Annotated in this window: 53 protein-coding genes and 1 pseudogene (2 of these 54 running past the window's edge); 27 read left to right on the top strand and 27 right to left on the bottom strand. The window is 75.2% G+C overall.

What is annotated here, in order from left to right; genetic code table 11:
* Nucleotides 1-985, top strand: partial view of an FAD-dependent monooxygenase gene (locus ACGFZP_RS21385; protein WP_392935207.1) — the 3' portion only. 272 nt of this gene lie to the left of the window's left edge; 985 of the gene's 1,257 nt are visible here — the last part of the coding sequence; the start codon falls outside the window, past its left edge; its stop codon occupies nt 983-985.
* Nucleotides 986-1,022: 37 nt separating this feature from the next.
* A complete protein-coding gene (locus ACGFZP_RS21380) occupies nt 1,023-2,969 on the top strand; it encodes a hypothetical protein (protein ID WP_392935204.1) in 1,947 nt (648 codons plus the stop codon).
* 100 nt (nt 2,970-3,069) lie between these two features.
* Here the strand turns inward: ACGFZP_RS21380 and ACGFZP_RS21375 are convergent, their stop codons facing one another.
* Nucleotides 3,070-3,936 carry a hypothetical protein gene (locus ACGFZP_RS21375; RefSeq protein WP_392935202.1) on the bottom strand — a complete coding sequence of 289 codons (867 nt, stop codon included), beginning with the start codon at nt 3,934-3,936 and terminating at the stop codon, nt 3,070-3,072.
* Nucleotides 3,937-4,300: 364 nt separating this feature from the next.
* Between ACGFZP_RS21375 and ACGFZP_RS21370 the strand changes: the two genes are divergently transcribed.
* Complete coding sequence (locus tag ACGFZP_RS21370; protein ID WP_392935199.1) at nt 4,301-4,702, top strand: recombinase family protein; 402 nt, start codon at nt 4,301-4,303, stop codon at nt 4,700-4,702.
* 58 nt (nt 4,703-4,760) lie between these two features.
* Here the strand turns inward: ACGFZP_RS21370 and ACGFZP_RS21365 are convergent, their stop codons facing one another.
* Entirely contained in the window at nt 4,761-5,366 is a 606-nt protein-coding gene (locus ACGFZP_RS21365; RefSeq protein ID WP_392935196.1) for an SGNH/GDSL hydrolase family protein, read from the bottom strand.
* Nucleotides 5,367-5,624: 258 nt separating this feature from the next.
* On the opposite strand from ACGFZP_RS21365, the gene ACGFZP_RS21360 reads away from it, so the two are divergent.
* Together ACGFZP_RS21360 and ACGFZP_RS21355 are read left to right on the top strand one after the other, a co-directional pair.
* The gene (locus ACGFZP_RS21360; protein ID WP_392935194.1) at nt 5,625-6,266 is read left to right on the top strand and encodes an HAD family acid phosphatase; all 642 of its coding nucleotides are present in this window, start codon (nt 5,625-5,627) and stop codon (nt 6,264-6,266) included.
* A gap of 282 nt (nt 6,267-6,548) precedes the next feature.
* Entirely contained in the window at nt 6,549-7,430 is an 882-nt protein-coding gene (locus ACGFZP_RS21355; protein ID WP_392935191.1) for an MBL fold metallo-hydrolase, read from the top strand.
* 31 nt (nt 7,431-7,461) lie between these two features.
* On the opposite strand, the gene ACGFZP_RS21350 is transcribed toward ACGFZP_RS21355, so the two are convergent.
* Nucleotides 7,462-8,574: an FAD-dependent monooxygenase gene (locus ACGFZP_RS21350; RefSeq protein ID WP_392935189.1), complete on the bottom strand. Its 1,113-nt coding sequence runs from the start codon at nt 8,572-8,574 to the stop codon at nt 7,462-7,464.
* A 190-nt stretch (nt 8,575-8,764) separates the two neighbouring features.
* Between ACGFZP_RS21350 and ACGFZP_RS21345 the strand changes: the two genes are divergently transcribed.
* Entirely contained in the window at nt 8,765-9,727 is a 963-nt protein-coding gene (locus ACGFZP_RS21345) for a TetR/AcrR family transcriptional regulator C-terminal domain-containing protein (protein WP_392935186.1), read from the top strand.
* A gap of 95 nt (nt 9,728-9,822) precedes the next feature.
* Here the strand turns inward: ACGFZP_RS21345 and ACGFZP_RS21340 are convergent, their stop codons facing one another.
* Nucleotides 9,823-10,305 (bottom strand): peptidylprolyl isomerase, encoded by a 483-nt coding sequence (locus ACGFZP_RS21340; protein ID WP_392935183.1) that lies wholly within the window; start codon nt 10,303-10,305, stop codon nt 9,823-9,825.
* Nucleotides 10,306-10,557: 252 nt separating this feature from the next.
* Between ACGFZP_RS21340 and ACGFZP_RS21335 the strand changes: the two genes are divergently transcribed.
* Nucleotides 10,558-11,295 (top strand): DUF3592 domain-containing protein, encoded by a 738-nt coding sequence (locus ACGFZP_RS21335; protein WP_392935544.1) that lies wholly within the window; start codon nt 10,558-10,560, stop codon nt 11,293-11,295.
* Nucleotides 11,296-11,344: 49 nt separating this feature from the next.
* Here ACGFZP_RS21335 and ACGFZP_RS21330 read toward each other — a convergent pair whose 3' ends face one another.
* The 3 genes from ACGFZP_RS21330 to ACGFZP_RS21320 form a co-directional block, all read right to left on the bottom strand.
* Nucleotides 11,345-12,064, bottom strand: coding sequence for an AIM24 family protein (locus ACGFZP_RS21330; protein ID WP_392935181.1), 720 nt, complete (start codon nt 12,062-12,064; stop codon nt 11,345-11,347).
* A gap of 31 nt (nt 12,065-12,095) precedes the next feature.
* Nucleotides 12,096-12,788, bottom strand: a complete 693-nt coding sequence (locus tag ACGFZP_RS21325) for an AIM24 family protein (RefSeq protein ID WP_392935178.1) — start codon at nt 12,786-12,788, stop codon at nt 12,096-12,098.
* Between the two features lie 82 nt (nt 12,789-12,870).
* Nucleotides 12,871-14,232 (bottom strand): TerD family protein, encoded by a 1,362-nt coding sequence (locus ACGFZP_RS21320; RefSeq protein WP_392935175.1) that lies wholly within the window; start codon nt 14,230-14,232, stop codon nt 12,871-12,873.
* A 213-nt stretch (nt 14,233-14,445) separates the two neighbouring features.
* Here ACGFZP_RS21320 and ACGFZP_RS21315 point away from each other — a divergent pair, with 213 nt between their 5' ends.
* Nucleotides 14,446-14,892 carry an SRPBCC domain-containing protein gene (locus ACGFZP_RS21315; protein WP_392935173.1) on the top strand — a complete coding sequence of 149 codons (447 nt, stop codon included), beginning with the start codon at nt 14,446-14,448 and terminating at the stop codon, nt 14,890-14,892.
* Entirely contained in the window at nt 14,889-15,254 is a 366-nt protein-coding gene (locus tag ACGFZP_RS21310; RefSeq protein ID WP_392935170.1) for an ArsR/SmtB family transcription factor, read from the top strand. Before ACGFZP_RS21315 ends, ACGFZP_RS21310 begins: the two co-directional genes overlap by 4 nt.
* Before the next feature lie 45 nt (nt 15,255-15,299).
* On the opposite strand, the gene ACGFZP_RS21305 is transcribed toward ACGFZP_RS21310, so the two are convergent.
* From ACGFZP_RS21305 to ACGFZP_RS21295, 3 genes are all read right to left on the bottom strand, one after another.
* A complete protein-coding gene (locus ACGFZP_RS21305; protein ID WP_392935167.1) occupies nt 15,300-16,283 on the bottom strand; it encodes an aldo/keto reductase in 984 nt (327 codons plus the stop codon).
* A gap of 266 nt (nt 16,284-16,549) precedes the next feature.
* The gene (locus ACGFZP_RS21300) at nt 16,550-16,753 is read right to left on the bottom strand and encodes a DUF397 domain-containing protein (protein ID WP_392935164.1); all 204 of its coding nucleotides are present in this window, start codon (nt 16,751-16,753) and stop codon (nt 16,550-16,552) included.
* Complete coding sequence (locus ACGFZP_RS21295) at nt 16,746-17,153, bottom strand: DUF5753 domain-containing protein (RefSeq protein ID WP_392935161.1); 408 nt, start codon at nt 17,151-17,153, stop codon at nt 16,746-16,748. Before ACGFZP_RS21295 ends, ACGFZP_RS21300 begins: the two co-directional genes overlap by 8 nt.
* 60 nt (nt 17,154-17,213) lie before the next feature.
* Here ACGFZP_RS21295 and ACGFZP_RS21290 point away from each other — a divergent pair.
* Nucleotides 17,214-17,672: pseudogene (locus tag ACGFZP_RS21290) on the top strand (methyltransferase); the annotation flags it as partial.
* 216 nt (nt 17,673-17,888) lie between these two features.
* Nucleotides 17,889-18,380, top strand: a complete 492-nt coding sequence (locus ACGFZP_RS21285; protein WP_392935158.1) for a hypothetical protein — start codon at nt 17,889-17,891, stop codon at nt 18,378-18,380.
* A gap of 55 nt (nt 18,381-18,435) precedes the next feature.
* On the opposite strand, the gene ACGFZP_RS21280 is transcribed toward ACGFZP_RS21285, so the two are convergent.
* From ACGFZP_RS21280 to ACGFZP_RS21265, 4 genes are all read right to left on the bottom strand, one after another.
* A complete protein-coding gene (locus tag ACGFZP_RS21280; RefSeq protein ID WP_392935156.1) occupies nt 18,436-19,074 on the bottom strand; it encodes an FMN-dependent NADH-azoreductase in 639 nt (212 codons plus the stop codon).
* Between the two features lie 150 nt (nt 19,075-19,224).
* A complete protein-coding gene (locus ACGFZP_RS21275; RefSeq protein ID WP_392935153.1) occupies nt 19,225-20,145 on the bottom strand; it encodes a glutaminase in 921 nt (306 codons plus the stop codon).
* A gap of 125 nt (nt 20,146-20,270) precedes the next feature.
* On the bottom strand, nt 20,271-21,539 hold the full coding sequence (locus tag ACGFZP_RS21270; protein WP_392935150.1) for an ATP-binding protein: 1,269 nt from the start codon (nt 21,537-21,539) through the stop codon (nt 20,271-20,273).
* 148 nt (nt 21,540-21,687) lie between these two features.
* Entirely contained in the window at nt 21,688-23,631 is a 1,944-nt protein-coding gene (locus tag ACGFZP_RS21265) for a glycoside hydrolase family 5 protein (RefSeq protein WP_392935147.1), read from the bottom strand.
* 398 nt (nt 23,632-24,029) lie between these two features.
* Here ACGFZP_RS21265 and ACGFZP_RS21260 point away from each other — a divergent pair, with 398 nt between their 5' ends.
* Together ACGFZP_RS21260 and ACGFZP_RS21255 are read left to right on the top strand one after the other, a co-directional pair.
* Complete coding sequence (locus tag ACGFZP_RS21260) at nt 24,030-27,209, top strand: hypothetical protein (RefSeq protein WP_392935145.1); 3,180 nt, start codon at nt 24,030-24,032, stop codon at nt 27,207-27,209.
* 67 nt (nt 27,210-27,276) lie between these two features.
* Entirely contained in the window at nt 27,277-27,816 is a 540-nt protein-coding gene (locus tag ACGFZP_RS21255; protein WP_392935143.1) for a GNAT family N-acetyltransferase, read from the top strand.
* Between the two features lie 481 nt (nt 27,817-28,297).
* Here ACGFZP_RS21255 and ACGFZP_RS21250 read toward each other — a convergent pair whose 3' ends face one another.
* Nucleotides 28,298-29,011, bottom strand: coding sequence for a hypothetical protein (locus ACGFZP_RS21250; protein WP_392935141.1), 714 nt, complete (start codon nt 29,009-29,011; stop codon nt 28,298-28,300).
* 80 nt (nt 29,012-29,091) lie between these two features.
* Nucleotides 29,092-30,027 (bottom strand): NADP-dependent oxidoreductase, encoded by a 936-nt coding sequence (locus ACGFZP_RS21245; RefSeq protein WP_392935542.1) that lies wholly within the window; start codon nt 30,025-30,027, stop codon nt 29,092-29,094.
* 7 nt (nt 30,028-30,034) lie between these two features.
* Here ACGFZP_RS21245 and ACGFZP_RS21240 point away from each other — a divergent pair, with 7 nt between their 5' ends.
* Entirely contained in the window at nt 30,035-31,063 is a 1,029-nt protein-coding gene (locus ACGFZP_RS21240; RefSeq protein WP_392935139.1) for a GlxA family transcriptional regulator, read from the top strand.
* Between the two features lie 55 nt (nt 31,064-31,118).
* On the opposite strand, the gene ACGFZP_RS21235 is transcribed toward ACGFZP_RS21240, so the two are convergent.
* The 3 genes from ACGFZP_RS21235 to ACGFZP_RS21225 all read right to left on the bottom strand — a co-directional run bounded on the left by ACGFZP_RS21235 (nt 31,119) and on the right by ACGFZP_RS21225 (nt 33,021).
* Nucleotides 31,119-31,622 (bottom strand): hypothetical protein, encoded by a 504-nt coding sequence (locus ACGFZP_RS21235; protein WP_392935136.1) that lies wholly within the window; start codon nt 31,620-31,622, stop codon nt 31,119-31,121.
* Nucleotides 31,623-31,709: 87 nt separating this feature from the next.
* Nucleotides 31,710-32,318: a GNAT family N-acetyltransferase gene (locus ACGFZP_RS21230; RefSeq protein WP_392935134.1), complete on the bottom strand. Its 609-nt coding sequence runs from the start codon at nt 32,316-32,318 to the stop codon at nt 31,710-31,712.
* A 61-nt stretch (nt 32,319-32,379) separates the two neighbouring features.
* Entirely contained in the window at nt 32,380-33,021 is a 642-nt protein-coding gene (locus ACGFZP_RS21225; RefSeq protein WP_392935132.1) for a sigma-70 family RNA polymerase sigma factor, read from the bottom strand.
* A 76-nt stretch (nt 33,022-33,097) separates the two neighbouring features.
* On the opposite strand from ACGFZP_RS21225, the gene ACGFZP_RS21220 reads away from it, so the two are divergent.
* Nucleotides 33,098-33,937 (top strand): alpha/beta fold hydrolase, encoded by an 840-nt coding sequence (locus tag ACGFZP_RS21220; RefSeq protein WP_392935130.1) that lies wholly within the window; start codon nt 33,098-33,100, stop codon nt 33,935-33,937.
* A gap of 113 nt (nt 33,938-34,050) precedes the next feature.
* A complete protein-coding gene (locus ACGFZP_RS21215; RefSeq protein WP_392935127.1) occupies nt 34,051-34,287 on the top strand; it encodes a hypothetical protein in 237 nt (78 codons plus the stop codon).
* 71 nt (nt 34,288-34,358) lie between these two features.
* Here ACGFZP_RS21215 and ACGFZP_RS21210 read toward each other — a convergent pair whose 3' ends face one another.
* On the bottom strand, nt 34,359-35,522 hold the full coding sequence (locus ACGFZP_RS21210) for an FAD-dependent oxidoreductase (protein ID WP_392935125.1): 1,164 nt from the start codon (nt 35,520-35,522) through the stop codon (nt 34,359-34,361).
* A gap of 257 nt (nt 35,523-35,779) precedes the next feature.
* On the opposite strand from ACGFZP_RS21210, the gene ACGFZP_RS21205 reads away from it, so the two are divergent.
* Nucleotides 35,780-36,379 carry a hypothetical protein gene (locus ACGFZP_RS21205; RefSeq protein WP_392935122.1) on the top strand — a complete coding sequence of 200 codons (600 nt, stop codon included), beginning with the start codon at nt 35,780-35,782 and terminating at the stop codon, nt 36,377-36,379.
* 223 nt (nt 36,380-36,602) lie between these two features.
* The gene (locus tag ACGFZP_RS21200) at nt 36,603-37,178 is read left to right on the top strand and encodes a hypothetical protein (protein WP_392935119.1); all 576 of its coding nucleotides are present in this window, start codon (nt 36,603-36,605) and stop codon (nt 37,176-37,178) included.
* Between the two features lie 107 nt (nt 37,179-37,285).
* Here ACGFZP_RS21200 and ACGFZP_RS21195 read toward each other — a convergent pair whose 3' ends face one another.
* Nucleotides 37,286-38,611, bottom strand: coding sequence for a DUF3533 domain-containing protein (locus ACGFZP_RS21195; protein WP_392935117.1), 1,326 nt, complete (start codon nt 38,609-38,611; stop codon nt 37,286-37,288).
* 294 nt (nt 38,612-38,905) lie between these two features.
* Here ACGFZP_RS21195 and ACGFZP_RS21190 point away from each other — a divergent pair, with 294 nt between their 5' ends.
* Complete coding sequence (locus tag ACGFZP_RS21190; RefSeq protein ID WP_392935540.1) at nt 38,906-39,511, top strand: histone deacetylase; 606 nt, start codon at nt 38,906-38,908, stop codon at nt 39,509-39,511.
* Nucleotides 39,512-39,600: 89 nt separating this feature from the next.
* Here the strand turns inward: ACGFZP_RS21190 and ACGFZP_RS21185 are convergent, their stop codons facing one another.
* Both ACGFZP_RS21185 and ACGFZP_RS21180 read right to left on the bottom strand, forming a co-directional pair.
* Nucleotides 39,601-42,651 (bottom strand): protease pro-enzyme activation domain-containing protein, encoded by a 3,051-nt coding sequence (locus ACGFZP_RS21185; RefSeq protein WP_392935114.1) that lies wholly within the window; start codon nt 42,649-42,651, stop codon nt 39,601-39,603.
* Between the two features lie 379 nt (nt 42,652-43,030).
* Complete coding sequence (locus ACGFZP_RS21180; protein ID WP_392935112.1) at nt 43,031-43,660, bottom strand: dihydrofolate reductase family protein; 630 nt, start codon at nt 43,658-43,660, stop codon at nt 43,031-43,033.
* A 307-nt stretch (nt 43,661-43,967) separates the two neighbouring features.
* On the opposite strand from ACGFZP_RS21180, the gene ACGFZP_RS21175 reads away from it, so the two are divergent.
* From ACGFZP_RS21175 to ACGFZP_RS21165, 3 genes are all read left to right on the top strand, one after another.
* Entirely contained in the window at nt 43,968-44,321 is a 354-nt protein-coding gene (locus ACGFZP_RS21175; protein WP_392935110.1) for a hypothetical protein, read from the top strand.
* A 435-nt stretch (nt 44,322-44,756) separates the two neighbouring features.
* Nucleotides 44,757-45,182, top strand: coding sequence for an SRPBCC family protein (locus ACGFZP_RS21170; protein ID WP_392935108.1), 426 nt, complete (start codon nt 44,757-44,759; stop codon nt 45,180-45,182).
* A gap of 77 nt (nt 45,183-45,259) precedes the next feature.
* Nucleotides 45,260-46,261 carry a YihY/virulence factor BrkB family protein gene (locus ACGFZP_RS21165; RefSeq protein ID WP_392935105.1) on the top strand — a complete coding sequence of 334 codons (1,002 nt, stop codon included), beginning with the start codon at nt 45,260-45,262 and terminating at the stop codon, nt 46,259-46,261.
* Here ACGFZP_RS21165 and ACGFZP_RS21160 read toward each other — a convergent pair.
* On the bottom strand, nt 46,258-47,379 hold the full coding sequence (locus ACGFZP_RS21160) for a mechanosensitive ion channel family protein (protein ID WP_392935102.1): 1,122 nt from the start codon (nt 47,377-47,379) through the stop codon (nt 46,258-46,260). The two genes, ACGFZP_RS21165 and ACGFZP_RS21160, sit on opposite strands and share 4 nt — an antisense overlap.
* A gap of 297 nt (nt 47,380-47,676) precedes the next feature.
* Between ACGFZP_RS21160 and ACGFZP_RS21155 the strand changes: the two genes are divergently transcribed.
* Nucleotides 47,677-48,618, top strand: coding sequence for a phosphatidylinositol-specific phospholipase C (locus ACGFZP_RS21155; RefSeq protein ID WP_392935100.1), 942 nt, complete (start codon nt 47,677-47,679; stop codon nt 48,616-48,618).
* A gap of 22 nt (nt 48,619-48,640) precedes the next feature.
* Here ACGFZP_RS21155 and ACGFZP_RS21150 read toward each other — a convergent pair whose 3' ends face one another.
* A complete protein-coding gene (locus ACGFZP_RS21150; protein WP_392935098.1) occupies nt 48,641-49,501 on the bottom strand; it encodes an ATP-binding protein in 861 nt (286 codons plus the stop codon).
* A 555-nt stretch (nt 49,502-50,056) separates the two neighbouring features.
* Between ACGFZP_RS21150 and ACGFZP_RS21145 the strand changes: the two genes are divergently transcribed.
* Nucleotides 50,057-51,031 (top strand): hypothetical protein, encoded by a 975-nt coding sequence (locus tag ACGFZP_RS21145; RefSeq protein WP_392935096.1) that lies wholly within the window; start codon nt 50,057-50,059, stop codon nt 51,029-51,031.
* Complete coding sequence (locus tag ACGFZP_RS21140) at nt 51,028-51,579, top strand: GNAT family N-acetyltransferase (protein WP_392935094.1); 552 nt, start codon at nt 51,028-51,030, stop codon at nt 51,577-51,579. The genes ACGFZP_RS21145 and ACGFZP_RS21140 overlap by 4 nt, the downstream gene beginning before the upstream one ends.
* 71 nt (nt 51,580-51,650) lie before the next feature.
* On the opposite strand, the gene ACGFZP_RS21135 is transcribed toward ACGFZP_RS21140, so the two are convergent.
* On the bottom strand, nt 51,651-52,535 hold the full coding sequence (locus ACGFZP_RS21135; RefSeq protein WP_392935091.1) for a serine/threonine-protein kinase: 885 nt from the start codon (nt 52,533-52,535) through the stop codon (nt 51,651-51,653).
* 129 nt (nt 52,536-52,664) lie between these two features.
* Nucleotides 52,665-53,408 carry a hypothetical protein gene (locus ACGFZP_RS21130; RefSeq protein WP_392935088.1) on the bottom strand — a complete coding sequence of 248 codons (744 nt, stop codon included), beginning with the start codon at nt 53,406-53,408 and terminating at the stop codon, nt 52,665-52,667.
* Between the two features lie 280 nt (nt 53,409-53,688).
* Here ACGFZP_RS21130 and ACGFZP_RS21125 point away from each other — a divergent pair, with 280 nt between their 5' ends.
* On the top strand, nt 53,689-54,099 hold the full coding sequence (locus tag ACGFZP_RS21125; RefSeq protein ID WP_392935086.1) for a hypothetical protein: 411 nt from the start codon (nt 53,689-53,691) through the stop codon (nt 54,097-54,099).
* A gap of 62 nt (nt 54,100-54,161) precedes the next feature.
* Nucleotides 54,162-54,374, top strand: partial view of a tetratricopeptide repeat protein gene (locus ACGFZP_RS21120; protein ID WP_392935083.1) — the 5' end (the start) only. 2,259 nt of this gene lie beyond the right edge of the window; the window shows 213 of its 2,472 coding nt (coding positions 1-213); it begins with the start codon at nt 54,162-54,164; the stop codon falls past the right edge of the window.

Raw genomic sequence — 54,374 nt, 5'->3', positions numbered from 1 at the left:
GCCGCCCGCCGCCCGCCCGCTGCTGCGCGACCTCGGGCTGCTGGACGGGTTCCTCGCCGCCGCGCACCCCGCCTCCACCGGTACCTCCAGCGCCTGGGGCTCGGCGGCGCTGCACGAGCGCAGCCACCTGTTCGACCCGTACGGCCACGGCTGGCACCTCGACCGGCGCCGCTTCGACGCCCTCCTGCGGGACGCGGCGCGGGCGGCCGGCGCCGAACCGCTGCGGGCCACGGTGCTGGAGCGGATCGGCGACCGCCTGCTCGTCCGCGAGCGCGGCGGCGCGGTGCGGGAGCTGCACTGCCGCTGGAGCGTCGACGCCACCGGCCGCCGCTGCACCATCGGCCGCCGGCACGGCCGGCGCCGGCGCCAGGACCGCCTCGTCGCCGCGTACGCCGTGTTCGCCGACCGCCGCCCCGGGGGCCCGCCGGACCGCGAGGCGCGCACCCTCGTCGAGGCGGCCCCGCACGGCTGGTGGTACACCACCCTGATCCCGGCCGGGCGCCTGGTCGCCCACCTGACCGACCCCGACCTCGCGGACCCCCGCCTGCGCACCCCCGAGGGCTTCTGGCACGGCATCACCCGCACCGGCCACCTGCGCCGGCGCCTGGACGGCTACGACCCCGCCGCGGCCCCCGCCCCGCGCTGGACGGCCGCCCACGGCCTGCGGCTGACCCCCGCCGCCGGAGACGGCTGGATCGCGGCGGGGGACGCCGCCCTCGCCTTCGACCCGCTCTCCTCGCAGGGCATCCTCACCGCCCTGCACACCGGCGCCCGTGCCGGGCAGGCCGTGGCCGCGTGCCTGGCCGACCCGGGCCGCACGGCCGCCGTCCTCGCCGACTACCGCGGGTTCCTGGACGGCATCGAGACCGCCTACCGCGGGAACCACGCCCAGGCCTACCGGCAGGAACGGCGCTGGCCGCAGCACCCCTTCTGGGAGCGCCGCCACCCGGGACAGGGCCTGTCCGGCGGGCATGGGCGGGCATAGTCTGAAAGGACGAACCACTTGTCCTAGGGAGCCGGTCATGGCCTCTCAGACACAGGTCTTACTGGATGCCACCGAGGTCACCCAGTCGGTGCAGGACCTCCACCACAGCGTCACCCTGATCGCCGGCAAGGTCACCGTGGTCCGCCTGTACGTACGCTGCTCCGACGGCCCCGCCGTCAGCGTACGCGGCGCGATCACGCTGCTCCGCTCGCCCGCCGATCCCCCCGTCACCCTCTCCTCGGTCAACACCGTCGCCCTCGACCCGGCCGACCCCCGCGACCTCGCCGCCCGGCGGGCCGACGCGACCCTGAGCCTCAACTTCCTCCTGCCGGCCGCGTTGACCGCCCAAGGGGCGCTCAGTGTGAGCACGGTGACCGTCACCGACCTGCTGACCGGCGCCGCCCTCCCCCTCGGCGGGGCGCCGAACGGCCCGACCGTCTGGTTCCACCCCGGCGCGCCGCTGCGCGTGCGCATCCTCGGGCTGCGCTACCGCCAGGGGATCCCCCCGGTCACCTTCACCCCCAGGGAGCTGGACTTCACCGCCCTGGTCAGCTGGCTCAAGCGCGCCTACCCGGTGGCCGAGGTCATCAGCTCGCACACCGTCATCGACGCGGCCGCCGCCCCGCCCTTCCTGTGCGACGACGCCAACGCCCAGCTCGCCGCCATCCGCGCCCTGGACGTCAGCTCCGGCGGGGACCGGCGCACCCACTACCTCGCCCAGGTGGCCGACGGCGGGTTCTTCCTGCGGGGCTGCGCCGCGGGCATCCCCGCACTGCCCGACCCCTCCACCGTCGCGGCCGCGCCCGCCGGGGCCGACAGCTGGGGCTGGGACTTCGACGGCGTCTACAGCGACTGGTACGGGGCCCACGAACTGGGCCACACCTACGGCCGCAAGCACCCCGGGTTCTGCCAGCAGACCGAGGACGACCTGCAGAACTACCCCTTCGACAACGGGCAGCTCGCCGACACCGCGGACACCTTCGTCGGATTCGACGTGGGCGACACCGCACTGAACCTGCCCATGCGGGCCCTGCCGGGGGTGCAGTGGCACGACGTGATGACCTACTGCCCCCGCCAGTGGCTGAGCAGCTACACCTACGAGGGCATCCGCCGGCGCCTGCTCGCCGAGCAGACGGCCACGGACGGCGCCCCGCCGCCCCCGGGCGTCCCGCGGGCCGCCCCCACCCCCGCCGCTGCCCCCGTCGCCATCCACGCGGTGGCCGGCCCGGCCGGCGGGCCCCCCGACCGGCGGACCCCGCAGGTCTCCGTCCAGCGGGTGGCCCCCCAGCCGTCGGCCGCCGCGAACGGGGCCGCCGGCGCGGACCCGTCGGCCGGGCAGCTCGTCAGCGTCGTCGGCACCGTCAACCTCACCCGCCGCGAGGGCGGCATCCGCTTCGTCAACCCGGTGTCCCCGCTGGCCGCCCGGGCCGCACCGCCCGACGCGGAGGGCTCCAACGCCGCCAACGGCTCGAACGGCGCGTACGGCCCGGACGGCGGGACCGCGGTCGTCCTGCGCATCCGGCAGGCGAACGGCGCACCCCCGCGCGAGATCCCGGTCGCGGTCAAGCTGGCCTCCGAGCTGGCCCCGGGGGACGACCGCAGGGGCCTGGTCGACGCCGTCGTCCCGATCGGGCCCGACACGGAGGCCGTCGACCTGGTCGTCGCAGGACAGGTCGTGGACACCTTCCGTGCCGCGGGGCCGCCCCCGGCCCTGCGCGCCGCCCGCCACGCGGGCGCCGGCGACGGGTCGTTCGGCCTGGCTCTGGAGTTCGACCCCGGGACGCCGGACTCCGCCTACACCTACTCCGCCCAGGTCAGCACCGACGACGGCAGCACCTGGCAGACGATCGGCGTGGGCCTGAAGGACCCCCTGGTCCAGATCGACCACAGCCGGTTCCGCCCCGGGGAGCAGGTCCGGCTGAGGATCACCACCACCAACGGGTTCAGCAGCACCACGGCCGAGACCGCGGCGATCCAGGTCTGACCCCCCGCGCACGCCCGGCAGCCCCTCTCGGACTGCCGGGCTGTCCGCTGCCGGCTGCCCGGCTGTCCGGCTGTCCCGGGGGCGGCGGGGGCCGGTGCGGTCAGTGGGCGAGGACGGTGTCCGGGGTCCGGCCGGACTGGGCCTGCTCGATGCGCTTGGCCAGCATGACGGCCAGGCGCTGGGTCATCGCGGCGTCCACCGGTCCGTCCTCGGTGGTCACGCTGGCGACGACGGTGCCCGCGCGCATGACGATGCCGACGCCGTCGCGGCCGCCGGGCCGGCCCTGCCAGGCGCGGCTCTCGGTGCCGACGACCTGCAGTTCCGCCGGGGTGTAGCGGGCGTCGCCGAACGCCGCGTACGCCTCCTTGAGCTTGTCCTGGGCGGCCGCCTTGCTGGGCAGGGTGTCGACGAGGAAGCGCGCGGTGACGTCGCCGGAGGTGAACCGGGCCTCGCCGCTGAGCGGCTTGCCGTTGCAGGACTCGGTGTTCTGGCAGGTCGAGGAGTGGTCGGTGAGGTCGACCCGCCGCTTCTCCTGCTCCCAGCCGGGCATCGCGGACTGGTCGGGCATCAGCTGCAGGACGAGCTTGTAGTCGAGCAGGGGCGTCGGGGCGTCGCTCCAGGTGGGGGCGGGGCCGGCCGCCGGGCCGGAGCCGGCGGGCGCGGCGGTGGCGCCCGGGGGCACGGCGCCGGGCGCCGGGGGCGCACCGGTGGCCGCGCCCGCCGCGGCGCCGGTGGCGGCCCCGCCTGCCGCGCCGCCGGCCGCCGCGGTGGCGGCGCCCGGGCCGGTGGCCGGGGCGGTCGGGGCCGCGGCGGCACCGCTCGCGGCCGCCGAGGCGGCGGTGGCCGCCGACGCGCCCTGGCCGGCCGCGGCGCCGTGGCCGCCGGACCCGCTGGACCCGCAGGCCGTGAGGGTGCCCAGCAGCAGCCCTGCCACGGCAGCCGTCATCGTGCGACCGACCGACTTCATAGCGCTCTCCTCATTACCCGGGTGTCCGTGAACCGCCAAGAACCACAGCCATGATCGCCCCCCGCCCCGGCCCGCCCTCCCCCGGCCCCCCTCGGCGGCCCGGCGGGAGGGGCCCGCCCGGCTCCGGGCGGCCCACCATCTGGAAGGCCTGGACATTCGCGGATGGTCTAGGCCAAGCTGGGACACTGTACGAAGGGCCGCCTCAAGGCGGCCCGTGCCGTACGGCAGGTCGAGCGCCGGCCCAGCAGCCCCCGCCGGACCCGCACAGCCCGCTCGGGCTCACCGTCGGTCCCCCCGGCCTCCGGGAGCGGCGCCAGGCGGAGGAACCCAGGTGCCGCGTGCACCACGCTCAACGAGGAGCGCCATGCCCCCCGCCCGTCAGCCCGCTCCCGCGGTCGCCGTCTACCTGCGCTGCTACCCCTACGACAGCTGGCAGATGGGCCCGCACCTACGGGCGCTGGAGGAGCACGCCACCGCGCTCGACCGCACCGTCGCGCACGTGTTCCTGGACAACGGGGTCTCCTCGCGCGCCTTCAGGCCCCAGCTGCAGCGGCTGCTCGCCTGGGCGGCCCGGGGCCGGATCGACACCGTGCTGGTCCCGGGACTGTGGGTGTTCTCGCTCGACACCACCACCGCACACTGCGTGACCGGCTTCCTGCACGCGGCGGGCGCCGACGTCCTGGAGCTGCCCGAGCGCCGCGGCGGCGGGACCCGGCCGGTCGGGGGCCTGGTCCGCCAGCGCGAGCGGGTGCCCGGCGCGGCCTGAGCCCTCCCCCACCCGGCAGGACCGGCACGGCGACGGGGACCAGCGGGGCCGGCGGGGCTCAGAGGCCGGTCAGCTCGCCCAGCCCCAGGGTGCGCAGGGTGTGGTCGGCCATCCGCCGGTGCCCGGTGGCGTTGGGGTGGGCGTGGTCGTCGAGCCAGGGGATCGGGTCGGTGTCGGGGAACCGGGCCAGCCAGTGGGCCTCGTGGTCGACCAGCAGCGCGCCGGTGTCCTCGGCGATCTCCCGCACGGCCTGGCAGTAGGCGGGCAGCTCGGGGCGGACCCGGCGGCCGCTGAGGCTGGTCAGGACGGGGGTGTGGAGCACGATCCGCGCACCGCCGGCCCGGGCGACGACCGCCCGCAGGCCGGAGTGGAACGCGTCGAGCCCGGCCCGGCCGGCGATGGCGTCGTTGGTGCCCAGCGAGATCGACAGCACGTCCGGGGCGAACCGGCCGATCAGGTGGTCGTAGGCGCCGAGGACGTCGCCGGCGCACCAGGCGGAGACCCCGGAGTTGACGACGATGTCGGTCGTGCGGCCCAGCTGCCAGCGGATCCGCTCCTGGACGTGCTCGACCCAGCTGCGCGCCCCGTAGGTGTGCAGGACGCCCTGGGTGATGCTGTCCCCGGCCGCCACCCAGGTCATCGGCGCCGCCGAAAGCTCGATCATGTGGCTCTCCCCCGCCTGTCGTGGTGCGCCCGGACCCCCGCGCGCCGACCCCATTCGATCACGGCGCGCCCTGCGCCCCGTGTCCTGCGTTCCGTGTCCTGCCGTCCTGCGCCGTCCACGCGCACGGGACGCACAGAAGATCGTTACCCGTTGGTAAGCATTACTCCCGCCGCCCGACTTGACGGTGTGGGAGATTGCTCGGGCCGCGGTGTGAACACATGTGCGGCGAGCTCCCCGACACCGTGACAGGAAGGTCCGATGACAGGTATGAGGTTCGTTGGCAGAGTCGCCGCCCCCGCGGTGCTGACCGGCATGCTCCTCTCGGGCCTGGCCGTGCCCGCGACGGCCGCGCCGGCCCCGGTGGTGGCCGCGGCCCCCGCCGCGGCCCCCGCTGCGGTGGCCGCGCAGGCCGTGACCGAGGGCCAGTGGCTGGCCGACGTGCAGGCGGCGGTGGCCCCCGCGCGCTCGTACATCGAGCAGCGCACCGCCGGGGCCGGGGCGGGCGAGCGGCTCGCGATCGTGTTCGACATCGACAACACGACGCTGCAGACGCACTTCCACCCGTTCACCCAGCCGGCGATCGCCTCCTCGCTGGCACTGGCGGACTACGCGCGCTCGCGCGGCGTCGCGGTCGTCTTCATCACCGCCCGGCCGGACTTCATCGAGTCGGTGACCCGCTACAGCCTCCAGCACGCCGGGTACCCGGTGGACGGGCTGCACGGGCGCGACCTCGGCGACCTCTTCCGCCCGGTGCAGGTCTTCAAGACGGCCAAGCGCGCCGCCGTCGAGCAGCAGGGCTACACGATCATCGCCAACGTCGGCAACAACACCACCGACCTGGCCGGCGGCCACGCCGAGCGGACCTTCAAGCTGCCCGACTACAACGGGCTGCTGTCCTGAGCCGTCCCCCGCGGTAGGCCCCCACCGGGACGACCGCAGCCCGCAGCCCCTCGCCAGGTCCCGGCGGGGGGCTGTGCCGCGGCCGGGGCGGGGCGGCAGGCTCCGGCCCGGCCTCGGGCCGGTCCGCACAACGGGGTTCGGGGCCTTCCGGGCCTGGTGCGGCAGCGTGCGGGCCGTCGCGGGGCACCTGGTAGGTTCGCGGCGGCGGCCCACGGTGGGGCCGCCGCCGGACGGGGGCGGCCGCCGCACCCGGTCGGCGGACACGACGCGGTGGGGAGACGGATGGCCTCCGGACGGGACCCGATCGACTTCACGCACACGGACGTCGCGGGGCGCTCCCTGGACGTGCGCTGGATCCACGGCTCGGAGTCGGCGCGGCACAACACCGATCCCGAGATCCAGGTCCACCACTACGACGAGCACACCGTCCTGCTGCGGCAGAACATGGCCGTCAACTACGAGGCGCCGTTCCTGTTCCTGCTCTTCGGCGACGAGCGGGCGGTGCTGCTCGACACCGGCGCCACCGCCTCCCCCGACTTCTTCCCGCTGCGCCGCGTCGTGGACGGGCTGGTCGCGCGGTGGCTGGAGCGCCACCCGCGCACCGGCTACCGGCTGCTCGTGCTGCACAGCCACGGGCACGGCGACCACGTCGCCGGGGACGCCCAGTTCGCCGGGCGCCCCGACACGGTGGTGGTGGACGCGGGGCTCGACACCGTGCGGGAGTTCCTCGGCCTGGACGGCGATCCCGACCGGCCGGCCCTGCTGGACCTCGGCGGCCGGGTGCTGAGCTGCCTGGCGGGCCCGGGCCACCACGAGGCCGCGATCACCTACTACGACCCGTTCACCGGGTTCCTGCTGACCGGCGACACCGTCTACCCGGGCCGGCTGTACGTCGCCGACTGGGACGCCTACGTCGCGACGATCGACCGGCTGATCGCCTTCGCGGCCGCCCACCCGGTCAGCCATGTGCTCGGCTGCCACATCGAGATGACCGACCGGCCCGGCGTGGACTACCCGATCCGGTACACCTACCAGCCCGACGAGCCGCCGCTGCAGATGACGGTCGGCCAGCTCCGCGACATCCGCCGCGCGCTCGACGAGGTGGCCGCCCGGCCCGGGCGGCACGCCTTCGACGACTTCGTGATCTCCTACGACACCCACTGACCCGGCAGCGCCCCACGGGCCCGCCGACGGCTCAGAGGGCGAGCTCGATGGCGTTCTTGGCCCGCTCGACGGACTCCTCGGCGGGCGGGCCGCCGGGGTTCTCGGTGGCCAGCGCCTGGTTGAGGGCGACGAAGGGGCGCAGCCGCCGCTCGTAGCGCTCGAAGGCCGCGCGGTGGCCCTCGGCGCCCTCCCGGGCCCGGCCCAGCTCCTCGGCGAGCACGTGGGCGCCGACCAGCGCGAGGCTGGTGCCCTGGCCGGACAGCGGCGAGGGGCAGTAGCCGGCGTCGCCGAGCAGCACCGCCCGGCCTGCGGACCACTGGTCCAGGTGCACCTGGGCCATCGTGTCGGCGTAGAAGTCGGGGGTGCGGTGCAGCGCCTCCAGCAGCCGGGGCGTCTCCCAGCCCAGCTTCGACATCCGCTCGGCGACCAGCCGCCTGCTCTGCTCGGCGTCCCGGACGGCGGGCTCGGTGCTCGCGTACCCGAAGGTGACCCGCAGCTCGCTGTTGCCGCGCACCGGGTAGATGCCGTAGCCGGCGTCGCCGTCGCGCAGCCAGACCTGCCAGTCCTCCAGGCCGAGGAAGTTGTCGGCGCTGAAGATGGCGAGGTGGCTGCCCAGTTGGCGCAGGAACCGCTCCTCCGGGCCGAAGACCAGCTTGCGGACCCGCGAGTGCAGGCCGTCCGCGCCGACCACCAGGTCGAAGGTGCGGGGCCGGCCGTGTGCGAAGGTCGCGTGCACGCCGTCCTCGTCCTCCCGGAGCGCGGTGATGGCGTCCCCGTGGATGAACTCGACGCCGTCGCCTGCGCGTTCGCGCAGTATCCCGACCAGGTCCGAGCGCAGCAGCTCGACGTCCTCGCTGTCGAGGCGGCCGGCGCTGTAGGTCGCCTCGGTGGAGCGGTGGACCTCGTTGCCGTCGGCGTCGAGCACGGACATGCCGAGCATCCGGGTGCGCACGGCCCGGATCCGCTCGGTCAGGCCCATCTGCTCGACCACCGCGAGGGCGGCGCCGCGGATGTCGACGGCCTGGCCGCCGCTGCGGGGGGCGGGGGCGAGCTCGACCACGGTCGGGGCGAAGCCGCGGCGGTGCAGCAGGTGGGCGAGCGCCGGTCCGGCCACGCCGCCGCCGGAGATCAGAACGGTCTTCATGAGGGCTCCCCTGTTCATCGTTGGTACGCTGTAAGCAATGTGAATGTACGACGTAAATCCAGGGCCTTGCAAGCCACTTGAGAGTCGCTCTGACCTAGTACAGAAGGGTTCCGGCCGCGGTCTGCGCTGCTGGGGCCTGAGCTAGTACAGGACCGGACGCGGCGAAAAATTTCTCCAAGGAGTCGACCCCATGGCACCCGGCACGCCCCCGCCCTTCCAGCGCATCGCCGCCGAGCTGCGCCGACGCATCGCCACCGGCGAACTCGCCCCCGGTGAGCGGGTGCCCTCGACCCGCCGCCTCGCCCAGGACTGGGGCGTCGCCCTGGCCACCGCCACCAAGGCCATGACCGAGCTGCGCTTGGAGGGCCTGGTCGAGGCCCGGGCCCGGGTCGGCACCGTGGTCGCCGCACCCGCCGCGCCCGCCGCCGCGGGTGCCGCCGCACCGGCCGCGCAGCGCCGACCGGCCCCGCCCGAGGGCGAGTTGAGCCGCGAGCGGATCATCCGGGCGTCCCTGGAGCTGGCCGACGCCGAGGGGCTGGCGGCGCTCTCGATGCGCGCGGTCGCCGCCCGGCTCGGGGTCTCCCCGATGTCCCCCTACCGCTACGTCGCCGGCAAGGAGGACCTCGTCCTGCTGACCGCCGACGCGGCCTTCGGCGAGGCGTCCTACCCGGACGTGCCCCCCGCCGGCTGGCGCCCCCGCCTGGAGCTGGGCGCCCGCACGCTCTGGTCGCTGTTCCGCCGCCACCCCTGGCTGGCGCACCTCAGCCCGGTCACCCGGCCCAAGCTGCTGCCCAACCTGATGACGCACGCCGAGTGGGCGCTGGCCGCGCTGGACGGGCACGGCCTGGACGCCCCGGCCATGCTCGACGTCCACGTGCTGTTCTACAGCTACATCGAGGGCATCGCCGTCAACCTGGAGCGCGAGACCCAGGCGCAGGCCGTCACCGGCGTCACCGAGGACCAGTGGATGGAGCACCAGGCCCCCGCGCTGGGCGCGCTCGCCGACTCGGGCCGCTTCCCGGTGTTCAGCCGGCTGGTCGCGGGCCTGGAGAACGGCTACGACCTGGACCTGGACGGCCTGTTCGAGTTCGGCCTCGCCACCCTGCTGGACGGGCTGGCCCTGCGCATCGAGGCGGCCGGGCGCACCGCGTAGCACCCGGGCACCGACACGCGCCCGAGCCCGGGCCCGGGTACGGGCGGGGGCCCGGACGGAGATCCGTCCGGGCCCCGCTCAGCCGCCGGGAGCGGTCACTCCACCACGGTGGCCGACTCGATGGCGACCTGCTCGACCGGCACGTCCTGGCCGCCCGTCTTGACCTTGCCGATCGCGTCGACGACGTCCTGGCCGGCGACCACCTTGCCGAACACCGCGTAGCCCCAGCCGTCCTGCCCGGGGTAGTCGAGGAACGTGTTGTTCTTGGTGTTGATGAAGAACTGCGCCGAGGCCGAGTGGGGGTCGGAGGTGCGGGCCATGGCCACGCTGTAGTGGACGTTCTTCAGCCCGTTCTTCGCCTCGTTCTGAACCCTGTCGGGGGCCGGCTTCTCCCGCATGTTCCGGTCGATGCCGCCGCCCTGGATCATGAACCCGTCGATCACCCGGTGGAAGATCGTGCCGTCGTAGTGGCCCCTCCCCACGTATGCCAGGAAGTTCGCCACCGTCTTGGGCGCCTTCTCGGCATCGAGTTCGAGCTCGATGTCACCCTTGGTGGTCTTCAGCAGGACCTTGGTCATGTCTCTCCAAATCAGCGCAGCACGCCCGGCCCGGCAGGCCGCCCCTGGTGGGGCTCGTGCCCCCACCGGGCCGGACACGGACAGCCGCAGCCTACCGACGCGGCGTCACCCGGCCCCGCAATCGCCGCCGCGCGCCTCCGGGACGACCCCGGGCCGGCGCAGGCGCAGCGCGCCACGGAGCAGTTGTTCACCCGGCGGCCATGTCGTGGTCCAGACCACTGAGCGGGATCCCGGTAGCATCCGCGGGTGACCATGGAATCCGCCGCTGACGCCCGCCTCAGACCCCAACGGCCCACGGCGGGAAGGATGTTGGCGCTGTTCGTCTGCGCGGTGCTGCTGGCCGCGGACGGCTGGGCCACCGGGCGGGGCTATGCGGCGCTGGGCAGGGCGGGCGACTGCGGCAACACCGGCCAGCGGGTCTGCGGGAGCATCGACCTCTGGCACGGGCTGGCCGCCGTCGGCGGCGTCATCCTGGGGCTGGTCCTCCTGACGGGCACGGCCATCGTGCTGGCCGCCGACGGCTCCGCCTCAGCGTCCTCCGACCTGCCGGTCGGCGCCGGCACCCTGGCCGGCGTGCTCTGCCTGCTGCTCGGCGCCGCCCGCGGCGCCGACACCACGAGCCGCTGGCTGCTCGGCCCGGCCGCCGCGGTCGCGCTGCTCGCCCTCTGGTCGGCGCGCGCGGAGGCGCGCAGGCGCCGGCGCATCCTCGCCGCGGAGCGGCGGCGGGCCGAGCGCGAGCTGCGCCTGGAACGGCACGGGGTGAGCGTGCCCGCCACCGTCCTGGACCTGCGGGGCACCGGCGTCCACCTCAACGACCGCCCCGAACTGGTCGTCACCCTCCGCTACACCACCGCCGACGGCCAGGAGCACACCGAGTCGGTCACCGAGACCTTCCCCGCCTACGACGCGCCCCGCCGCGGTGATGTGCTGACCGTGCGCTACGACCCCCGCGACCCGCACCTGCCGCAGCTGGCCGCCGGCACCGGCTGACGGCGCCGGGCGGGCGCAGACGGGCGGGCGCAGACGGGCGGGCGTCGGGTCAGCGCAGCGGGACGCGCTGGGGTGCGAGGAGCTCGCTGGGCTGGACGATCACGAAGCCGTCGCCGGTGAAGGACAGCTCCCAGCCCTCGGTGGCGGTGCCGCGGCGGCGCCACGCCTCGGTGTTGGTGCTCTGCGCCTGCAGCTGCACGTCCAGGGCCGAGGACCAGCCGACCACCGCGTCGGCGTCCGCGTAGACGTACTCGCCCTGCCGTACCGGCATCACCAGCGGGCGCCCGGAGGTCATCACCACCAGCGTGCCGCTGCCGGACAGTTCCAGGCTGTGGCGCCCGACGCCGGAGATCCGCTCGCCGCCCTCGACGTCGACCGCCTGCCAGTCGATACCGGTGTCCAGCGCCAGGACGTAGCTGCTGGTGATCGTCAGCCGCTCGCGGCTGAGCTCCAGGATGTGCAGGTGCTGGGCGAGGTTGGCGAGGTAGACGGTGCCGGTGCCGGCGCAGCGCATCAGGTCCAGTGCGGGGGCGGGCCGGCGGCCGGGCGGATGCTGCTGCGGGTTCTGCTGGTTCTGGCGGTTGCGGCGCCGGCCGCCGGGCGGGGTCCACTCGGTGAACTGCACCCGGCCGGTGTGGGCGACCATCGCGCCGCTGCGGGCCAGGACCTCGGCCCGCCCGTCCAGCACGACCCGCAGCAGCTGCGGGTTCTGCAGGGCGAAGCGCTCCTCGCCGGTCAGGGCGGTGTGGTCCAGAAGGGGACTGTGCACGGTACTCGCTACTCCTTGGGCCGCGGGCTGTTCAGCCGCGGATCTTGAGCCGGTCGGAGGTGTCCTCGCTGGGCTGGACGACGACGAATCCCGATCCCCTGAAACCCAGTTGGACCGCCTCGCCGCTGCCCCGGCCGATCAGCGAGCCGACCTTGAGGCTGCGCCGGACCTTGATCTCCAGGCCCGTCGTCCAGGCGACCAGGGCGTCCGGGTCGACGTAGGTCTCGGCCTCGGCGCAGTCCAGCACCACCGGGACCCCGCGGGAGGTGACCGACACCCAGCCGCTGCCGCTGACCGTCACGTTGTACAGCCCGGTGCCGGCCATCAGCACCGGCCCCTTGACCTTCTCGACGGCGCAGCCCAGCGAGGCGTCCAGGGCCAGCAGGTGCGAGCCGTTGACGGACAGCGACTCGTCGTCGAGCTGGAGGTTGAGCACGTCCGCGCCGAAGTCGGCCAGGTAGAGCGTGCCGTCCCCGAACCAGCGCAGCAGCGGGCTGCGCTCGCCCGACGCCCACTCGCCGAGCGTGCGGCGCAGCGACTGCGAGACCGGTTCGTACTGGAGGAAGCCGTCGTAGGCCACCATCGCGCCCGCCTTGGCGAGCACGTCCTGTCCGCCGGTCACGGCGACCTTGCACATCGCGCCGCCGTGATGGCTCATCCGCGCCGTGGCCGGGGAGGCCGTGCAGCCCTCCAGGTACGTGCCCGAGAGCACCCGCCGCTCCATCTCCCGACCTCCTTGACTGGGTTGCCGGCTCGACCGCCGGCGGGGACTGCCGGCCGGGGCCGCCGGCCTGGACTTCGCCCGCTCAGACCTCGAACGGCTGGACCACGATGAAGTTGCCCGGTCCGCCCCTGAACTGGAGGCTGTACGACTCCGCGGCGTGTCCCGCGTACGCCGATCGCCGGATCCGCACCGGGGCGGTGGTGATCACCTGTGCGCCGCGCGACCAGGCGACCAGGGCGTGGATGTCGGCGTACGTCTCCGGCGCCGGGGTGACCGGCAGCACCACGGGGATGCCGTTGGTCTTCACCACCACCGTGCCGTGGCCGCTGAACTGGAGCGTGTAGAAGCCCCCGTTCGGCAGGCCCTCGCCCTCGATGCGGCGGACCTCGTGCTCCAGTCGGGCGTCGAAGGCCAGGATCCGGTCGGAGCTGACGCAGATCGCGTCGCCCTCCAGCCGCACGACGTGGAGGTGGCTGGCCTCGTCGGCGAGGAAGACCTGGCCCTCGCCGGAGACGCGCATCAGCTTCAGCGTCTGGCCGGTGAGGTTGCCGGTCAGCCGGCGCAGCACGCCGGAGCCCTCGTGGGCGAAGTCGGCGCGGCCCTGGTAGGCCACCATGCTGCCGTGCAGGGCGAGGACGTCCTGGCCCTTGGTGAGGGTGTAGCGCACGAGGTGGTCGTTCTGTTGCGCCCAGCCGCTCTGCTCGGGGACCTCGGCGTACTTGACCAGGCTGACCCGGACGCCGGGCTGGGCGGGGGGCTGCGGCTGCTGGTCCCAGGTGGGCGGCTGCTGGTCCCAGGCGGGGGGCTGCGGCTGGGCCGGGACCTGGAGGGTGGGCGCCGGCTCGGGCGGCCCGCCGCGGGTGTCCGGCGCCTGCTGGGCGTCCCGGGGGTCCGGCCCGTCCTGGGCGTCGTCCTCGATCGCCTCGCCGCCGAAGTTCTCCAGCAGCGCGCGCAGGCCGCCGTCGAAGCCCTGGCCGACCGGGGTGAAGCGCCACTCCCCGTCGCGCCGGTAGAAATCCGCCAGCATCACCGCGCGCTCGGTGCTGAACTCGGCGCCGGTGAAGGAGTAGCGGCCGACCTCGGTGCCGTCCGCGACGAGCCGCACATACCCGGAGGCGACCTGCGACATCTGGCCGTCGCCGTCGATGGTCGCGGTCAGGCTCAGCCGGTGGATGGCCTGCGGGACGTCCGGCAGCACGATCCGGAACGCCTCGGTGTCGCCGGACTGCGCGCCCAGCAGGCGTATCGAGCCCTCGGGGCTGGCGGGCTGGTTGAAGAACACGAAGTAGCGGTCGTCGCTCAGCCGCTCCTCGGCGTCCAGGCCGAAGCAGCTGATGTCGAACGAGAGGTCCGGCGCGGTCAGCCGCACCCCGAGGTAGAGCTCGGGACCCGGCGTCAGATCGGCTATCCGCACGCGCGATGCCTTGACGATTTCCCTGGTCATGGCGCTGAGCCGACCCTCCCCCTGGACGTGACGGGCATGGTCCCGCGACCCTACCCCACCCCGTTCGGACGAGGCATCAGCCCGTTCGGTTGCCGCCGGACCAAGGTGGTGCAACTCTCCGGTTGCACCCGGGGGCCCGACGTGCAACCCTGGAGTTGCAGTCAGTGGGTCGCAACGGCCGCAACGGCCGTCATGGAGACGAAGGAGCCCCTCATGAGCGAGGACCGGATCGAGCGCGAGACCCTGATCGAGGCGTCCCTGGAGCGGGTGTGGTCGCTGGTGGCCGAACCCGGTTTCTGGGTGGGCGACCCGGAGAGCCTGGCCGGCACGGTGGCCAGGGAGGGCGAGTCGATGGTGGCCAGGAACGCCGAGTACGGCGACTTCCCGGTGCGCGTGGAGAAGGTCGAGCCGCCGACGTACCTGGCGTACCGGTGGGCCAGCGCCTTCCCCGGGCAGGAGCTGGGCGAGGACAACAGCACCCTGGTGGAGTTCACCCTGATCCCGGAGGACGGCGGGATCCGGATGCGCGTCGTCGAGAGCGGGTTCGCGGCGCTGGCCGGCTCCCCCGAGCTGCGCGGCAAGGCGCTGAAGGACAACACCGACGGCTGGCCGCAGGTGCTCGAGGCGTTCAGGAAGCGCGTCGAGCAGCAGGGCGCGTGACGCAGGAGGGCCGCGGCGCGGGCGGGGCCGTCGACGACGTCCTGGCCGCACTGGCCGACCCGACGCGGCGCCGGCTGCTCGACCTGCTCGCCGCGCAGGGCGAGGCCACCGCGACCACGCTCGCCGGGCGGCTGCCCGTCTCGCGGCAGGCGGTGGTCAAGCACCTCGCGGTGCTGGACGCCGCCGGGCTGGTCGCCGGCAGCCGGGTCGGGCGCGAGGTGCGGTACGCGGTGCGGCCCGCGGCACTGGACGCGACGGCGCGCTGGATGGCCGCGCTCGCGGCCGACTGGGACCGGCGGCTGGCGGGCATCAAGCGCACCGCCGAGGCGGCGGAGCGGGACTCCCGGCCGGACGAGCCCTAGGTTCCGGACCAGCCGTGCCTCGCTCCGCGCCTGCGGGCGGCCGGGTCACCAGCGGTCGTGCACCTGCGGCCGGATCCGGCGCTCGTAGAGCCCGCGCACCGCGGCGAGGGTGTCCCCGGGCAGCGGCGCGAGGGCGGCGGCGGCCGCGTTGGCGCGGGCCTGCTCGGGGTTGCGGGCGCCGGGGATCACCGTCGTGACGCCCGGCTGCTGGACGATCCAGCGCAGCGCGGTCTGTGCCGGGCTCGCTCCCTCGGGGGCGAGCCCGGCGAACTCCGCCGCCGCCTCGACCCCGGTGGCGAAGTCGACGCCGGAGAACGTCTCGCCCTGGTCGAAGGCCTCGCCGTGCCGGTTGAAGGTGCGGTGGTCGTCCGCCGCGAACGAGGTGCTCGCGGTGTAGCGGCCGGAGAGCAGCCCGGAGGCGAGCGGGACCCTGGCGAGGATGCCCACCCCGGCCGCCGCGGCGGCGGGCAGGACCTGCTCCAGCGGCTTGAGGCGGAAGGCGTTCAGGATGATCTGCACGCTGGCCACGCCCGGGCGGGCGATCGCGGTCAGCGCCTCGGCGCAGGTCTCGACGCTGACCCCGTACGCGGCGATCCGCTCCTCGGCCACCAGGGTGTCCAGGGCGTCGAACACCTCGTCGCTGCCGTACACCGGGGTCGGCGGGCAGTGCAGCTGCACCAGGTCGAGCCGCTCCACGCCCAGGTTGGCCCGCGAACGGTCCGACCAGGCCCGGAAGTTCGCCAGGGTGTAGTGCTCGGGGCGCTGCTCGACCCGGCGGCCGAACTTGGTGGCGACCAGGACGTCGGCGTCCGGACGGCCCTTCAGGTAGCGGCCGATCAACTGCTCGCTGCGGCCGTCGCCGTAGACGTCGGCGGTGTCGAAGAGGGTCACGCCGGCCTCGACGGAGGCGTCCAGGACGCCGAGGGCGTCCTCCTCGCGGACGTCGCCCCAGCCCGCGCCGAGCTGCCAGGTGCCCAGTCCCACGACGGAGACGGGCCGGCCGGTACGGCCGAGTACACGCTGTTCCATCCCTCGACCCTCTCACGGCCGGCGGCGCACGGGCGGCAGGGCCGACCGGACGCCTCGACGGGGTCAGGCGGTTCACCTGCCGCACAGAGCCCGTCCGGCCCGGACGGCGAGGCACCGCACCGCGGTCGCCCCGGTCCGGATCCGCGGGAGCGGGCACCCGGAGCCCTGTATCAGGAGTTCCTCAGAACTCCTGATACAGGGGATGCCGGAACCGGCGCCAGGGGGCGCCGCGCGTCGGCGACGAGAGGGCAGCCCGCGCGGGGGCTCTACACGTCGCCGAACTCGCCGGCTCGGACCGCGGTGACGAACGCTGCGAATGCGACGGCGGGGAAGAACAGCGCAGGCCCCCCGGGGTCCTTGCTGTCCCGTACGGGGACCAGGTCGGACAGTCCCTCCGCCACCTCCACGCACTGCCCTTCCTGGGCGCTGTGCGAACTCCTGCGCCAGCGCGCACCGGACAGATCAACCATGGTCTTCGAACCCCTTTCGTGCCTCTCGGATGAAGCTCAGAGACGCCGCTCGGGGCAGCGCTTCGACCTGTAGTTGATCGTACTCACCTGCCCACTCGGCCAGCGTCTCCGGATCTCGCTCGAGGAACCCCCGCCGCTGCGTCTCGCTGTAGCCCACCATGGCCCGGTCAGGCATGGTCAGCAGCGTGACCGGGTGGGCGAAGGGCCTGTCCTCGCCGAGCGCGAAGGGTGCGACCTGGAGGATGACCCCCGGCCTCTGTGCCAGTGCCTCCAGGTGCCGCAGCTGCTCGATCATGACCACCCGCTGTCCTATCGACCGGCGGAGGCATCCTTCATCCATCACCGCATGGATCCTGGGCGCCGGCTGCCGGTCGAGGCGTTGCTGGCGACTCAGCAGCATCGACAGGCGTTCGTCGGCCTGTTGTTGACTCGTGCGACCCCGGCGGACTCGCGCCCCCTGGTGACCGGTCCGGGGGAGGCCACCGGCCGGTTCCTGCCCGGCTTCACCAGCTTCATGATCGCCCGTCCGCACGACCGCCCCCCGCTCCCGGCGCTGGACCTGCTGCCGGGTGAGGAGCGCCCGAGCCGGGTCGACCCGGCAGCGCTCGACAACTGGACGGGCGGATGGGTGGCCCAGCTCGCCGCGCCCTCGGCCGTTCGCATGGGGGTGGGCACACAACAGGTCCTCTGGGATGTGTCCACCGGATCGCAGGCCCGAACGGCACCCGCCCCTGACGGCGGGTGGACCGTCGTACAGCGCGGTCCCGTACGCCTGTGGGACCAGGTCGAACGCTCGGTACAGCGCTGGCAGGCCGCCGGCGAGCCGCACCAGGAGGGCTTCGGCATCACGGTCACGGGGGCCGGCCAGCGAGTGTGGCTCGGCACCGAGGACGGTCCGGGCTGGGACCTGCCGATCTGAGGCGGACAACCATCACAGACACCCGGAGGCGCCGGGTTCCGCCGGCGCGCGGCCGGCGGACCGGGGGCGCGGTTCGCCGGGTCGGGGCAGTCGGCGGTCCTCGTACGGGTGGCCCCGGCCGTGTCCCGGCCCGGTGGGAGGGGCCGCGCCTCGATCCTGGGCACGGCAGGGCCGACCGGACCTGCCGGCGCAGCGAGGACGAGGTGGGTGAGGGCGATGTCCCGGCAGGTGTTCCAGAAGTCGTTCCGGAAGTCGGTCCGCAGGGCCGTGCAGGCGGCGTGCACGGTGGTGGTGCTCGCGGCCGGGCCGGCCGCGGCGGCGGCGCCCTGCGGCGCCGATCTCGCGGTGACGGCCGCGAACCCGGCCCCGGCGCCCGGGGGCGGCACGACGACGGTGCACCCGGTGGTGGTCAACACCGGCGACTCGGCCACCACCGCGCCGTTCACCCTGGTGGTCCAGCTGCCGCCGGGGGTCGTCGGTGTCGGGCAGGCCCCGAGCGTGTGCTCCACCGGCCCGTTCGGCCACACGGTGACCTGTACGTTCCCGGCGGGCCTGGCGCCCGGCGGCACGGTCGCCGCCGACGTCCTGCTCTCCATCGCCTCCGGGATGGACCCCGGGGTGCTCGACGGGTCCGTGACGGTCGACCTGCCCGGGGACCCGACCCCGGCGGACGACAGCGCCCGCTTCGACATCGTCGTGGTGCCGTAAATCGTCGTGGTGCCGTAGATCGTCGTGGTGCCGTAGGGGGAGGGCGGCGGGCCCCTCAGCGGGCCAGCCGGTCCACGGCCTCGTACGCCACCGCCAGGGACTTCTCGGCCAGCGGCCTGAGGGCGGCCATCGCGGGCACCGTCCGTGCCGTCGTCAGCTCGGCGTGCACGAAGGCCAGGTCGTCCGCGAGGCCGATCGAGCCGAGGACCGCCCGCAGGTACGGCTCCTGGTGGTCCCACCCCTCGCGGGGGGTGCCGGGCGCGTACGAGCCGCCCCGGGCGGTGACCACCACGACGGACGCGCCGCCGAGCGGGCCGGGGCCGGCGCCGGGCGCCACCATGTGGGCCGGGGTGACCAGGCGGTCCAGCCACGCCTTGAGCGTCGAGGGGATCGCGTAGTTGTACATCGGGGCGCCGATGACCACCGTGGTCGCCGCGCGCACCTCGGCGGTCAGCGCCTCGGTCAGCGCCCGCTCCTGCGGGGGCTCGCCGTGGTCGCCGTCCGGGTCGAGGAGGGCCTCGCGCACGGCGTGCGTGAGGTGCGGGACGGGGTCGGCCGCCAGGTCGCGGTAGGTGTGGCCGGCGCCCGGGTGGCGGCGGCGCCACTGCGCGGCGAAGCGGGCGGACAGCTCCCGGGACACCGATCCGCTCGCTCGGATGCTCGCGTCGATGTGCAGGAGGGCGGGCGAAGGCATGGGAGGACCTCGGAGGGGTATCGGGGGCGGAGGACGGCCCCGCCGCCGACGGTGGAGGCCGCCGGCGCGGCCCGTCGGCGGCGGGCGATGACGACCGTAGACATTGACGCCACCGTCAAGGCAAGCCGCGCCGCCCCACCTCCCCGGGGGTCAGAACACCGACCAGCCGGTCGCCGTCGTCAGCGCGTCCAGGGCGGCGACGCCGAGCACCGAGTTCCCGGCGCCGTCCAGGCCCGGGCTCCAGACGCAGACGGTGCCGCGCCCCGGCAGCACCGCCAGCACGCCCCCGCCGACGCCGCTCTTGCCCGGCAGGCCCACCCGGTAGGCGAACTCCCCCGCCGCGTCGTACGTCCCGCAGGTGAGCAGGACCGCGTTGATCCGCTTGGCCTCGCTGCGCGACAGCAGCCGGGTGCCGTCGGCCCGTATCCCGTGCCGGGCGAGGAAGAGGCCGGCCAGGGCGAGGTCGTGGCAGCTGGCCTCGATCGCGCAGTGCGCGTAGTAGTGCGCGAGCACGCTGTCCACCGGGTTGCGCAGGTTGCCGTAGCTGGCCATGAAGTGCGCCATCGCGGCGTTGCGGTGCCCGTGCTGGGCCTCGGAGGAGGCCACCGAGTCGTCGACCGCGACGGCCGGGTTGCCGGACTCCGCGCGCAGGAACTCCCGCACCGCCCCCACCGCGTCGCCGGTGAGCCTCAGCAGCCGGTCCGTGACGACCAGGGCGCCGGCGTTGATGAACGGGTTGCGCGGGATGCCGTGCTCCGACTCCAGCTGCACCAGCGAGTTGAAGGGGTTGCCGGAGGGTTCGCGGCCCACGCCCCGCCAGAGCCCGTCGCCGCCCTCGGCCAGGGCCAGGGCCAGGGTGAACAGCTTCGACACCGACTGGATCGAGAACGGGTGGCGCCAGTCCCCCGCCCCGAACACCCGGCCGTCCACGGTGGCGATCGCCATGCCGAACGCCGTCGGGTCGGCCTGGGCGAGGGCCGGGATGTAGTCGGCGACCCGCCCCCGCTCGGGCGCGCGCCGGGCCGCCTCCATCGCCTCCTGCAAGAGCACCTGGTAGTCCGCATCGTTCACGCGGACATTCTGGTCCACCCCCGGCGACCAGCGGCGACCCGGGTCGCCGGACGCTCCCGGGTGTCGGCGGGACGGCCGGGCCGGGGCCGGGGCCGGGGGCCCGGGAAGGCGGGCGGCCGTCCCCCTCAGGTGCGTCCGTAGCGGACCGCCTGGCCGGCGAACTCCCGGGCCATCTCCTCGGTCACGGTCGCCCGTGTGCGGTGGATGGCGTCCAGGTAGTCCCCGGTGACGGGCTCGGTCCGCTCCCCCGTGTCGAGGGTGCGTTCGAAGACGGCCTGGGCGACCGCCATGGCGACCTGTCGGATGTCGGCGGGGGTGAAGCCGCTGCTGGCGTCGGCCAGCACCGCCGTGTCGGCCGCCGTGCCCGTCTTGGCGGTGTAGCGCGCCCACAGGGCGTTGCGGGCCTCGTGGTCCGGCGGCCCCACCGGCAGGACGTAGTCGAACCGGCCGTGGCGCAGGAACGCCGGGTCCAGGGCGGCCACCGAGTTGGTGGCGCAGACGAGCAGCCGGCCCTCCCGGTCGCGGAACCGCACGATCGACTTGAGGAGTTCGTTGACCACGCCGACCGACCCGGGGTCGGCGAGGCTGCGGGTTCCGGCGACCTCCTCGACCTCGTCGATGAAGACCAGCACGTGCTCCAGCTGCGCCATCTCCTCGAAGCGGCGGCCGAGCCCCGTGGCGAGCCCGTCCTCCAGCGCGAGCCGGGAGGGGAAGAGCTCGACGAACGGCCAGCCGAGCCGGCCGGCCACGGCCTTGGCGAAGGTGCTCTTGCCGGTGCCCGGCGGACCGAACAGCACGACCGCGCGGGGCGGCTCCACCCCGTGGGCGTCCGCGAGTTCGGGGTTGGCCAGGGGCAGCACCAGCCGCCGTTCGATGAGCCGCTTCTCGTCGGCCATGCCGGTGAGCTGCGCCCAGAGGCGGGCCTCGGGCACCACCGCGCCCAGCGACGCCAGGACCGCCGCGCCCTGGGCGCCCGCGGACTCCGGCTTCTCGAAGTAGGTGAGCCCCCGGCGGGGGCGGAACCCGGAGTTGCCCAGTGCCGTCGCCCCGGACTCCTCCTCGGGCAGCAGGGCCGCGACGATCCTGGCCCCGGCGCCCTGCAGGCGGTGCTCCAGGGCGGACAGCAGCGCGGTGCCCAGGCCCAGGTTGCGCCAGGCGGGGTGCAGGGCGATCCGCAGTACCCAGGCCCGTTCCCCGTCCACCCGGCCCACCGCGGCGCCCACCAGGTGGCCGTCGGCCACCGCGACGACGCTCGGGTTCCGCGCCTGCAGCGCGGCGACGAGCTCCGACAGCCGGAAGACGGCGGGCCGGTCCGTGGTGGCGCTCTCGCCGTCGAGGCGCACCACCGCCTCAAGGTCGTCCGGGGTGAAGTCCCGAACGTGCCACACCGCCATGCCGGGCCTCGAAGGTCGCGATTCCGGGGCTTCCATCATCACCCGCCCCCTGCCGTGTCGCCTGCGCTGCCGCCTGCTCTGCCGCCTGCCCGGGGAGCGGCCGCGGCCGGTCCCCGGGCAGGGGTGTCGCGAGCGGGCGGGGGGGGTGTCAGGCGAGCGGGCGGCAGAGCAGCGCGTCGGGGGTGCCTCGGGAGCCGACGCGGGTGGTGAAGGCGATCCCGGCGGCGTACTCGGTGGAGGCGCACTGGCCCTTGTAGTCGCCGTCGGCGAAGTCGCCTCCGGGGCCGCCGGCCGGCCGGTTGTCGCCCCGGTCGAACCAGACGGTGCGCCCGGCGGTGCCCAGCGGGCCCCGGGCCGGCGCGCACAGGGCCGCCGACACGGTGGCGCCGCGCCGGCTGTAGCCGATGAGGAACCGGCCCTGGGGGCACTGCAGTTTGGTGTACCCGCCGGCCCAGTCGCCGCCGGGCGGCACGTAGCGCTCGTCGCGCACCACCGTGGCGTCGTCGCCGGCGGCGCGCAGGTCGCCCGCGGTGGCGGTGTCGGTGCACAGGCCGCGGCCGGTGCCGCGGCCCAGGCCCAGGAGCCGCTGGCCGTCCGGGCAGGCGGCCTTGCGGGCGCCGGCGTCCCAGTCGCCCAGGCGGCGGGTTCGCAGGGACTCGACGGCGTCGCGGTGGTCGACGGCCAGCATGTCCCAGGTGTCGGCGGCGGCCACCGGGCCGGTGCGCTGCGGGGCGCCCAGCAGGCGGCTCCAGGCGGGGGCGCGCCAGTCGGGGCCGTCCAGCAGGCCCGAGCGCCGGCCGGCGGCGTCGAAGCGCAGCAGGGCCCAGTCGTCGCCGCCCGCCCGGCCCTGGGCGTCGGTGCTCCAGCCCACCAGGGGCCAGTAGGCGAAGTCCGCGTCCATGGCGGCGAGGCGGTCGGTGAAGGCGGCGAACCAGGCCTTGGGGGCGGTGCCCGTCTCGCCGGCCCCGATGCCGAACTCGCTGATCCACACCGGGGCGGTGAAGTGCTGCCCGGTCTCGGCGGAGACGTAGAACGCCTCCTCGTACAGGGCCTGTTCGAGCTGTTCGCGGGTGAGGTCCTGGTAGCGGGCGTCGTGGGTCTCGCCGAGTCCGGTGGCGCCGCTGTGGCGGGGGCCGGTGTAGCCGTAGAAGTGCGCCGAGTAGACGAGCTTGTCGGAGGCCACGAGGGTGTGGGAGAGGGTGCGCACGGGGGTGAGGGCGGGGCGGCCGTGCGGCAGGAAGTCCACCGGTACGCCGGTCCAGTTGATGCCCTCGACGATGATCAGCAGGTCGGGGTCGGCCTCGGTGAGGATGCGGTCGCCCGCCTCCTGGGCGGCGGCGTACCAGTCGTGGGCGTCGCCCAGGCCCCAGTTGGGGTCGTCGAGGACGTCGCGGCGGACCTCGTTGTAGAGGTCCGCGCCGACCACGCGCTTGTTGTCCTTGTAGCGGCGGGCCATGGCCACCCAGTCGTCCTCCCACTGGCGGGTGGACTGGGCGCTGTTCCAGCGCTCGTTGCCGTCCACGCCGCAGCACCACCGGCTGGTGTTGGTGTGGTTGTTGAGGATGACGGCGAAGCCGTCGGCGGTCAGGGCCTCGACGACCGCGTCGAGGACCTGCAGGGGGGTGCGGCCGCGCAGCTGCGGGTTGGCCGCGACGGCGCGGTCGGGGACCGGGGCCGTGGCGTGGACGAGTTCGTTGGAGAAGGGCAGCCGGATGCTGTTCAGGCCCAGTTGGCGAAAGCCCGCGAGGATGGCGGACACCGGGGCGCGGTCCAGGCCCAGGGGCACGCCGAAGGACTGCTGCCCGCTGTGGTGGGTGGCGGGGTCGGCGCTGTCGCCCGAGCCGTTCCACGATCCCTGGGCGCCGTCCCAGTTGCCCGACTTGAGCCGGAAGCGGTTTCCGGTGGCGTCGACGATGTAGCGGCCGCGGGTCGACAGCGGCGCCGTCCAGGAGGGCGCCGGGTCCGCGGCGGCGGCGGGGTGCTGCGGGCCGGGTGGCGGCGCGGCGTCCGCGGGGGCCGGGAGCCAGGCGCAGAGCGCGGCGAGGACGCAGGCGAGGACGGCCCTGCGCGGGGTGCGGGTGGTGGTCAACATGTCCTGCCTGAGGGAAGCGGGATCGGGGAAGGGGGCGGCGGGCGCCGGGGCGCCGGGTGGGGCGCCGGGTGGGACGGGGGGTGGGACGGGCGGGTGCCGGACCGCGTTACCCGACGGTAGGGATGTCGCGTGTTCCTGACAAGGCCCCGCGGTGGCCGGCCGGCGTCGGGCCGGTGGCCGGCCGGCGTCCGGGTGAGGGGTGTGAACCGGGCGTACCGGTACGCGAGGTGACGGTTGATCACTATCATGTCGGCGGTGTCGGTACGCATGCGGCCGGGCGGTGCCCGGGGGCGTAGGGTGTCCCGACCGGTGGGCGGCCCCGGCCGCGACCGGGCCCCGGCAGGGGCGGCGGGTCGGGGGCCGTACGGGGTCGGGGGGACGGGGAGGGGAGCTGCACCATGGCCGACGGCATTCCGGCGGAACCGGGCCCGGTGGACGGGGACCAGGGGCCTCGGCCCGGTCCGCGCACGCGGGTGGACTGGCGGCTGCGCGGCCGCCGCGAGCGCGGCCCGCAGGACGCCGTCCCCCCGCCGTCCTCGCGGCTGGGCGCGGCGGCGCTCCCGCGGCCGCGGACCAGGGTCGACCCGGACGCCCCGACCCGGGTCAAGCCGCAGCACCCCCCGCAGACCGTCACCCGCGGTCCCGCGCCCGGGCGCGGCGGGCACTTCGGGGGCGCCTTCCCGGCGGCTCTGCTGGACCGCTACGAGCCGTACGGGGTCGCCGGATCGGGCACCGAGGGCACCGTGTGGCACGTGCGGCGCACCGACGGCGGCGGCGAGGCCGCGGTGAAGGTCGCGGCGCCCGGCCAGGGCATGGACGCCGAGCTGCTGGAGCACCTGCGCAACGACGACTACCGGCGCCACGTGCCGCAGATCCTCGGCCACGGCCGCATCGAGCACGCCGGGGCGGGCTGCGACTGGGTGGCGATGGAGTACCTGCCCACCACCCTCGCCGACCACATCGCCGACCTGCGCCGGGAGGGCCGGCACACCGAGGAGCAGCGGATCGCGCGGATCGTCGGCGAGCTCGTCGCGCTGCTGGACTTCTGGCAGCAGCGGATCCGGCGCACCCCGGTGGACTTCAAGCCGGCCAACATCCTGGTGCGGCCGGACGGCGGCCCCGGGGAGTTCGTGATCGCGGACTTCGGCGGCGTGGCCCGGCTCAGCCGGAACTTCTCCACCGAGATGCAGGTGACGATCCCGTACATGGCGCCCGAGCAGCTGGCCGGCACCAACCACCCGGCCGGGCCGTGGTGGGCGCTGGGCAACGTGCTGTACGAGCTGTTCACCGGCCGGCCCCGCTACCTGGGGGCGGACGGCCTGCTGGTCAGCGACGAGGTGCTGCAGTACGACCTGGTGATGGGCGAGGAGGTCGACCTGCGGGCCGTCACCGACCCGCGGCAACTGCTGCTGCTCCAGGGGCTGTTCACCAGGAACCCGGCGCAGCGGTGGACCGCCGGGCAGGTGCGGGCCTGGCTGGGCGGCGGCTCCCCCGAGGTGGCGCGCCCGGCGGGCGGGTACGCGGGCGGCGGGTACGCGGGCGCCCCGGCGCACCGCCCGATCACCTTCCTCGGCGACCCGTACCACGACCCGTCCGTGCTGGCCCGGGCGATGCTCGGGCGCTCCGCCGACGCGGCGCACTGGCTGGCCGGGGGCGGCGGTGCGGTGCGGCTGCTGGCCTGGCTGCGCGACGAGGTGCAGGACACCGTCTTCGACCTGCACTACCTGCGGGACGTCGACCTCACCAGGGGCGCCAAGCGGGCCGGCGCGGCGTCGCTGGCGGTGCTGGCCCTGGGCGCCGCGTTCGCCCCGGGCGCCACCCCGTACTACGGCGACCGGCCGGTCGACGCGGCCGGGATCGTGCGGATCACCTCCGCGCCGGACGCCCTCGCGTTCATCGACGAGCTGGTCGCCGCCTCGGCGCCGGCCATCGCCGCCCGCTACGACTGCGACCACCCGGAGTGCTCCGGGGAGCACTGCGGACGGCTGCTCGCCCTCGCCCAGCTGCCCGAGGTCCTGGCCGAGGTGGAGCGTGCCGCCCAGGCCCTGGGCGGCGGGCGGCGCACCGGGCGGGGCTCCGCTGCCGGGCGGGGTTCCGAGGGGGTGGGCGGCGCCCTGAGCGCGGACGAGCAGGCCGATGCGCACCGCCGCGCGGTCCGGCTGGCGGTCGACCCCCGGGAGCACGCCCCGCTGGTGGCCGAGCTCTCCCCGCTGCCCGCCGCCCTGCACCGGCTGCCGGTGCCCGCGGCCGTGTCCGCCTACCTGCCCGCGCGCCTGTCCGCCACGGTGGCGGCGGTGGCGGCGGCCGTGGTGGAGGCGGCCCTGGCCGTACGCGCCGCGGTGCGCCGCACCGATCCGGACACCGTGCGGCGGCGCTGGTCGGCCCTGCGCCGGCGCGCGGTGCGCTGCACCCCGGACAGCGCGGCCGGGCGCGCGGCGCTGGTCGCCGCCGCGGTGCTGCGCACCAGGGCCGTCCGCGCGGCGGACCCGGCGGACCCCGGGGGCGGCGAGGCACCCGCCTGGCGGCCCTGGGCGCACGCCTGGTGGGTGAACGCCCGCACCGGGCTGCCGCGCCGGGCGGCGGCGGCCCTGCTGATGCTGATCGCCCTGTCGCTGATGCTCTGGTCGGGCGCGGTGTGGCGGCTGGCCATCGACGCGGGGACCAAGCTGGAGATCCTGCCGAACGGCGACTTCGGCGGTCCGCTGCGCACGGCCGGCGAGCGCGCGGCCCACCAGGTGGTCTGGCAGCTGGGCGCGGCCCTGGCCGCGGCGCTCACCGCGGCGCTGTTCCCGGCCCGGGTCGGGCGCGGGACGCTGGCGCTGACCGCCGCCGCGGCCTTCGCGATCGGCTACCTGCGGCTGGGGCCGCCGATGACGGTGCTGCGCCCGCCGCAGGCGCTGGCCGACCGGGTGGTGGTGTTCGAGGGCGGTATGGGCAGCTGGGCGGGGGTGGCGGCGACGCTGGCGGTGGTGCTGGCCCTGGTCCTGGTCGAGCGCTCCGCCACCAACCTGCTCAAGCCCGCCCACGACGCCCGCGAGCGCACCGTCCGGACCTGGGGCCGCCTCGCCACCCGGCGCAGGCCCCCCGTCGCGGGGCGGACCGGCCCGGCCCGCGACGCGAGGCAGTGGCGGCCCGGGCCCCGGGGCCTGCGCGACCGGGCCCTGTTCGCGCTCGGCGCGACCCTCGTCCTGGTCGTCCTGCTGTGGGGGGCGGTGGAGGTGCGGCTGGCCGCCACCGGCCACCACCCCACCGCGGCGTCCTGGGGCACGGGCCGGACCGGGGCCGCCTACCAGGCCGGGTTCGTGGTGCTGCTGGCCACCGTGTCGGTGCTGAGCGCGCTCGCCACCCCGCGGACCGCCCGCCGGCTCTTCGTCGCCTGGCTGCCCGCCACCCTGCTGCTCGGCGCCTGGCCCCCGCCGCTGGGGCCCCTGGAGGCGGTGCGGATCCCGGTGGCCGGGCCCTGGTTCGAATCCGTCGCCGAGCTGTGGGGGCACAGCGCGTTCTGGGCCGCCCTGCTGGTCGCCCTGCCCGTCGCCGCCTACGGCATCCTGCGCACCCTGCGGCGCACCCGCCGCTGACGGATCGGTACGGCAGCGGCTTTCTCAGTGCTGGGATATGGCGGTGTCGTCCCGGCAGAATCGGCCTGTGATCAAGCCCTTGGTGACCCTGCGCGAGCTCGTTGTCGGCGACTGGCGGGCCGTTCACGCCTTCGCCGGCCTGCCGGAGGCCTGCCGCTATCAGGCATGGGGGCCCAACACCGAGGAGCAGACGCGCGCTTTCGTCCAGGACGCGGTGGATGCCCGGCTGCAGTCTCCGCAGACGAGATTCGCGTACGCGGCCTGCCTCGGCGACGACCTCATCGGCATCGGCGAGCTGAAAGTCCGAAGCCGGGCCCACCGCCAGGGCGAGATCTCCTACCTGGTTCATCCCCGCGTGTGGGGCCGGGGCGTCGGCACGGCCATCGGCGGGCAACTACTCGCCAGGGGGTTCTCGCAGTTGGGGCTGCACCGGATCTACGCGACCTGCGATCCCCGCAACCTCGGATCGTCCCGGGTGCTCGGCAGGCTCGGCATGACCCGTGAAGGCCGCCACCGGCACACCGCGCTGATCCGGGACGGCTGGCGCGACTCCGAGGTCTTCGGCATCCTCGACGAGGAGTGGGCGTCCGGGCCCGAGCCCGGATGATGGGGTCGGCTCCGGCTGCCAAGGGCCGGCCCGCGACCTCCCCGACCGGATCCAGGCCGTCAGTCAGGGTGCTGACACCTGGGGCACAGCTCGTGGCGGCCCTCGGGTGTGATCACGGTGCCCCAGCTGCGGCATTCTTCGCAGCCGCGGGCCCGGTCGATGTTCGCGCGGACGGTAGGAGCGTGGGGGTGGGCTCCATGAGTCATGGGTGATCTTCCTCTGTAGAGCACTATCACTTACGCCCAGTTTGCCATGGTTCGTATAGATATGCGGCGGGGTGGCATTCGCACCCTCCACCACGGAGCCGGCCTCGCCCGTGCCGGCCTCTGCCTTCGGCTCAGTCGAACTCCGGTGCCCGACAGGTGACTTGTCTGATTTCTCGCCGGTCAAGCCGACGGGCCGGCCGGGGCGTGGAGCCGCGCCCCGGGCGGGCTGCCGCAATCGAACCCGCGCTTGCCGAGGCCGGTGCGGCAACGGCTTCTCACGGGGTCTCGGGGACGACCTCGACGCCGGCGGCGAGCATGGCGGCGGTGATCCTGCGGGCGAGGGCGTCGTCGCACACCAGCAGGGTGGTGCCCGGTTCGTCGCGGAGGCGGGGCAGGTGGCCGCCGCCGGCCTCCTGCAGCTGCCACCGGTCGCGCTCGGTGGTCCACAGCGGGGCGTAGCCGGCGAGGGCGCGCTCGACCTCGGCCGCCTCGGCCGCGGCCGAGGTGCGGCGGCCCGCGGGCGGGGGCGCGGGCTCGCTGCCCAGGGCGACGGCGGTCAGGTAGCCGCGCCCGTGCGGGGGTTCGGTCCACAGGCCGGGGGGCGGGACGGGTCCGAGCGCGTGGAGGACCTCGGCGGCCGGGTAGCCGAACAGGTCGATGTCGTCGAGGACGACGGGCGTGCCACCGGGCCCGTCCGAGGCGGAGCGGGCGCGTCTCAGCACGACGGTGTGCAGCAGCGGCTCGCGGGGCGCCCCGGCCGCCCGGCCGGGTCCGCCGGCCCGGACGGCCACGGTGAGGTCGCCCCAGCGCACGCTGTACCCCCACGCCGCGTCGGGCGCCGCCGGCGACACCGGCAGCGGCGCCGGCAGCGGCCGCGCGTCGGCGAGGGCGGCCAGGGCCCGGCCGGCGGCGCGCTCGTCCATGCCGAAGCGCAGCAGGCCGCCCGTACCGGGCAGCGCGACCCCCGTTCCCGCCAGCAGCTCGAACACCGCCCGATCCTCCCGTGCGGGCGGGTGCCGCGACAAGCACGGGAGGATCGGGCCGGGGCCGCAGGGGCGCGGGCGGGGGCCTATTCGGCGACGGTGAGCACGACCTTGCCGGTGACCCGGCCGGTGTCGCCCAGGTCGTGGCCCTTGGCGGCCTCGGCGAGCGGGAAGGCCGCCTCGACGACGACCCGCAGGCGCCCGTCGGCGACCAGGTCAGCGACGGCCTGCATGCCGGCCTGGTCGGCCTCGACGAGCAGCGGGTAGGCCCGCACGCCGAGGGCCTCGGCCCGGGCGGCGAGGTCGGCGGGCAGCGAGCCGAGGGCGATGGTGACCAGCTCGCCGCCGGGCTTGAGGGTCTCCAGGGAGCGGATCGCCGTCTCGCCGCCCAGGGTGTCGAAGACCAGGTCGACCGGGTCGATCGCGGTGAAGTCCTCGCTGCGGTAGTCGATCAGCTCGTCGGCGCCCAGCTCGCGCAGCAGCGCGTGCTTGGGGGCGCTGGCCGTGCCGATCACATGGGCGCCGCGCGCCTTGGCGATCTGCACGGCGAGGTGGCCGACGCCGCCCGCCGCGGCGTGGATCAGGACCCGCTGGCCGGGCTGCACGTCGGCGGCGTCCACCAGGACCTGCCAGGCGGTCAGGGCGGCCAGCGGGATCGCGCCCGCCTGGACGTGGTCGATGCCGGCGGGCTTGCGCACCAGCGCGCGGGCCGGGGCCACCGCGTACTCGGCGAACGAGCCGACGCCGTGCGGGTAGGGCAGCATCCCGAACACCTCGTCGCCCGCCCGGTGGATCGTGACGCCGGGGCCGACGGCCTCGACGACGCCGGAGACGTCCCAGCCGAGCACCAGGGGCAGCCGGCCGAGGAACCCGGCGAACTGGCGGTGCTTCCAGTCGGTGGGGTTCATGCCCGCCGCGTGGACGCGCACCAGCACCTCGGAGGGGCCGGGTACCGGGCGCTCGATCTCGGTCTGCCGCAGGACGTCGCTGCCGCCGTAGGTGTGCTGGGTGATTGCCTTCATCATGGTCATGGATCCAGCATGTCCCGGCCCGACCTGCCCGGATAGCGGCCCGAAGGTCATGGTGTGCAAGGATTGGGCCATGCACCGCGTCGTCGTTCTGGCCCTGGACGGGGTCATCCCGTTCGAGTTGAGCCTCGCCTCCCGGCTCTTCGGCGCCGCCACGGACCCCGACGGGCGGCCGCTGTACGAGGTGGTCACCTGCTCGCCGGACGGGCGGCCGGTCCGTACCGCCGCGGACTTCTCGATCGCCGTCGAACACGACCGCGCCGTGATCGCCCGGGCCGACACCCTGGTCATCCCGGCGGCCGAGGAGTTCGCGTCGATCGTCGACCGGGACACCCTGCCGCGCCGCACCGCCGAGGCGCTCGCCCTGGTGCGCCCCGACACCCGGATCGCGGGGATCTGCGTGGCCACCTTCCTGCTCGCCGCGGCGGGCCTGCTCGACGGCCGCCGGGCCGCCACCCACTGGTGCCACTCCGAGCGCTTCCGGCGGCTGTACCCGCAGGTCGAACTCGCCCCCGACGTCCTGTTCGTCGACACCGGGCGCGTCCTGACCTCGGCCGGCGCGGCGGCCGGGATCGACCTGGTCCTGCACCTGATCCGCTCCGACCACGGCAGCGCCGTCGCCAACCAGGTCGCCCGGCGCTGTGTCGTCCCCCCGCAGCGCGAGGGCGGCCAGGCGCAGTACGTGGAGCGGCCGGTGCCGGCGAGCCCGGACGCCGGGACGTCCACCACCCGCGCCTGGGCGCTGGACCGGCTGCACGAGCCGCTCCAGCTGGCCGACCTCGCCGGCCACGCGGGCATGAGCCGGCGCACCTTCACCCGGCGCTTCCGGGCCGAGGTGGGGCTGAGCCCGGGCCAGTGGCTCACCCAGCAGCGGGTCGACCTGGCCCGGAACCTGCTGGAGAGCAGCGACCTGCCGGTCAACCGGATCGCCGAACGGGTCGGCTTCGGCACCGGCGCCTCCCTGCGCCAGCACCTGCACACCGCGATCGGCGTGCCGCCGGGCGTCTACCGCCGCACGTTCCGGGCCTGAGCCCCGGGTCCGCGGCAGCCCAGCACTCCGAGGCGGCCCAGCACTCCGCGGCGGCTCAGTACTCCCCCGGGCCGTACTCCGGGTCCGCGGAGCCGGTCTCGACCGCGGTCATGCCGTGGAAGACCCGGCCCGCCGCCCGTGCCAGCTCCAGGCTCCGGGTGAACACGTCGATCCGCGCCTGCGGCTCCAGCTCCATCAGGCCCGGCGGCCACGTCCCCGGCGGCACCACGATCACGATCACCCCGCCCCGGCCCTCGGCCGCCGCCAGCCAGCCCTCCGACGCCTCGACCGGCGAGGCCGGCTCCCACACCTGCCGGCCGCCCACCAGCACCAGCCGCGCCAGGCGGCTGCCGCTCGTCTCCACCACCCCGGTGGTGTCCGGCGGCTCCCCAGCCGCGATCGTGAAGCCGCTGTCCACCAGGTCCGACAGCAGGTCGCCGTGCAGCCGGGGGCCGACCTCCACGATCACCTCCGCGTACGGCGGCCCCGACTCCGTACTGCGCACCGCCAGCGCCCACACCATCGGGGCCCGCGCCGCGCCGCCCGCCTCATCAGCCATGCCGGGCCCAACGAGCCACCGGCCCGGACCGCACGCGGTCACCGGCACCGACCTCGGGCCGGACCGACAAGACGTTCAGCGGGCCGTTCAACGGGCCGGGCGCCACATCGTGGTGACGGTCTGGCCGCCGGCGATGGCGACCTCGTCGCGGGGGGTGAAGCCGACGCTCTCGTAGCGGCGGATGTTCGCGGGGTTGGAGGACTCCAGGTACGCGGGGGCGCCGAGCGCGTCGATCCGTGCCAGGCCCTCGGCCAGCAGGCCCATCCCCAGCCCCCGGCCGCGGTGGTCGCCGTGGGTGGCCAGCAGGGTGAGGTAGAAGCACGGCACGCCGGGGTGCGCCGCCTCGAGCCGGTCGCCGATCTCCACGATCGCCCCGGACACCTCGGGCCCCGCGATCCGCGTCAGGAACTCCCCCAGGCCGTCGCCCTCCTCGGCGGTCAGCTCCGTCCCGCCCGGGGGGATCCACACCGAGACGGCCTCGACGCCGGGGGTCACCAGCGTCCACGGGTAGCGCAGCGCCGAGGCGGCGTAGTACCGCCACATCGCGGCCGCCTGCACCGCGCGCCGCTCCACGTCGGGGAACGCCGGGCCCCACAGCGGGTCCTCGAAGAACGCCGAGGTCAGCGTGGCGACGATGGCGTCGACGTCCGCGGGCGTGGCCGTCCGCGCGGACACCGGGGGGCGAGGGGAGCTCATCCGTCCACCCTAGGCTCCGCCTTCAGGGCGTGCGCGCCCCGGTCCGCCCGGCGGCGGGTGCTCAGGCGCGCGGGCCGGCGAGGTCGCCGGAGGCGTCCCGCAGCCGGTCGCGCTGGACGCGCTGGGCGAGGGCGCGGCGCACGGAGGCCGGTTCGGCGGGCGGTCCGGCGGGCGCGGGGGCGCCGTGCGCGGGCAGGTCGAGGCCGCGGCTGACCGCGTCGTAGGTGTGGCGGTAGACGGCGGGCAGCTCCGCCCGGTGCACCCTGAGGTCCTCCTCGACCAGGCGGCGCAGCTCGTCGACGCTGCGCGGGGTGAAGCGCGTCCGCCCCCGGGCGACGGCCTGGACGTGGCGGGTGCAGCGGGCGGCGGCGCCGAGGGTCTCCGCGATCTCCTCGGCGAGGCCCCACAGGCGCCCTTCGAGCCAGGGGGTGTCGCGCTGGTCGAGGGCGAGCGCCATCGGGGCCGGCGGGTCGTCGCGGTACTTGGCCACCTGCTTGGACACGGCGGGCTGGCTCATCCCGGTGAGCCGGGCGATCTTGTCCTGGGTCCAGCCGAGACCGGCGAGGACCTTGATCATTTCAGCGCGCAGGGCCCGCATCTCCTCGCCTGCGCGGATGACCTCGTTCATCTCGGCGAGCATCCGCCCGGCCTGTTCCTCGGTCAGCGCCTCGGGATTCCGGTACGCGTTCTCGTCAGCTGCCACAACCTGGTTATACACCAGCCCGCCCGTCGCCATAACCGGGTTGTATAACCGGGTTATGGCTGGCATGATCCCGGCCATGCCCACTTTCACCGCCCCCGACGGCACCCTGCTCTCCTACCGCGCCACCGGAACCGGCGCCCCGCTGGTCTGCCTGCCCGGAGGCCCCGCGGACTCCGCCTACCTCGGCGACCTCGGCGGCCTGTCCACCCACCGCCGGCTGATCGTCCTGGACCTGCGCGGCACCGGGCGCTCCGCGGTCCCCGAGGACCCCTCCTCCTACCGCTGCGACCGTCTCGTGGCGGACGTCGAGGCGCTGCGCACCCACCTCGGGCTGCCCCGGATCGACCTGCTCGGGCACTCCGCCGGCGCCAACCTCGCCACGCAGTACGCGGCCCGCCACCCGGACAGCGTCCGCAGACTCGCCCTCGTCACCCCCGGCACCCGCGCCGTCGACATCCCGATCACCGGGCGGACCCGGCGCGAGGTCGCCCGGCTGCGCGCGGGCGAGCCGTGGTTCCCGGCGGCGTTCGCCGCGCTGGAGGAGATCACCGAGGGCAGGGGCGGCGACTGGGAGGCCGTCGCCCCCTTCTTCTACGGCCGCTGGGACGCCGCCGCGCAGCGCCACCACGCGGCCGGCCGGCCGGACAACGAGGAGGCCGTCGCCGGCTTCGGGGCCGAGGGCGCCTTCACCCCGCAGGCCACCCGCGCGGCGCTCGGCGCCCTGGAGGCCCCCGCCCTGCTGCTCGCCGGGGAGTTCGACCTGAACAGCCCGCCCGAGGCGGTGGCGCGGTTCGCGGAGCTGTTCCCCGACGCCGCACTCACCGTGCAGCCGGGGGCGGGCCACTACCCCTGGCTCGACGACGCCGACCGGTTCACGGCCGCCGTCGCGGCGTTCCTCGCCCAGGGCAGGGCCTAGCCGGGACCTTGGTCCCGGCCGCGGGGGCCGTTGGCACCGGTTCCCTAAAGGGGTTCGTTACGCACCCTGGGAGGCGGTACGCCCCCGAACCACGTGAGGAACGACGCCTTCCCATGTCCGACGACGTGATCGTGCACCGGCTGGTGGACGCCTTCTTCACCCACTGCCACCACTGCGACGAGCCGCGGGACCCGGAGTGCCACCCCCGGTCCCACTGGCGGCTCTACCTGGACCTCGACCGCAACACCCTGCAGCGCATCCGGCAGTGGGCACTGGACCCCGACAGCCACCCCGCCACCCCCGCCGAACGGGCCCTGCTGCTCCACTGGCTCGACACCCAGGGCGCCTGAGGGCCCGGCCCGCACGCACCCGTGCACCGGCGCGCACCCGCACGGCGGGCCTCCGGCCGGCGGCGGCGGGGTCAGGGCAGCGGGGTGTGCCAGGTGAGGAGGTGCAGGAGGTCCTCGTCGGGGCGGGAGTCGGGGGGCCGGGGGGCCGGTGACGGGGTGGGGGCGGCGGCGGTGGGGGCGGCGGTGAGGCGGGCGCTGGTGGCCGTGTTCCGGTCGGTGCGGGGCCTGCGGTGGTGCTCGTAGCGGGCCAGGGCGGCGGCGGGGTCGGGCGTGTCGCGCAGGGCCTTGGCGAGGACGACGGCGTCCTCCAGCGCCATCGAGGCGCCCTGGCCGGTGGCCGGCGAGGCGGCGTGGGCGGCGTCGCCGACCAGGACGGCGCGGTCGGTGCGCCAGCGGGTGCCCTGCTCCAGGTGGAGGGCGTTGGTGACCATCAGCCGGTCGCCGGTCGTGGCGACGATCTGCGCGGTGGGCGTGCGGTCCGGGTGGAGCAGCGGGTGCAGCCGGCTGCGCCACTGGGCGGGGGTGGTGGCGGCGGCCTCCTCGGCGGTGACGGGCGGGCCGGGCACCCGGGCGAACCAGTAGGTCTCACCGGCCGGGGAGAGCAGGTAGCCGAAGGCGGTGGCGCTGCCGCGGACCATGGTGATCCGCCCGGTGGGACCGGGCGGCGGCGGGGCGGCGGTGCTGTACCCGTAGAAGACGCGCTGGCCGGCGTAGGCGGGAGCGGGGGCGGCGGGGTCGAGCCAGGCGCGGACGGCGGAGCGCAGCCCGTCGGCTCCGACCAGCAAGTCGCCGGTGGCGGTGGTGCCGTCGGCGAAGTGGGCGCTGATGTCGGCGGTGGTCTCGGTGACGGCGGTGAGCCGGGCGCCGTGCCGGATCGTGATGCCGCGTCGGCGGACCTCGGCCTGGAGGGCGGCGCCGAGTTCGGCGCGCCGCAGGCAGCGGTAGCGGGTCAGCGGGTCGTCGGGCTCGCCGAGCGGGGTGGTGGCCAGCTCGGCGCCGTGCTGGTCGACGACGTTCATGGTGGTGATCGGGAAGCCGAGGGCGGCGACGGGCTCGGCCGCGTCGAACTGGGCGAGCGCGCGCATGCCGTTGCCGGCCAGGGTGAGGAAGGCGCCGATGTCCTCCCCGGTGGCGGGGTGCGCCTCGTGGACGGCGACGTCGAAGCCGGCCTTGTGGAGCGCCAGAGCGGCCGCCGCCCCGGCGATGCCGCCGCCGATGACCAGAATCCGTGTCAACTCGCGCCCCTCTCGGACGTGTTGTCCCCGCCGCCGGCCGGAGCCGGTTCGCGGCGGGTCGAACTCCTCACTCGGATCGCCATTCTAGGGTCCGCCGTCGGGGCGTCGGCGGGCCGCGGCGCTGGCCCGGGCGGGTGGTGCTGGGGGCGGCGCGGCGGCGCCGGGTCGGTGCGGGCCCGGCGAGGTGCTCGGATGTCCGGGATCGGAGATCGGGGATCCGTCCGGGGAGGTCCGGGCGGCGGCGCGGGCGGAGGACGATGCAGCAGCGGTTCCGGGGCGCCGCGGTGCGGCACGCGGTGTGGCACGCGCAGCGCCGGCGGCGCCTGGCCGCGGTGGCGGCGCTGGTGTCGGCGGCGGTGCTGGCGACCGCGGCGGTGGCGCCGGCCGGACCGCCGGGCGGCGGAGCGGGCGCGGCGGGTGCGGCGGGCGCGGCGGGCGCGGCGGGTGCGGCGGGTGCGGCGGGTGCGGCGGGTGCGGCGGGTGAGCGCGGGCTGCCGCCCGGCCTGGGCGGGGGCCGGCTGCGGGTGCTGGCCGGGGTGCTGCGCCAGGACCGGCCCGGCAGCGGCTGGTACCTGGTCGGCGGCGCCCATCTGGTCCTCGGGCTGGAGGTCGTCTCCGCCGACCGCGAGCAGATCGTGCTGCGCTTCCCGCCCGCCCGCCGGGTGGTGTCCGTGCTGTGCGGGCCGGACGAGACGTACGCACCGCTCGGCTACACCTGCGGCGCCTCGGTCGCACTGGACCGGGTCACCGTCCGCCTCGGCCGGGGCGGCCGGCTCGCCGACCCCGCCGCCACCAGCGCCGGCCCCTACGCCAACTTCTGGCTGCTCGGCCTCGTCGAGGGGTTCTCGGGCCGGTAGCGGGCGGTGGCGGGCCGAGGGGGCGGACCTCCCCTGCGCCCCGGCGGGCGGTGCCCGGTGCGCAACCGGGAGCCCGCCCTCCGGGTACCGGGCAGGAGTGTACGAACCTGTCCCACATATCTGGGATTCTCATCCCCGCCGACCTCGCACAGAATCGGTGGCGAGCGCCCAGTGGAACCGGGTGATCGACAAGTAGCCCATCCGATTCGGGAGTTGACCACACATGACGCACCCCATCAAGCGCGCCGGAGCCGTCCTCGCGGCGACGGCGATCGCGCTGTCCCTGTCCGGCGCGGCCACGGCCGTCGCCCAGCCCGCGGCGGCGGGCGGCACGTCGGCCCGCCACTGCGTGGTGAGCGCGGAGGACGGCCAGTCGCAGTGCTTCGGCACCTACCGGGAGGCCATCAGCCACGCCACCGGCGGCCGGATCGCCGACGCCCCGCTGACCGCCTCCGCGGCCGCCCGCGACAACGCGTTCGCCGAGGAGCTGAACAGCACGGCCGGCCTCTCCGGCCTGGTGGTCCTGGGGACGATCTACCAGGACTTCTTCTTCGAGGGCCAGTCGGTGACCTTCACCGGCCCGCACGACTGCTACGACGGCAACAGCGCCGACTACTCCTTCGACATCCCCGCCCCGCTCCAGAACCACGTCTACTCGGTGCGGCCGTACGCCAACTGCTGGATCAACCTGTTCACCGGGTTCCAGGCCACCGGTTGGGCGAGCCCCAGCTACAAGGGGGAGACCATCCAGGTGGACGAGGCCTGGCGGACCCACTCCAAGTCGCTGACGCTCGGCTGAGCAACCCTGCGCACACCCCCGCGGCCGGCTTCCGCGGGGAGGCCCTGCCGGATCCCTCCGGCGGGGCCTCCGGTCCGCTCCGGGCGGCATCCCGGCCCCGCCGGAGGTCAGTCCGACTCGGGGTGGAAGCGGTGCAGGCCCTTGCGGTCGTAGTAGGAGGTCATCGCGAAGCCGAAGGCCAGGGCCGCGACCGTCCCGATCGCGATCATGGTCCAGGCCCGGGTGAGCCCGGCGTCGGCGCGGGCCCCGAAGTACAGGATCGACCGGACGCCGTCGCTGAGCTGGCGCATCGGCTCGAAGACCGCCAGCCCCCGGTAGAACGTCGGCAGCGCCTGCAGCGGGACGGTCGCGCCGGAGGACGGCAGCGACAGGGCGATGAAGACGAACATGCTGATCAGCTGCCCGATCCCGCCGAACGCGGCGACCAGCGCCTGCACCCCGAGCCCGACCGCCGCGCTGGCGCAGACCGAGAAGACCCACAGCAGCGGCAGGTGCGAGGCGTCCACCCCCAGGATCCCCACGGTCGCCAGCATCACCAGACTGGACGTCAGCACCGAGAGGACGACGGACATCACGCTGGTGACGACCAGCGTCCCGGTGCGGGTGATGGGCACCAGCGGCCGCTGGGTGCGCAGCGGCCCCAGCTCGCTGGCGGCGTAGCCGAGTGCGACGTCGACGCCGTTGCTGATGATGTTCGCGCCCAGGAACCCGCAGAGCACCAGCAGCAGCGTGTAGTAGAACGCCGTCAGGCCGAGCCCGCTGTGCGGGCCGATGGGGTGGCCGACCTGGACGTCGACGGTCACCGGGTCGGCCAGCTGCAGCTGCGCCGCATTGCTCAGCGTGCCGCCCTGCGCCGGGGACTGGGACGGGGGCTGGGACTGCGCCTGCGCCTGGGCCTGGGCGGTGAGGGCGGCGCCGAGGCGCGCCGAGGCCTGCTGTGCGGCGCTCTGGGAGATCGAGGAGGCCAGTGAGGACTCCAGGCTGCCCACCCCGGGGTTGGTCAGCACGGTGATCGTCGGGCGCGGCGGCGGCTGCTGGGCCGGGGCGCCCAGCGCGGCCACCGCGGCGGTGAAGCCCGCCGGGACCTCCAGGGCGCCGGCGAGCTTGCCGGAGGCCATCTGGTCGTCGGCCTCGGCCCGGTCGAGCACCCGCCAGGAGACCTGGCCCCTGGGGTCGGGCGCAGCGGCGATGCCGGCGGTGATCTGGGCGCCGAGGTTCTGCTGCTGCCCGGCGAGGGGGGCGCCCCGGTCGGAGTTGACCAGGCCGATCGGCAGCCGGTGCAGGTCCGCGCGCGGGTTGACGATGCCGCCCATGTAGAGCAGGGACAGCAGCAGCGCCAGCAGTCCGACGATGACCGTCGGGACCGCCCAGACCTTGGGGTTGCGCAGCACCTGGCGGGCCCGCACGCCGCCCTCGGGCCGGTTCGGGGTCATGGTTCTCCTGCGCGTGTCGTCCGGATCGGCCCCCGCCCGAAGGTAGCGGCCGTGCCCCGCGCGGCGGGTGCGCCTCGCCCGCCGCGTCCGTCGTGGCGACCCGGTCGGCGGCAGGCGGCGCGGCTCCGGCGGGTACGGTCGGGGGCCATGGACGAGATCCGACGTGCCGTCAGCCGGACGGCGCAGGAGGCGGGTTCCGGTCCGGTGCCGGTCGTGGGCCGGGTGCGGCCGTGGGCCGGGGCGGTGGCGGTGGGGGCGGGCGGGCAGGTCTGGTACGCGGCCTACGGGTCGAACATGCACGCCGGCCGGCTGGCCCGCTACCTCGGCGGCGGGCGCCCGGCGGGCGGGGTCCGGAGCCGTCCCGGCTGCCGGGACGGCCGGCCGCCGGCGCGGACCGTGCCGGTGCTGCTGCCCGGGGTGCTGTACTTCGCGCTGGAGTCGCTGGTGTGGGGTGGCGGCATGGGCTTCTACGATCCGGCGCGGGCGGGCCGGATGCCCGCGCGGGCCTATCTGCTGACCGTCGGGCAGTTCAGCGACATCGCCGCGCAGGAGATGCACCGCGAGCCGGGGGCGGACCTCGACCTGGCCGGGGTGCTCGGTGGCGGCCGCGACCGGCTCGGGCCCGGCCGGTACGAGACGCTGGTGTGCCCGGGCACCCTCGACGGGGTCCCGGTGCTGACCTTCACCGCTCCCTGGGGGCTCGGCGGCGCCGAGCTGAACGCGCCCTCCGCCGGGTATCTGCGGGTCCTCGCCGCCGGGCTGGGCGAGGCCCACGGCTGGGGCCGGCGGCGGGCCGCCGGGTACCTCGCCACCCGGCCCGGGGCGGCCGGGCACTGGAGCGCCGCCGCCGTCCTGGCGGCCCTCGGGGAGGCCCGCCGCGGGCAGGCGCCGGGCCCCTGAGGACGGCGGCACGGCGAGGACCGCGGGGACGGCGCAGGGCCCGCCGCCGGATCGCTCCGGTGGCGGGCCCTGCGTCCGGGCGGGCCCGGTCAGCTGTAGTAGCCGAGGACGTCGACGATGACGTCCGCGTTGTTCCAGGAGCCGTTGAGGATGTCCAGGGCGCCGTCGGCGCCGACCGGGACGGTCACCATGTTGGCGACGGTCTGCCCGGCCCTCCAGTTGAGGTTGGAGGTGCTGCCGGAGTCCCGGCCTGCGGGCGAGACCGCCAGGTGGCCGTCCTCCAGCGGGTTGGTGACGGTCACGTTGAGGACCACGGCCCTGGCACCGGACAGCAGTCCGCCCCCGTCCAGGCCGAGCCTGCGGACCTGGCGGCCGGTGAAGGCGCCCTGGGGGGTGCCGAGGCCGAGCCGGCTGTCCATCAGGCGGTGCGGGGCGGTGGTGTGGAAGGCCGCGCCGCCGTCGGCGGTCAGGAAGCCGAACACGTCGGCGACCATCTGGGTGGAGCCCCAGGAGCCGTTGTACAGGCGGATGCCGCCGTCGGCGCCGAGCGGGACGATCACCTGGTTCGGGATGGTCTGCCCGCGGGTCCAGTTGAGGTTGGACGTGACCGGGAGGGTGTCACCCGAGGGGTAGACGGTCAGGTGGCCCTCCTCCTGGGAGCCGGTGGAGGTCACGTTGAGGACCACGGCCCTGGCTCCGGCGGGGGCGCCGAGCTGCTGGGAGCTCAGCGCCACCTCGCCGTAGGCGCCGACCGGTCCGCCCGAGGTGCGGGTGTCCAGGACGCGGGCCGGGCCGGAGGGCCGGTACGTGGCGCCGTCGGTGGCCGAGGTGTAGTAGCCCTGCACGTCGGCGAGCAGGTGCACGCCGCCCCAGGCGCCGTTGTAGAAGGTGACCCTGCCGTCCTTGCCCACGGGCACGGTGACCAGGTTGGGCACGGTCGTGCCGGCGGTCCAGTTGAGGTTGGAGGTGTCCGGGCGGGCGCCGCCCGAGGGGTAGACGGTCAGGTGGCCGTCGGTGGCGGGCGCGGTGGCGGTGACGTTGAGGATCACCGCGGTGACGCCCGTGGCGGGGATGCCCGCGCTGCCGGAGATCTGCAGGGACCGCTCGCCGTAGGCGGCCACCGGGCTGCTGTCGGCGCGGGTGTCCAGCAGGCGGGTGGGCCCGGTGGAGCGGTAGGTGCCGGCCGGGCTCTGCGGCAGGGCCGCGCACAGCTCCCGGGTCAGCGCGTCGACCCGCGGGGTGCCGAGGCCGGTGGCCATGTCGTAGCCCGGGGCGGCGGTGTACAGGCCGCCGCTGTAACCCGAGGCGGTGACGTTGGTGTGGCCGGTGGTGACGTCCTTCAGCGCGTCGGCGCCGAGCCGGTAGAGCAGCGGGTTGAGGTAGCCGACCGGGCCCGAGGCGGCGCAGCGGGCGTCGGCGTTGGCGTGGGCGATGATCGCGGCCCACAGCGGCGCGGCGCCGCTGGTGCCGCCGACGGTGCCCCAGTACTCGGTCCGGTCCTGCGCGTAGACGGAGATCAGGTAGCCGCGGCCGGAGTCGGCGAGCGCGGAGACGTCGGGCACCTGGCGGCAGGTGGAGACGCCCTGCACCGCGGGGCAGCCGTTGGGGTTGAAGCCCGGTGCGGTGCGCCCGGCCTGGTAGTTGGCCGTGTTGTCGAGCGCCCAGCGGGAGGAGAGGCCGCCGCCGCTGGCGCCGCCGCCGCTGTTCCAGGCCGTCTCCTGCGGGGCGGCGGGGGTGCCGTTGATGGTGGTGCCGCCGATGCCGGTCACGTAGGGCTGGCCGGCCGGGTCGGGGGCGGACAGCCGGCTGTCGGGCCGGGTGGGGTCGCCGTTGAAGCAGCCGGTGGAGCCGTAGTCGCCGGAGGCGGCGACCACGCTCTGGCCCTGGGCGGCGGCCTGCTGGTAGACCAGGTTCGCGGCCTGCTGGTAGGCGCGGTCGGTGCGGTCCTCGCAGGAGCCCCAGCTGACCGACACCACCTGGGCGCGGTTGTCGGCGACGATCCTCTGGTAGACCGCCAGGATGTCGGCCCAGCTGGCCCTGGTGTAGTCCGGGCCCTGGTAGACCAGCACCGAGGCGTTGGGGACGAAGCCGATGATCGTCTCGACGTCGAGTTCGGTCTCCACGCCGACGTTCAGGTAGTTGTCGGGGGTCACCGGGGTGGTGGGGCCGCCGTTGACCTTCACCCGGGAGACGGGGGCGGCGGTGGCGAAGCAGCGCTGGTAGGCGGCGACGGCCGCGTCGCTGTAGTCCTCCAGGGCGAACACCGCGACGGTGGAGCCGGCGCCGCCGCCCGCGAAGGACTTCTGGTAGACGCCCGCCAGCGTGTCGGGGGTGAAGTAGTCCTGGAACTTGTGCTTGCCCTGGGCGGCCTGCCAGTTCTCGATGTCCGCGCACAGCGCGGGCTGGCCGCCGTTGAAGGCCGGGGCCACCGCGGTGGCCGGCTGCTCGGGCTTGACGGCGCCGTGGTCGGTCAGGATGTGGCTGGTGTGCGGGCGCACCAGGTTGTTCAGGCCGACGACGCCGGCCACCGCGCCCGCGGCCGCGCCGGACAGCAGGGGGGCCTCGGTGTTGGCGTACGCGGTGGAGCCGTCCGCCAGGCGGTAGCCGCTGAAGCCGGTCGCGAAGGCGCGCTTGGCCTCGCCGACCGTGGTGGCGACCGGGATGGTCAGGCCGTTGGCGTCCGGTGCGCCGGGGTGCAGGCCGGCGTCGGCCAGGGCCCTGGTGACCGAGGCGATGGCGGCCGGGTCCGCGCCGAAGGTCCTGGCGAACTCGCCGGTCTTCAGGTACTGGCGGTACTGCGGCGAGCCCGGGGTCGAGACCGCGGTGACGAAGCTCTGCAGCGCTCCGGGGTCGCGCGGGTCCAGCGTGATGCTCAGGCTGAGCGGGGTCGAGTCGGCCGGCCCGTCCGCGGGCAGCGCGTCGGCGGGCGCGGTGGGCGCGGCGCCGATCCGGCGCTCCTGCAGGGGCGGGGCGGGCTGTGCGGCGGAGGCGGCGGCCGGGACCGCCAGGCCGAGCAGGACCGCGGTGGCGGCGGCGCCGGCCAGGGCGCCGCGTATGGACCGCCGTGCGGTCCGCCGTCCGGTCCGCCGGGGGTCGGCGGGCGCCGGGGCTCCGCCGGCCCGGCCAGGGGGAATGGCCATCCAGATTCTCCTGATGCGCGTCAAGGACGTGCTGCGAGGGCAGCACACGGGCGCGGTGCGCGCGTCCGCCGGCTGAGAGGGCATCAGCGGGGACGGCCATCAGGAACGAGAACTCGGACATTTCGCCGAAATGCCTTTCGGCGCAGCGCGATTGCCCCCCGTGGCGCCCCGCCGGTCGGCACACCGACGACCGTTTATATCACCGGTGATCGCCGGTTCGACACCGCGTTCCCGTGAACGCCGCGGGGCGGTGGCGGGGTGGTGGCGCGGGACGGTGGGCGGGGGCGGGGCGGGGCGGGGCGCAGCGGGTCGGCGGCCGGTCAGCGGTTGAGCGGGGCGCAGCGGGTCGGCGGCCGGGCGGCGGTTGGTCGGCGGCCGGTCAGCGGCGCACCAGGCGGGCGTGGACGGCGGCCGGGGAGGCGGTCATCTCGGCGACCCGGTAGCCCTCGACCCCCTCCCCCAGGTTGTCGAGCAGGCGCTCGCCGCGCCCGGCGAGCAGCGGGACGACGGCCAGGTGCAGCTCGTCCACCAGCCCGGCGCGCAGGTACCGCTGGACGGTGGCCACCCCGCCGCCCAGGCGCACGTCCCGGCCCTTGGCCGCCTCGAAGGCCCGGTCCAGCACGGTCTCGATCGGCTCGTCGGTGAAGTGGAAGGTCGTCCCGCCCGCCATCGGCAGGTCGGGCCGCAGGTGGTGGGTGTGGACGAACACGTCGTGGTGGTACGGCGGGTCCTCCCCCCACCAGCCCTGCCACGACTCGTCGGGCCAGGGCCCGCGCTGGGGCCCGAACATGTTGCGGCCCATGATCGTGGCGCCGATGTTCCGCTCGGAGCGCTCGATCTGGTCGACGTCGATGCCGCTGCGGCCCTCGTCGCGGTCGCGCATCGCGGCGAACATCCAGTCGTGCAGTCCGTCGACGCCGTCGCCGAAGGGGGCGCCCAGGCGCTGGTCGGTGCCGGTGGCGAAGCCGTCCAGGGTCACGGTGAGGTTGTGGACCCTCAGTTCGGGCATGGCCTGCTCCTTGTGCGTCCCGGGGCCGGGCGGCGGGCCCGGCCGGGGCGGGGTGGTGCCCGCTCCTACCGTTACGTCGGTTGGGGGGCGGCCGGATCGACATCGGCCGTCCGGGGGATCCCGGCGGACCGGGCGGGCGGGTGCGGTCGCGGGGGCGGGGGTGCGGTCGGTGCGGTCGGTGCGCCAGGGTCCGCCAGGGCTGCGCCACGGGGGTGGGGCGCGGGCGGGGGGCGCGCAGCGCGTTTCGGACCACCTCTGGTTGGTTCACGTACCGTGACCCGTCGGAAAGCGACGGGGTTGCACCCCCGTGATCCGAATCCGCCACCTCACCCGGTACGTCCCGAGCCCCCTGTACTCCCTGCGCCTGCTGCACCCGCCGCGTCTGCTGCGGGTGTCGCGCGGGTGCGCCGCCGCCGTGTTGCGCGCCGTCCGCTCCCTGGCCGCCGGGGTGGAACGCCTCGACGCCCGGGCCGACTGCGCCCTGCGGGTGTGGGCCCGCCCGCACGCCGCCCGGCTGCGCGCCCTGGTGCAGCGCGTCACCGCGGCCAACCGCGACGACGCCCTCACCCGCCACCTGCCCTGCCGCGCCGCCGAACACCCCGGCGCCGACGACCGCTTCGGCGCCGACGACCGGTTCGGCGGCGGCGGGGGCGCGGGCTGACCTGCCGCCGCGCAGCCCGGTCCGGACCGCGGCGGCCCTGACCTCGGCGGGCTCAGGCCCCGGCGGGCCCGGGCTGCGCCGGGCTGGGGGTGGGCCCGGGCTGGGGGTGGGCCCGGACTGCAACAGGCTCAGGGCTGCGCCGGGCTGAGGGCGGGTTGGATGGGCCAGGCGATCTCCAGGCTGTTCTCGGGGTGGCCCGGCGAGCCGCACCAGCGCCGGTAGATCTCCCGCACCGGCCCGGCGAAGGTGTCGTAGTGCCGCAGAGCGGTGATCGGCAGGCCGCCGGCCTGTGCGAACTGCCCGATCGGCAGCAGATTCGTCCTGTCCGCGCAGGGAACCGTGCCGTCTCGGGTAGCCCGAGAGTCAAGCGGCCCGGGGCGGGCAGACGAGCGGCGACGCGTCCCGACCCGGGACGCACCCGGTAGAGGAGGATCCATGTCGCGCACGCAGGAGTCGATCGAGGTGGCGGTGGCCGTGGAGGCCGCGTACGAGCAGTGGTGCCGGGTGTCGGCGTTCCCGCGTTTCATGAGCGGCGTCGAGGAGGTGGTGCCGGGGCCGGCGGGCACGGTGCACTGGGTGGCCCGGGTGGACGGGGTCCAGCGCGAGTTCGTCACCGAGGTCACCGAGCGGATCCCCGGCGAGCGGATCGCCTGGCGCTCGGTGGACGGCGCGGACCAGTGCGGGGTGGCGACCTTCCACGCGCTGGACGGGGGACGCACCCGGATCATGCTCCAGCTCGACCACACCCCGCACGGCGTGGTCGACCTGATCGGCGACCGGCTGGGGTTCGTCGCCCACCAGGTGCACCGCTGCCTGCAGGACTTCAAGCAGCACGTCGAGCAGCACGGCCGGGCCGCCTGAGCGGGGCGCGGGCGCTGAACGGGGCGCGGACGCTGAACGGGGCAGGACCGATGAGAGCCGCCGTCAGAGGAGGGACCATGCCGGCCTTCACCCACCGACACCGCGGCGAGCGGAGCCCGTTGCGCCGGCCCCGGCACCACCCGGGGCCCGGTTCCCCGCGGGCCCACCGACGCGGGTCCGCCCTGCGGCCCCGGTCGTCCGGGCGCGCGGCGCTGCGGCGCGCCGCCCGGGTGCTGCTCGGCGACGAGCTGTTCGACCGGGCGGCCGCCCTCACCTACTACGGGGTGCTGGCGCTCTTCCCCGGCCTGCTGCTGCTGACCGGTCTGCTCGGCCTCGCCGGGCCGTCGCCCGGCGGGCAGGTGGTGGACGGCCTGCGCCGGCTGGCGCCCGGTCCGGCCGGCGAGGTGCTGCGGGAGGGCGTCGGGCAGCTGCAGCAGAACAGCGGCGCGGGCGGGGTGTTCGCGGTGCTGGGCGCGGTCGGGGCGCTCTGGTCGGCCTCCGGCTACGTCGGCGCGTTCATCCGCTTCGCCAACGCCGTCCACGGCGTCCGCGACCGCCGCCCGCTGTGGCGGCTGGCACCGGTACGGCTGGCGCTGACCGCGGTGCTGGTGGTGCTGCTGGCGGCGGGGGTGACGGTCGTGGTCTTCACCGGTCCGATCGCCGAACAGGCCGGCCGGGCGCTCGGCGTGGGGGACTTCGGCCTGACGCTCTGGTCGGTCGCGAAGTGGCCGGGGCTGGTGCTGCTGGCCGCCCTGACGGTCGCGGTGCTCTACCGGGCGGCCGGCGACCCGGCCTCCCGCGGCCGGGGCTGGATCTCCCCGGGCAGCGCACTGGCGGTCGCCCTCTGGCTGGCCGCCTCGGGCGGCTTCGCGCTCTACGCCGCGTACGTGGACGGCTACGGGCGGATGTACGGCGCCCTGGCCGGGGTGATGGTGTTCCTGGTCTGGCTCTGGCTGACGAACCTGGCGGTGCTGCTGGGCCTGGAGCTCGACACCGAACTCGCCCGCGGGCGGGGCGGCTCCGGGGCTGCCGGCACCGAGCGGGGTCCTGGAGCGGGTCCTGGAGCGGGTGCGCCCTAGCCTCGCGTCGGCCCGCCCCGGTCCTGCTCCGCCGCCTCCGCCCGGACCGACTCCGCCTGGGCCGCCGCCTCCGCCTGGGCCGCCGCCTCGGCCTGGGCGACGGTGACCCGCGGCAGCGCGTACGGGTGCCGGTCGCGCAGGAAGGCGACCAGGTGCTCGCGGACCGCGCAGCGCAGCTCGAAGGCGAGCTCGGCGTCGGGCGCGGTCATCAGGGCCCGGACCACGATGGTGCTGGGGGTGGTGTCGACCACCTGGAGCGCCCGGCCGGTGCCGTCCCACCGCTCGTCGCCCGCCAGCAGCTTCTCGAACTCGGCCCGCAGCTCCTCGACGGGCGCGCGGTGGTCGAGGTGCAGCAGCACGGTGCCGGTGATCCCCGGGTCCCGCCGGGACCAGTTCTCGAACGGCTTGCCCGCGAAGTACGAGACCGGCATCACGATCCGCCGCTGGTCCCAGGTGGCGATCACCACGGCGGTGAGGGTGATCTCCTCCACCGTGCCCCACTCCCCGGCCACCACCACGACGTCGCCGATCCGCACCATGTCGCCGAAGGCCAGCTGGATCCCGGCGAACAGGTTGGCCAGCGAGGACTGCGCCGCGACGCCCGCCACCAGGCCGAGCAGGCCCGCCGAGGCCAGCAGGCTGGCGCCGACCGCGCGGACCGCCGGAAAGGTCATCAGCGCGGCGGCCAGGGTGAGCACCGCGATCGCCACGTCCGAGATCCGGGCGACCAGGTCGGCCTGGGTCCTGGCCCGGCGCACCCGCCCCGGGTCCCGCCGCCCGGCGGCGTACCTGGTCAGCGCGGACTCGATGAACAGCGAGACCGTCCGCGCGGCCAGCCAGCCCGCGCTGACCAGGACCGCCAGCAGCAGCGCGTGCCGGACCGGCGGCCGGATCCCCGCACCCAGCCCGGCGGCCGGCTCGCAGCCGAGCAGCAGCGCCGCAACGGCCGTCACCAGCGCGGGTATCCGGCAGCGGTGCAGCAGCTGCCACCGGCGGGCGGCGGGCCGGGCGGCCGACAGCCGGCCGACGGCCAGCAGCAGCACCCGGTCCACGGCGAGGACGGCGGCCGGCACGGCGGCCGCCACCAGCAGCGGGCGAAGGACGGTCCAGATCGGCATGGGGGGTTCTCCTCCGGTCACGGGTCGGGATCCGGGTACGCGTCGAGGCCCCGGGAGGGGAGAGCCCGGGGCCCCGACGCCGGGCGCCGGTGGACGGGACGGCGCTGTCCGTCGCCTGCCCGCTGAGGGCTCTTCAAACATCCGCGCGCGTCCCGTACCCGTCCGCTCCCCTCCCCCGGCGCCGCCCGCGGCCGCAACCTCTCGTGTCAGCCGTCTAGGCAGGGCGGGTCCACCTCCTGACAATGGGCATGCCATCCACCACTGTTGACCCATCAGACCCGACAGGGGTACCGATCCGTGTCCGTGACACCGCACTCCCCGACGCCCCACGCCCCGCTGGGCAGACGCGCGTTCACCCGCGCCGCACTGCTCGGCGCCCTCACCGCCGCCGGCCTCGGCGCGGGCGCGCCGCGCTCCTTCGCACGCTCCGCGGCGCCCGCCGTCCCGGCCGGGGCGGACTGGCTGGGCGCCGTCGACCCCCAGGCCTACCTGTCACGCCTCACCCTGCCCGGCACCCACGACAGCTGCGCCCTGTACGGCGGCCCGCTGACGCAGACCCAAACCCTCTCCCTGCCCGACCAGTTCGCGTCCGGGGTGCGCTTCCTGGACATCCGCTGCCGCGCCGTCGACGGGGTGCTCGCGATCCACCACGGGCCGGTGTTCCAGCAGGTCTTCTTCGGCGACGTGCTCAACCACTGCCTGGCCTTCCTCGCGGCCCACCCGGGCGAGAGCGTGGTGATGCGGGTCAAGCAGGAGTACTCGACCGTCTCCGACACCGACTTCGGCACGCTCTTCGCCGGCTACCAGCAGCGCTGGCCGGGCCTGTTCTGGACCGAGGACCGGATCCCGCGCCTGGGCGAGGTGCGCGGACGGGTGGTGCTGCTGGCCGACAACGGCGGCCTGCCCGGCCTGCGTTGGGGCGGTCCGCACACCGACATCGAGGACGACTACGACATCGGCACCATCTTCGACCTCAACTCCCGCAAGTGGCCCGAGGTCTCCGCCCACCTGGACGCCGCCCGCGCCGCCGGCGACCCGCAGCGGCTGTTCCTCACCTTCACCTCCAGCTCCGGCTGGGGCCTGTGGCCGCGCCAGGCCGCGGACGCGATCACCCCCAAGCTGCGCTCCTACCTCGCCGCCCTCCCCCACCCCACCCGCCCGGTCCTGGGCACCGTCCCCCTCGACTTCGCCACCCCCGACCTCGCCCGCTCCCTCTACTCGCTCAACTTCGGCTCCTGACAGCCCCCTTCACCGGGGAACGCTAGGAGATCCCCAGCCGCGGCACCGCCCGCATCCGCGATACGCCCACCACATCGGTGAGGACGAGGGCCCGGCGAGCGGCGCGGGACAGTTCGGGGACGGAAACGGGCTCGGACAGCCCGACCTCGGCCCAGACCCGCTTTCCGTCCTCGGTGGCGTCCGCGCCCCAGTGCGCGGCGAGGGCGTCCACCATGAGCAGGCCCCGGCCGCTCTCGCCGCGGTCGTCGCCGAACGCGCCCTCGGGCATGCGGGGCATGCGGCGGGTCAGGTCGTGGACCTCGATCCCCACCCGGGCGCCGTCCGGGGCGAGTCGGAGAACGGCCTCGATCCGGCCGGGCGCACTGTGCCGCACGGCGTTGACGACCAGCTCGTATGCGACGGTCAGCACGTCGTCCAACCCCTCGCCGGTGATCCCCCAGCCCTTGACCGCGCCCCGGAGCACGTCCTTGGCGGGGCCGAGGCACTCCAGCCGGGCCTCCGGGTCGGGGCCGGTCGCGTTGATCGCAACGCGGTGGACCAGCGCGCGCCGCTCCCCGACGGCGGACCGACGGAGGGTGAGCAGCGCGACGCCCTGGCCGTCGAGGTCGGCGGCGAGCCGCCGCCAGGCCTTCGGGCCGTCCGCGACCATGCGGCGGTTCAGGGTGACGACCACGGAGACGGATCCGGCGGCGATCAGCTCGGTGACGCGCCGCCAGCCGGGGCGCTCGGCCCGCGGCAGCAGGACGTCCGCGTCGGTGACGACCTCGGCGACCGCCAGGCCCTCGGCGACGGCACGGGCCTCGCACCACTCGGCGCAGAGCCGCAGACCCGTGGGGTCGTCGTCGGTGCAGAGGTAGACGACGGCTGTGGAGGTCTGGCACACGGAAGCTCCTGCAGACGGCACGGTCAGGGACACCACCCCGGTCCCCGCGAGCGGGGGTGCCGGGGTCGGATGGCGGCAGCCGCACGGATCCTCCCCGACGGCCGGCCGGGCGGCCTTCCGGGCGGCCGCGTTCCAGTCAACGGCAGCGCAAGGCAATGGAGTCAGGAAAAGTCCGGCGATCCGAACCTGCGACGGACCGGAAAACTTGACCTTCCCATTACCCGGGCCCTGCACGCAAGGTGACGGTCACGCTACGTTGAGCACACGCGGGAGAACGTTGCGCTCAGGCGCCTCCTGGGCGATCTCGGCCTCACCCAGGCCGAGTTGTCCCGTCGGGTGAATATCGAGATCGGCCGCCTGACAGGAAAGCCGGGCACGGTATCAGAGCGGACCGTCTACAACTGGTTGACAGGCGCGACCCGTTGGCCCCCCGCGAAGCACATGGCCGCCCTCACGGCAGTATTCGGGTGTACTGGTCCAGACCTCGGGTTCACCAGAACCGGCAGGGGCCACCACGCAGCACCCCCGGAGGACGACGTGAGGCGACGAAGGTTCATGACCGCAGTGGTCGGCGCCACCATGGCAGCCGGCTCATCCGCCGCGGCGGCGCCGCGCGGGATCGGCACCGCCGACATCGAGCGCCTGAACGCCCGCTTCGCCGAGGTGATCGCCAGAGACCATCGGCACGGCGGTCGGCTCAGCATCGAGACGCAGGCCGCCGCACTCGCGGACGAGGCCCTCGCCCTCCAGCAGGCGGGCTCCGCCAGCCAGCGCATCCGTGCCGCCCTGTTCGGCTGTGCAGCCTCCTTCACGTCCTCCGCAATGTGGGCGGCCATCGACGGCCGCCGCTTCGACGCCGCCCGATGCCACCACGAACGCGCGGCGAACCTGGCGGCCATGTCCGGTGACGGAGCCATCCAGTTCCGCATCTGGTCCCACGCGGGAAGCCTGTACCGGCACATGGGGCGCCCCGGCGACGCCCTCGCCGCCAACGACGTCGCCCGCAGCCTGCCGATCGCCCGCCGCGACCCGATGTTCGCCTCCCTCGGCCATGCCCGGCACGCCGCGATCCACGGACTCACCGGCGACACCAACGCGGTACGGCGCTGCATCGGAAGGGCCCAGGAGGCACTCGGCCGCGCCGACCCCGACGCCAATCGTCCCTTCTGGCTCGCCGCCCACTACGACCAGGCCGAACTCGAATCCCTCGCGCTCGCCGCCTACCTCTCCCTGGGCCGCCACGAGGACGCCGAAGCGCACGCCCACCGGAGCCTCGCCCTCCTGCGCCCGCACATGCAGCGGAGCCGGGCGATCACGCAGGCCCGCCTCGCCCGCGCCCAACTCGGCCAGGGGGATGTCGAACCGGCCGTCGCCACCGCCACCGCCGTTCCCATCGGCCTGTCAGCACACCCCCGGGTGGCCGGAATGCTCGACCGCTTCGGCGCCGCCCTGCACGCCCTGGCGCCCGGTAGCGGTCATGCGCAAGCGTGGGACCAGTACACCCGCGACACCCGGAGGACGGCCGTATGACCGGCATGGAGCTACGCCACCACCTGCAGCTGACGGCACCGGTGCGCCAGGCGCTGATCGACCTGTACCGCGACGTCCGGGCGCCGCTGCTCCATCTGCCCAACTACCGCCCGGCCGTGTTCGCGGAACGCCTGGAGCGGCACGGCTGCGAGCCCGGCTTCGAGGCCGTCATCGGCCGCGACCGGGGGCAGGCCGTCGGCTACGCCTACGGCAACACCATCGGTCCCGGGGACCGCTGGTGGAGCCGCATGGACAAGCCCGTGCCCGAGGAGCTGGCCGCGCGGCCCACGCTCGCGCTGAAGGAGATCGGCGTGCGCACCCCCTGGCGCGGCACGGGCACCGCCCGGCGCATCCACGACGAACTGCTGGCCGGGCGCGGCGAGGAGCAGGTGACGCTCATGGTCAACCCGGCCGCCGGCGACGGCAAGGTCCTCGCGCTCTACGAGGCGTGGGGGTACGAGGCCGTCAACGAGGTCCGGCCGAACCCCGAGGCCCCGCCGCTGATCGCGATGCTCCGGCCGATCCGCCCCGAAGGGAGCCGACCGTGACCGACGACCTCTCCGCGGTGGCGAGGTTCCTCTTCGAAGCCGGGACGCTCAAGCAGGCCGAGGGCGACACCTCACGCGCCGACGGCAGCCCGCAGCTCTTCCACGAATTCCCGACAGGAGCCGTAGCGGTCGCCGGGGGCCTCGGCCAGAGCAGTCCGCATCACGTCATCGGCATGCGGCGCGATCCCGGGAACCCTCCGGGACAGGGGAGGCCGCTCATCGTACTGGTGCGCCCGCATGAGTGCCGCGTCCTCGTCGCAGGGGAAGACCGGATCGCCGGCGACGGCTTCGTAGACAACGCAGGCGAGGGCGTAGAGGTCGGTGGCCCCGGTCACCGGACGGCCGGACATCTGCTCCGGCGCCGTACAGCCGAGCACGCCCGCAAACGGCCCTGCGCAGGTGAAGTCCTCCGTCAGCGCCCGTATGTCGACTCCGAAGTCCGTGAGGTAGGCATACTGCGGACGGTCCTCGTCGGTGGTTCTGATGACGAGGATGCTGCCGGGATTGACACCACCGTGGACCACGCCGTGCGCATGCGCGGAGTCCAGAGCCGACGCGACCTGCCCGGCGATACGCATCGCACCGTCCACCGAAAGCGTTCCGTCCTGGGCCAGTAATTCCCTCAGGCTGGGCCCGGCGACGTAGCGCATGGCGATGTACAGAAATCCGTCGGCCTCTCCCGCGTCCATGACCGGCACGATATGCGGATGGTCGATCCCGGCGGTGATTCGGCTATCGCGCACAAAGCGACGGCGGAACGCTTCGTCGCGTCCCAGTTCCGGCGCCAGCAGTTTCACCGCCAGAGTACGACCCAGCCTCAGGTCCGTCGCCCGATACACAGTCCCGGACCTTCCACGGCCGATCTCGCTCTCCAGCTCGTAGCCTGCAATACGCGTTCGACCCGGGAGGGCGGGACGGCCTTCGTGCGGTTCGTTGCGATCCGGAGTACGCTCCATCGGGCACCACCTCGCCGGGCCACGGATTGTGCGATTCCCATTTTATCCGCCAGGCGACCGGCACACCTGCCGCCACTCGCCTCGCCGGCGTGAGGCCGTCGACCGGCCGGGAGTGCGGGCGCCAGCCGGCTATCGCGGGCGGTTCAGCCGGAATCGGTGCTTCTGCGGGAAGCGCTCCTGCTCGGGGTCCAGGAAGTCGATCAAGTCCATCAGGGCCACCTGCAGCTCCACCAGGCGCGGGTGCCGCCCCTCGAGCGAAGCCAGTGCCGCGATGCTGTCGGACAGACGCGTGAACCAGGCGGCGAACCCCGGGTCGGATTCCAGTCGTGCGCAGAACTCCGCGTACCCGATGCAGCTGTCGGCGTCTTTCCCCTCCTTGATGACGAGTTCCCCGATGGCCCTCTGATCGCTGCGGAACAACCGGAAGTTCCGATCCGGGTAGGCGTCATCATTCAGAACGGTACTGATGCGCGAAAGCAGTGCCACAATTCGCCGGTTCGACTCTTTGTTCCCGAGATCGAGGAAGTTGATGCGGCGCCTGAGGATCTCGACCCACCCCAGGTACTCGGCGAGCACGTGCAGAGTGCTGCGCACTGCGTACAGCCGGTCTTCGGGGTGCACGAAGTACACCCTCAGAAATCCCTGGCCGGCAATGCTGTAGAGGCGGGACTGGAAATCGAAGGCGGCCCAGAGCAGGGGGTCGCGAAAACGACTCATCGTGTCCTGCCGCTCCAGCATGCGATCGCGTTCAGCGGCCTGTCGATCCAGATCCTCCTTGAGGAACGAATTCCTCCTGTTCGCCCGGGAGCTGTAGGCCACGCTCACCAGGGCCACCGCACCGGAAAGGGAGGCGACAACCAGCTCCGTGTTCATGGCATCGCGCCGGACGAAGTCGAGGTGGAGGACCAGCCAGAGATTCTGCGCATCGGAACCTCTGGCTACCCGGGACTGCCGCCGGTGCAAACAAGCCTTGGGCCGAACGAAGGAGGCCGATCGGCACGGCCGCGGCCGCCCCGGTACCGGGCTCCCCGCCTGCCCGACCGCCGTCGGAGACCAACGGCGGCGGTGCGTTGTGCTCTACCGTGGTGGCCTCGTAGAGGCGGGCCGGGTCTGAAGTCGCCCCGGTGGCAGGGCTGGTGGAGAGGTGGCGGCGGTGCGGCGCAGGCGTGTGGTGGCGTGGGTGGGCGCGGGGGTGAGCTGCGCGGTGGCGCTGGGGCTCGGCGCGGTGGCGCTCCGGGTGGATCTGGACACCGCCGACCGCACCGCCAGCGTGATCGGGGCGGTCATCGGTGTCGTCGGGCTCGCCGTCGCCGCGTACGCACTGGTCCGCCCGGCGGACGGGGCCCCGGCGGTGAAGGCCTCCGGCAAGAACTCCGTCGCCGCCGGCGGCAGCATCCAGCGCGTCGTCACCGGCAGCAGCAACCGCCTCACCTCGCCGGTGGCCCCCGCCCCCGCGGCCCCCGCCGGGCCCGCCGCCGGGTCGGTCGAGGCGAGCGGCGAGGGGGCCATCGCGGCCGGCGGCAGCATCACCGAGGCGGTCACCGGCGACGGGAACACCCTGTGATCCGGGGGCCGCGGCCCCGGCCCCCGTCGCCCCCGGAACAAGGACCCGCCGACGCCCCGGAGGTGCGTGCCGCGGGCGAGCGGGCGGTGGCGGCCGGGGGCGACATCGAGACGGCCCTGACCGGCTCCCACTCCACCTACGTCCGCAGCCAGTTCGTGCTGAACACGCCGGGGCCGCCCGGTCCCGGATGGCCGCGCGAGCGCGGGGAGCCGCTGCAGATCGGGCTGGTGCCCGCGGTCGCGGACGCCTTCCAGGAGCGCGACCTCCGACGCTTC

It is taken from the genome of Kitasatospora sp. NPDC048239, from assembly GCF_043202015.1.
GTDB lineage: Bacteria > Actinomycetota > Actinomycetes > Streptomycetales > Streptomycetaceae > Kitasatospora.
This window is presented reverse-complemented; position numbering and strand designations above follow the sequence as displayed.

Bases quoted from the DNA above. Each gene is read 5' to 3' on its own strand.
- ACGFZP_RS21190 (WP_392935540.1), top strand. From the start codon at position 38,906: ATGCACGCCGGCCGGCTGGCCCGCTACCTCGGCGGCGGGCGCCCGGCG.
- ACGFZP_RS21205 (WP_392935122.1), top strand. From the start codon at position 35,780: ATGCAGCAGCGGTTCCGGGGCGCCGCGGTGCGGCACGCGGTGTGGCAC.
- ACGFZP_RS21165 (WP_392935105.1), top strand. From the start codon at position 45,260: ATGCCGGCCTTCACCCACCGACACCGCGGCGAGCGGAGCCCGTTGCGC.
- ACGFZP_RS21325 (WP_392935178.1), bottom strand. From the start codon at position 12,788: ATGGAGCGGCGGGTGCTCTCGGGCACGTACCTGGAGGGCTGCACGGCC.
- ACGFZP_RS21375 (WP_392935202.1), bottom strand. From the start codon at position 3,936: ATGAAGTCGGTCGGTCGCACGATGACGGCTGCCGTGGCAGGGCTGCTG.
- ACGFZP_RS21285 (WP_392935158.1), top strand. From the start codon at position 17,889: ATGTCCCGGCAGGTGTTCCAGAAGTCGTTCCGGAAGTCGGTCCGCAGG.
- ACGFZP_RS21160 (WP_392935102.1), bottom strand. From the start codon at position 47,379: ATGCCGATCTGGACCGTCCTTCGCCCGCTGCTGGTGGCGGCCGCCGTG.
- ACGFZP_RS21295 (WP_392935161.1), bottom strand. From the start codon at position 17,153: ATGCTGCTGAGTCGCCAGCAACGCCTCGACCGGCAGCCGGCGCCCAGG.
- ACGFZP_RS21170 (WP_392935108.1), top strand. From the start codon at position 44,757: ATGTCGCGCACGCAGGAGTCGATCGAGGTGGCGGTGGCCGTGGAGGCC.
- ACGFZP_RS21240 (WP_392935139.1), top strand. From the start codon at position 30,035: ATGGATCCAGCATGTCCCGGCCCGACCTGCCCGGATAGCGGCCCGAAG.
- ACGFZP_RS21305 (WP_392935167.1), bottom strand. From the start codon at position 16,283: ATGGAACAGCGTGTACTCGGCCGTACCGGCCGGCCCGTCTCCGTCGTG.
- ACGFZP_RS21370 (WP_392935199.1), top strand. From the start codon at position 4,301: ATGCCCCCCGCCCGTCAGCCCGCTCCCGCGGTCGCCGTCTACCTGCGC.
- ACGFZP_RS21220 (WP_392935130.1), top strand. From the start codon at position 33,098: ATGCCCACTTTCACCGCCCCCGACGGCACCCTGCTCTCCTACCGCGCC.
- ACGFZP_RS21180 (WP_392935112.1), bottom strand. From the start codon at position 43,660: ATGCCCGAACTGAGGGTCCACAACCTCACCGTGACCCTGGACGGCTTC.
- ACGFZP_RS21280 (WP_392935156.1), bottom strand. From the start codon at position 19,074: ATGCCTTCGCCCGCCCTCCTGCACATCGACGCGAGCATCCGAGCGAGC.
- ACGFZP_RS21315 (WP_392935173.1), top strand. From the start codon at position 14,446: ATGAGCGAGGACCGGATCGAGCGCGAGACCCTGATCGAGGCGTCCCTG.
- ACGFZP_RS21135 (WP_392935091.1), bottom strand. From the start codon at position 52,535: ATGGAGCGTACTCCGGATCGCAACGAACCGCACGAAGGCCGTCCCGCC.
- ACGFZP_RS21200 (WP_392935119.1), top strand. From the start codon at position 36,603: ATGACGCACCCCATCAAGCGCGCCGGAGCCGTCCTCGCGGCGACGGCG.
- ACGFZP_RS21130 (WP_392935088.1), bottom strand. From the start codon at position 53,408: ATGAACACGGAGCTGGTTGTCGCCTCCCTTTCCGGTGCGGTGGCCCTG.
- ACGFZP_RS21360 (WP_392935194.1), top strand. From the start codon at position 5,625: ATGACAGGTATGAGGTTCGTTGGCAGAGTCGCCGCCCCCGCGGTGCTG.
- ACGFZP_RS21335 (WP_392935544.1), top strand. From the start codon at position 10,558: ATGGAATCCGCCGCTGACGCCCGCCTCAGACCCCAACGGCCCACGGCG.
- ACGFZP_RS21140 (WP_392935094.1), top strand. From the start codon at position 51,028: ATGACCGGCATGGAGCTACGCCACCACCTGCAGCTGACGGCACCGGTG.
- ACGFZP_RS21265 (WP_392935147.1), bottom strand. From the start codon at position 23,631: ATGTTGACCACCACCCGCACCCCGCGCAGGGCCGTCCTCGCCTGCGTC.
- ACGFZP_RS21235 (WP_392935136.1), bottom strand. From the start codon at position 31,622: ATGGCTGATGAGGCGGGCGGCGCGGCGCGGGCCCCGATGGTGTGGGCG.
- ACGFZP_RS21340 (WP_392935183.1), bottom strand. From the start codon at position 10,305: ATGACCAAGGTCCTGCTGAAGACCACCAAGGGTGACATCGAGCTCGAA.
- ACGFZP_RS21365 (WP_392935196.1), bottom strand. From the start codon at position 5,366: ATGATCGAGCTTTCGGCGGCGCCGATGACCTGGGTGGCGGCCGGGGAC.
- ACGFZP_RS21215 (WP_392935127.1), top strand. From the start codon at position 34,051: ATGTCCGACGACGTGATCGTGCACCGGCTGGTGGACGCCTTCTTCACC.
- ACGFZP_RS21245 (WP_392935542.1), bottom strand. From the start codon at position 30,027: ATGAAGGCAATCACCCAGCACACCTACGGCGGCAGCGACGTCCTGCGG.
- ACGFZP_RS21380 (WP_392935204.1), top strand. From the start codon at position 1,023: ATGGCCTCTCAGACACAGGTCTTACTGGATGCCACCGAGGTCACCCAG.
- ACGFZP_RS21270 (WP_392935150.1), bottom strand. From the start codon at position 21,539: ATGGCGGTGTGGCACGTTCGGGACTTCACCCCGGACGACCTTGAGGCG.
- ACGFZP_RS21195 (WP_392935117.1), bottom strand. From the start codon at position 38,611: ATGACCCCGAACCGGCCCGAGGGCGGCGTGCGGGCCCGCCAGGTGCTG.
- ACGFZP_RS21260 (WP_392935145.1), top strand. From the start codon at position 24,030: ATGGCCGACGGCATTCCGGCGGAACCGGGCCCGGTGGACGGGGACCAG.
- ACGFZP_RS21345 (WP_392935186.1), top strand. From the start codon at position 8,765: ATGGCACCCGGCACGCCCCCGCCCTTCCAGCGCATCGCCGCCGAGCTG.
- ACGFZP_RS21320 (WP_392935175.1), bottom strand. From the start codon at position 14,232: ATGACCAGGGAAATCGTCAAGGCATCGCGCGTGCGGATAGCCGATCTG.
- ACGFZP_RS21355 (WP_392935191.1), top strand. From the start codon at position 6,549: ATGGCCTCCGGACGGGACCCGATCGACTTCACGCACACGGACGTCGCG.
- ACGFZP_RS21230 (WP_392935134.1), bottom strand. From the start codon at position 32,318: ATGAGCTCCCCTCGCCCCCCGGTGTCCGCGCGGACGGCCACGCCCGCG.
- ACGFZP_RS21300 (WP_392935164.1), bottom strand. From the start codon at position 16,753: ATGGTTGATCTGTCCGGTGCGCGCTGGCGCAGGAGTTCGCACAGCGCC.
- ACGFZP_RS21185 (WP_392935114.1), bottom strand. From the start codon at position 42,651: ATGGCCATTCCCCCTGGCCGGGCCGGCGGAGCCCCGGCGCCCGCCGAC.
- ACGFZP_RS21145 (WP_392935096.1), top strand. From the start codon at position 50,057: ATGACCGCAGTGGTCGGCGCCACCATGGCAGCCGGCTCATCCGCCGCG.
- ACGFZP_RS21350 (WP_392935189.1), bottom strand. From the start codon at position 8,574: ATGAAGACCGTTCTGATCTCCGGCGGCGGCGTGGCCGGACCGGCGCTC.